Annotated in this window: 54 protein-coding genes and 1 riboswitch (2 of these 55 cut by a window edge); of the genes, 48 read left to right on the plus strand and 6 right to left on the minus strand. The window is 39.0% G+C overall.

All coding sequences use genetic code 11. The features are described from left to right. Both ACXAD1_RS09245 and ACXAD1_RS09250 read right to left on the minus strand, forming a co-directional pair. Positions 1 to 394: the start of a sodium:solute symporter family protein gene (locus ACXAD1_RS09245; RefSeq protein ID WP_474909885.1), read on the minus strand. The gene continues 1,121 nt to the left of window position 1, outside the view; only the first 394 of its 1,515 coding nucleotides appear in the window; it begins with the start codon at positions 392 to 394; its stop codon lies beyond the left edge, outside the window. 112 nt (positions 395 to 506) lie between these two features. Beyond that, positions 507 to 1,055 carry a hypothetical protein gene (locus ACXAD1_RS09250; protein WP_370224910.1) on the minus strand — a complete coding sequence of 183 codons (549 nt, stop codon included), beginning with the start codon at positions 1,053 to 1,055 and terminating at the stop codon, positions 507 to 509. Positions 1,056 to 1,271: 216 nt separating this feature from the next. On the opposite strand from ACXAD1_RS09250, the gene ACXAD1_RS09255 reads away from it, so the two are divergent. The 32 genes from ACXAD1_RS09255 to ACXAD1_RS09410 all read left to right on the plus strand — a co-directional run bounded on the left by ACXAD1_RS09255 (position 1,272) and on the right by ACXAD1_RS09410 (position 37,936). After that, the gene (locus ACXAD1_RS09255; RefSeq protein WP_370224958.1) at positions 1,272 to 2,660 is read left to right on the plus strand and encodes a sigma-54 interaction domain-containing protein; all 1,389 of its coding nucleotides are present in this window, start codon (positions 1,272 to 1,274) and stop codon (positions 2,658 to 2,660) included. Between the two features lie 378 nt (positions 2,661 to 3,038). After that, the gene (locus tag ACXAD1_RS09260; protein ID WP_370224909.1) at positions 3,039 to 4,052 is read left to right on the plus strand and encodes a TAXI family TRAP transporter solute-binding subunit; all 1,014 of its coding nucleotides are present in this window, start codon (positions 3,039 to 3,041) and stop codon (positions 4,050 to 4,052) included. Between the two features lie 73 nt (positions 4,053 to 4,125). After that, on the plus strand, positions 4,126 to 6,093 hold the full coding sequence (locus ACXAD1_RS09265) for a TRAP transporter permease (protein WP_474909886.1): 1,968 nt from the start codon (positions 4,126 to 4,128) through the stop codon (positions 6,091 to 6,093). Between the two features lie 29 nt (positions 6,094 to 6,122). Beyond that, positions 6,123 to 6,833, plus strand: coding sequence for a 4-carboxy-4-hydroxy-2-oxoadipate aldolase/oxaloacetate decarboxylase (locus ACXAD1_RS09270; RefSeq protein ID WP_370224907.1), 711 nt, complete (start codon positions 6,123 to 6,125; stop codon positions 6,831 to 6,833). Positions 6,834 to 6,853: 20 nt separating this feature from the next. Further along, positions 6,854 to 7,939, plus strand: a complete 1,086-nt coding sequence (locus tag ACXAD1_RS09275; RefSeq protein WP_474909887.1) for an Ldh family oxidoreductase — start codon at positions 6,854 to 6,856, stop codon at positions 7,937 to 7,939. A 180-nt stretch (positions 7,940 to 8,119) separates the two neighbouring features. Further along, positions 8,120 to 9,217, plus strand: coding sequence for an amidohydrolase family protein (locus tag ACXAD1_RS09280; protein ID WP_474909888.1), 1,098 nt, complete (start codon positions 8,120 to 8,122; stop codon positions 9,215 to 9,217). A 19-nt stretch (positions 9,218 to 9,236) separates the two neighbouring features. Continuing rightward, positions 9,237 to 9,590, plus strand: a complete 354-nt coding sequence (locus ACXAD1_RS09285; RefSeq protein WP_206837096.1) for a Rieske (2Fe-2S) protein — start codon at positions 9,237 to 9,239, stop codon at positions 9,588 to 9,590. A 48-nt stretch (positions 9,591 to 9,638) separates the two neighbouring features. Then, a complete protein-coding gene (locus ACXAD1_RS09290) occupies positions 9,639 to 10,289 on the plus strand; it encodes a GntR family transcriptional regulator (RefSeq protein ID WP_206837098.1) in 651 nt (216 codons plus the stop codon). Between the two features lie 93 nt (positions 10,290 to 10,382). Continuing rightward, positions 10,383 to 11,270: an NAD(P)-dependent oxidoreductase gene (locus ACXAD1_RS09295; protein WP_474909889.1), complete on the plus strand. Its 888-nt coding sequence runs from the start codon at positions 10,383 to 10,385 to the stop codon at positions 11,268 to 11,270. Positions 11,271 to 11,631: 361 nt separating this feature from the next. Next, positions 11,632 to 12,435 (plus strand): IclR family transcriptional regulator, encoded by an 804-nt coding sequence (locus ACXAD1_RS09300; protein ID WP_206837104.1) that lies wholly within the window; start codon positions 11,632 to 11,634, stop codon positions 12,433 to 12,435. Between the two features lie 381 nt (positions 12,436 to 12,816). After that, positions 12,817 to 13,557, plus strand: coding sequence for a 3-oxoacyl-ACP reductase FabG (gene fabG / locus ACXAD1_RS09305; protein WP_370224903.1), 741 nt, complete (start codon positions 12,817 to 12,819; stop codon positions 13,555 to 13,557). Between the two features lie 165 nt (positions 13,558 to 13,722). Next, positions 13,723 to 14,154: a MaoC family dehydratase N-terminal domain-containing protein gene (locus ACXAD1_RS09310; RefSeq protein WP_244671076.1), complete on the plus strand. Its 432-nt coding sequence runs from the start codon at positions 13,723 to 13,725 to the stop codon at positions 14,152 to 14,154. A 23-nt stretch (positions 14,155 to 14,177) separates the two neighbouring features. Beyond that, entirely contained in the window at positions 14,178 to 14,597 is a 420-nt protein-coding gene (locus ACXAD1_RS09315) for a MaoC/PaaZ C-terminal domain-containing protein (protein WP_474909890.1), read from the plus strand. Positions 14,598 to 14,609: 12 nt separating this feature from the next. Then, positions 14,610 to 15,773, plus strand: coding sequence for an acyl-CoA dehydrogenase family protein (locus tag ACXAD1_RS09320; protein WP_206837113.1), 1,164 nt, complete (start codon positions 14,610 to 14,612; stop codon positions 15,771 to 15,773). Position 15,774: 1 nt separating this feature from the next. Next, complete coding sequence (locus tag ACXAD1_RS09325; protein ID WP_206837116.1) at positions 15,775 to 16,959, plus strand: acyl-CoA dehydrogenase family protein; 1,185 nt, start codon at positions 15,775 to 15,777, stop codon at positions 16,957 to 16,959. 46 nt (positions 16,960 to 17,005) lie between these two features. Then, positions 17,006 to 18,175 (plus strand): acetyl-CoA acetyltransferase, encoded by a 1,170-nt coding sequence (locus tag ACXAD1_RS09330; RefSeq protein ID WP_206837119.1) that lies wholly within the window; start codon positions 17,006 to 17,008, stop codon positions 18,173 to 18,175. A 2-nt stretch (positions 18,176 to 18,177) separates the two neighbouring features. Next, positions 18,178 to 18,588 (plus strand): Zn-ribbon domain-containing OB-fold protein, encoded by a 411-nt coding sequence (locus ACXAD1_RS09335; RefSeq protein WP_474909891.1) that lies wholly within the window; start codon positions 18,178 to 18,180, stop codon positions 18,586 to 18,588. A gap of 415 nt (positions 18,589 to 19,003) precedes the next feature. Next, the gene (locus ACXAD1_RS09340) at positions 19,004 to 20,173 is read left to right on the plus strand and encodes a TAXI family TRAP transporter solute-binding subunit (RefSeq protein WP_206837125.1); all 1,170 of its coding nucleotides are present in this window, start codon (positions 19,004 to 19,006) and stop codon (positions 20,171 to 20,173) included. Between the two features lie 117 nt (positions 20,174 to 20,290). Further along, positions 20,291 to 22,198: a TRAP transporter permease gene (locus ACXAD1_RS09345; RefSeq protein ID WP_370224895.1), complete on the plus strand. Its 1,908-nt coding sequence runs from the start codon at positions 20,291 to 20,293 to the stop codon at positions 22,196 to 22,198. A gap of 1 nt (position 22,199) precedes the next feature. Then, the gene (locus ACXAD1_RS09350; RefSeq protein WP_474909892.1) at positions 22,200 to 24,341 is read left to right on the plus strand and encodes an acetate--CoA ligase family protein; all 2,142 of its coding nucleotides are present in this window, start codon (positions 22,200 to 22,202) and stop codon (positions 24,339 to 24,341) included. 26 nt (positions 24,342 to 24,367) lie between these two features. Then, positions 24,368 to 24,781, plus strand: a complete 414-nt coding sequence (locus ACXAD1_RS09355; RefSeq protein ID WP_370224893.1) for a PaaI family thioesterase — start codon at positions 24,368 to 24,370, stop codon at positions 24,779 to 24,781. A 43-nt stretch (positions 24,782 to 24,824) separates the two neighbouring features. Next, complete coding sequence (locus ACXAD1_RS09360) at positions 24,825 to 25,595, plus strand: citryl-CoA lyase (RefSeq protein WP_370224892.1); 771 nt, start codon at positions 24,825 to 24,827, stop codon at positions 25,593 to 25,595. Positions 25,596 to 25,676: 81 nt separating this feature from the next. Beyond that, positions 25,677 to 26,651 (plus strand): NAD(P)H-dependent flavin oxidoreductase, encoded by a 975-nt coding sequence (locus ACXAD1_RS09365; RefSeq protein WP_370224891.1) that lies wholly within the window; start codon positions 25,677 to 25,679, stop codon positions 26,649 to 26,651. Between the two features lie 185 nt (positions 26,652 to 26,836). Further along, positions 26,837 to 27,598 (plus strand): enoyl-CoA hydratase/isomerase family protein, encoded by a 762-nt coding sequence (locus ACXAD1_RS09370; RefSeq protein ID WP_244671110.1) that lies wholly within the window; start codon positions 26,837 to 26,839, stop codon positions 27,596 to 27,598. 90 nt (positions 27,599 to 27,688) lie between these two features. After that, entirely contained in the window at positions 27,689 to 29,491 is a 1,803-nt protein-coding gene (locus ACXAD1_RS09375; RefSeq protein ID WP_474909893.1) for an acyl-CoA dehydrogenase family protein, read from the plus strand. A gap of 66 nt (positions 29,492 to 29,557) precedes the next feature. Then, positions 29,558 to 31,087, plus strand: a complete 1,530-nt coding sequence (locus ACXAD1_RS09380) for a 2-isopropylmalate synthase (protein ID WP_474909894.1) — start codon at positions 29,558 to 29,560, stop codon at positions 31,085 to 31,087. A gap of 261 nt (positions 31,088 to 31,348) precedes the next feature. After that, positions 31,349 to 32,611, plus strand: a complete 1,263-nt coding sequence (locus tag ACXAD1_RS09385; protein WP_206837149.1) for an MFS transporter — start codon at positions 31,349 to 31,351, stop codon at positions 32,609 to 32,611. 99 nt (positions 32,612 to 32,710) lie between these two features. Further along, entirely contained in the window at positions 32,711 to 33,490 is a 780-nt protein-coding gene (locus ACXAD1_RS09390; RefSeq protein ID WP_370224885.1) for an enoyl-CoA hydratase/isomerase family protein, read from the plus strand. A 196-nt stretch (positions 33,491 to 33,686) separates the two neighbouring features. Then, positions 33,687 to 34,610, plus strand: coding sequence for a hydroxymethylglutaryl-CoA lyase (locus tag ACXAD1_RS09395; protein ID WP_370224883.1), 924 nt, complete (start codon positions 33,687 to 33,689; stop codon positions 34,608 to 34,610). 33 nt (positions 34,611 to 34,643) lie between these two features. Beyond that, positions 34,644 to 35,444 (plus strand): enoyl-CoA hydratase-related protein, encoded by an 801-nt coding sequence (locus ACXAD1_RS09400; protein ID WP_206837157.1) that lies wholly within the window; start codon positions 34,644 to 34,646, stop codon positions 35,442 to 35,444. Positions 35,445 to 35,485: 41 nt separating this feature from the next. Further along, positions 35,486 to 36,658 carry an acyl-CoA dehydrogenase family protein gene (locus ACXAD1_RS09405; protein WP_370224882.1) on the plus strand — a complete coding sequence of 391 codons (1,173 nt, stop codon included), beginning with the start codon at positions 35,486 to 35,488 and terminating at the stop codon, positions 36,656 to 36,658. A gap of 63 nt (positions 36,659 to 36,721) precedes the next feature. Then, positions 36,722 to 37,936 carry a CaiB/BaiF CoA transferase family protein gene (locus ACXAD1_RS09410; RefSeq protein ID WP_474909895.1) on the plus strand — a complete coding sequence of 405 codons (1,215 nt, stop codon included), beginning with the start codon at positions 36,722 to 36,724 and terminating at the stop codon, positions 37,934 to 37,936. Positions 37,937 to 38,037: 101 nt separating this feature from the next. Here the strand turns inward: ACXAD1_RS09410 and ACXAD1_RS09415 are convergent, their stop codons facing one another. Continuing rightward, positions 38,038 to 39,447 carry a sigma-54 interaction domain-containing protein gene (locus tag ACXAD1_RS09415; RefSeq protein WP_206837166.1) on the minus strand — a complete coding sequence of 470 codons (1,410 nt, stop codon included), beginning with the start codon at positions 39,445 to 39,447 and terminating at the stop codon, positions 38,038 to 38,040. A 266-nt stretch (positions 39,448 to 39,713) separates the two neighbouring features. Between ACXAD1_RS09415 and ACXAD1_RS09420 the strand changes: the two genes are divergently transcribed. The 9 genes from ACXAD1_RS09420 (at position 39,714) to ACXAD1_RS09460 (ending at position 49,469) form a co-directional block, all read left to right on the plus strand. Further along, complete coding sequence (locus ACXAD1_RS09420; RefSeq protein WP_370224877.1) at positions 39,714 to 41,102, plus strand: aminotransferase family protein; 1,389 nt, start codon at positions 39,714 to 39,716, stop codon at positions 41,100 to 41,102. 138 nt (positions 41,103 to 41,240) lie between these two features. Continuing rightward, positions 41,241 to 42,686: an APC family permease gene (locus ACXAD1_RS09425; RefSeq protein ID WP_474909896.1), complete on the plus strand. Its 1,446-nt coding sequence runs from the start codon at positions 41,241 to 41,243 to the stop codon at positions 42,684 to 42,686. Positions 42,687 to 42,804: 118 nt separating this feature from the next. Continuing rightward, positions 42,805 to 42,948 carry a hypothetical protein gene (locus ACXAD1_RS09430; RefSeq protein WP_474909897.1) on the plus strand — a complete coding sequence of 48 codons (144 nt, stop codon included), beginning with the start codon at positions 42,805 to 42,807 and terminating at the stop codon, positions 42,946 to 42,948. Positions 42,949 to 42,970: 22 nt separating this feature from the next. Beyond that, on the plus strand, positions 42,971 to 43,141 hold the full coding sequence (locus ACXAD1_RS09435; RefSeq protein ID WP_474909898.1) for a hypothetical protein: 171 nt from the start codon (positions 42,971 to 42,973) through the stop codon (positions 43,139 to 43,141). Positions 43,142 to 43,335: 194 nt separating this feature from the next. Further along, positions 43,336 to 44,334, plus strand: coding sequence for a VanW family protein (locus ACXAD1_RS09440; RefSeq protein WP_474909899.1), 999 nt, complete (start codon positions 43,336 to 43,338; stop codon positions 44,332 to 44,334). Between the two features lie 302 nt (positions 44,335 to 44,636). Further along, complete coding sequence (locus ACXAD1_RS09445) at positions 44,637 to 45,824, plus strand: CaiB/BaiF CoA transferase family protein (RefSeq protein ID WP_474909900.1); 1,188 nt, start codon at positions 44,637 to 44,639, stop codon at positions 45,822 to 45,824. A 14-nt stretch (positions 45,825 to 45,838) separates the two neighbouring features. After that, on the plus strand, positions 45,839 to 47,044 hold the full coding sequence (locus tag ACXAD1_RS09450) for an acyl-CoA dehydrogenase family protein (RefSeq protein WP_474911292.1): 1,206 nt from the start codon (positions 45,839 to 45,841) through the stop codon (positions 47,042 to 47,044). Positions 47,045 to 47,126: 82 nt separating this feature from the next. Continuing rightward, the gene (locus tag ACXAD1_RS09455) at positions 47,127 to 47,438 is read left to right on the plus strand and encodes a DUF3870 domain-containing protein (protein WP_206837183.1); all 312 of its coding nucleotides are present in this window, start codon (positions 47,127 to 47,129) and stop codon (positions 47,436 to 47,438) included. Between the two features lie 342 nt (positions 47,439 to 47,780). Further along, positions 47,781 to 49,469 (plus strand): methyl-accepting chemotaxis protein, encoded by a 1,689-nt coding sequence (locus tag ACXAD1_RS09460; RefSeq protein WP_474909901.1) that lies wholly within the window; start codon positions 47,781 to 47,783, stop codon positions 49,467 to 49,469. A gap of 27 nt (positions 49,470 to 49,496) precedes the next feature. Here ACXAD1_RS09460 and ACXAD1_RS09465 read toward each other — a convergent pair whose 3' ends face one another. Together ACXAD1_RS09465 and ACXAD1_RS09470 are read right to left on the minus strand one after the other, a co-directional pair. Beyond that, positions 49,497 to 50,483 carry a TIGR03943 family putative permease subunit gene (locus ACXAD1_RS09465; protein ID WP_206837188.1) on the minus strand — a complete coding sequence of 329 codons (987 nt, stop codon included), beginning with the start codon at positions 50,481 to 50,483 and terminating at the stop codon, positions 49,497 to 49,499. Between the two features lie 10 nt (positions 50,484 to 50,493). Then, complete coding sequence (locus ACXAD1_RS09470) at positions 50,494 to 51,486, minus strand: permease (protein ID WP_370225034.1); 993 nt, start codon at positions 51,484 to 51,486, stop codon at positions 50,494 to 50,496. A gap of 297 nt (positions 51,487 to 51,783) precedes the next feature. Between ACXAD1_RS09470 and ACXAD1_RS09475 the strand changes: the two genes are divergently transcribed. From ACXAD1_RS09475 to ACXAD1_RS09490, 4 genes are all read left to right on the plus strand, one after another. After that, complete coding sequence (locus tag ACXAD1_RS09475) at positions 51,784 to 52,986, plus strand: GTP-binding protein (protein ID WP_474909902.1); 1,203 nt, start codon at positions 51,784 to 51,786, stop codon at positions 52,984 to 52,986. Next, positions 52,983 to 53,132, plus strand: coding sequence for a 50S ribosomal protein L33 (rpmG, locus tag ACXAD1_RS09480; protein WP_370225036.1), 150 nt, complete (start codon positions 52,983 to 52,985; stop codon positions 53,130 to 53,132). Before ACXAD1_RS09475 ends, rpmG begins: the two co-directional genes overlap by 4 nt. Before the next feature lie 351 nt (positions 53,133 to 53,483). Continuing rightward, positions 53,484 to 54,236, plus strand: a complete 753-nt coding sequence (locus tag ACXAD1_RS09485) for an SDR family oxidoreductase (protein WP_370225037.1) — start codon at positions 53,484 to 53,486, stop codon at positions 54,234 to 54,236. 128 nt (positions 54,237 to 54,364) lie between these two features. After that, positions 54,365 to 54,691, plus strand: coding sequence for a hypothetical protein (locus tag ACXAD1_RS09490; protein ID WP_206837202.1), 327 nt, complete (start codon positions 54,365 to 54,367; stop codon positions 54,689 to 54,691). A 52-nt stretch (positions 54,692 to 54,743) separates the two neighbouring features. Here ACXAD1_RS09490 and ACXAD1_RS09495 read toward each other — a convergent pair whose 3' ends face one another. Then, the gene (locus ACXAD1_RS09495; protein WP_370225039.1) at positions 54,744 to 55,022 is read right to left on the minus strand and encodes a phage holin family protein; all 279 of its coding nucleotides are present in this window, start codon (positions 55,020 to 55,022) and stop codon (positions 54,744 to 54,746) included. Positions 55,023 to 55,363: 341 nt separating this feature from the next. Here ACXAD1_RS09495 and ACXAD1_RS09500 point away from each other — a divergent pair, with 341 nt between their 5' ends. The 3 genes from ACXAD1_RS09500 to ACXAD1_RS09510 all read left to right on the plus strand — a co-directional run. Next, on the plus strand, positions 55,364 to 55,564 hold the full coding sequence (locus ACXAD1_RS09500; RefSeq protein WP_009334826.1) for a cold-shock protein: 201 nt from the start codon (positions 55,364 to 55,366) through the stop codon (positions 55,562 to 55,564). Positions 55,565 to 55,680: 116 nt separating this feature from the next. Continuing rightward, a complete protein-coding gene (locus ACXAD1_RS09505; protein ID WP_206837208.1) occupies positions 55,681 to 56,265 on the plus strand; it encodes a DUF421 domain-containing protein in 585 nt (194 codons plus the stop codon). A gap of 159 nt (positions 56,266 to 56,424) precedes the next feature. Next, a riboswitch (SAM riboswitch) is annotated at positions 56,425 to 56,529 on the plus strand. 86 nt (positions 56,530 to 56,615) lie between these two features. Next, on the plus strand, positions 56,616 to 57,671 hold the 5' portion of the coding sequence (locus tag ACXAD1_RS09510; protein ID WP_474909903.1) for a Na+/H+ antiporter NhaC family protein. The gene runs 228 nt beyond the window's last position; the window shows 1,056 of its 1,284 coding nt (coding positions 1–1,056); it begins with the start codon at positions 56,616 to 56,618; its stop codon lies beyond the right edge, outside the window.

Genomic DNA, 57,671 nt, shown 5'->3' on the forward strand with positions numbered 1-57,671 from the left:
CAAGAGCTAATACTATTCTCAAAAAATCACTATTAAAACGTTCTCCCATAAATTCAGGAATGGTCCTGGTGCCAAATTTATCTCCGAACTTTTTTACATAGGATGCGATCAGGAGCATACCGAACACAGTTGCAATAGGATATAAAATAGGGTACCAAAGACTTGGAGCACCCATGCTATAGGCTAATCCCGGCATACCCATGAAGGTTGAGCCGCTAGCAATTGTTGCAGTAATAGCCAAACCCAGTGTAATAAAGCCATATGAGGAGCGAGCTGTTGCAAAATCGTCGGAGTTTTTTGTTTTCTTCATGCCCAGCCAGCCCATATAAATCATTGCAATTAGAAAAAGGCCCATAAAAATCCAGGAATACATAATTGTTGTATTATTGACCATTTCATACACCTCCAAGAATCTAATTAGTCATCATTGATTAAGTCTGTTTTAAATAATATGAATCCCATAATAATCCAGGAAGCCAATACTAATCCAAGGTACCAAAACAGAATCATAGATTGTCACCTCCCTTCAAAACACCTAAGCAACATTCTTTAATATGAGGGTAGTTGGAAAGAAGGTCCAGATTATTGGAGGAATGCTCCAGCAGAAAAAATTTTGTCCTTTCAGTTTTCCCGTTTGAATCAATCAAGATGGTATAAGGCATATGAATAACTTCTTCTTTAGACAATTCGATGACAGGCGGTGTCCAAATTCTTTTATAATGAATATAGTAAGTCCTAATGAACTCCCTGCTTACTTTCTGCTGCTCAGTTAATGAATGGGAAGGGGGAATTATTGCTGTTTCATCTGCCTCAAATTCCCCATAAACAGGGAAATGGTCAGAAAGCCCTGTGCTGCCTCTAACTAGATCTGCCCCAGTGATTGACCGGCTTTTTCGATCCTTCCGAAAAAAACTCTTATATCCAATGTTCCAAACTGAGAATAGGACGGGAAAAAAATATGTTCCTTCTTTCTCAAGTTTTTTTCCCTTTAATTGTGAAGATGACTTTTGTATTTCTTGATCGCTTAATACTTTCAAGCTATTAATCTTAATCATCAAATCCCTCCGAAAGCGCTGTCATATTTGATAATGCAAGAGCCGTGCCAAAATATATCGCTGACTTTATATTTCCTCTTTGATATAATGAAGGTATTGATATTTGACAGAAAATAAAATTTATTTACACAACTCTGAATTTAATCTCGATCGGTTTATGTTGCGATTTTGCAACGGATATTGCTGTTTTGCAATAGAAAGGAGCTATATGAAGTGATGGTTGAAACTGAACAGATTAAGCATCATAATCATTATGAAGATTGTCTTGAGCTTGAAGCAGCAATCCATGCATGTCAGGAAGGAATCTATATTTGCAATGCAGACCTGAAATGTGTCAGGTTAAATTCTGCCTATACAAGAATTACAGGTTTAACAGAAGTAGAGTTAATTGGCAGGACAAGCATTGAACTTGAGGAAAACGGGACAATTTCCAAAGCTGTTGGAGTTATTGTTAAGAGAGAAAAAAAGGTGGTTTCTTTGATACAGAAGTTCCGGAGCGGCAAAAACGTACTCGTTACAGGGACTCCTGTATATAAAGAAGGTAAACTTTTTAGAATAGTCATAACTGCAAGAGATTTATCTGAATTAACTCAGCTGGAAAATCAATTAAATGATGCTGAGGAAAGGTCTGAAAGATATTTGAGGGAGCTTAGTTTATATAAAGAACATTTAAAAAGGGTAAAAATAGTTGCAAATAGCCCGCAAATGAAACAACTCCTCAATTTAGTTCCGAAAATATCCAAAGCGGATTCTCCAGTATTATTATTAGGGGAATCTGGTACAGGCAAAGAAGTTTTAGCCAGGCTTATACATGAGACAAGTCATGGCGGTGACAGTCCTTTTATTAAAGTGAACTGCGGGGCCATTCCCGGTGATTTATTGGAATCTGAACTTTTTGGCTATGTAAAAGGGGCTTTTACAGGCGCAAGTGAAAAAGGAAAGCCCGGATTGATTGAGATAGCAGAAAACGGAAGTTTGTTTTTGGATGAAGTAGGAGAACTTCCATTAAAGCTTCAAGTAAAGTTATTAAGGGTTATTCAGGACTTCGAGGTAACAAGACTTGGAAGCACAAAACCCAAGAAGGTGAGTTTCCGCCTTATTTGTGCCACGAACCGGCCATTAAAAGAAATGATGGAAAAGGGAGAGTTCAGGGAGGATTTATTTTACCGTATAAACGTTCTGCCAATTACTTTACCTCCATTGAGAGAAAGAAAGGAAGATATTATCCCTTTAATAATAAAAACAACTGATAAACTATCCTCCAGGTATGGAACACTCAAAACAATTTCTCCAGACGTAATAAAAATACTCGAAAGTTATCAGTGGCCAGGTAATATCCGGGAACTGGAAAATGTGATTGAACGGATTTTTATCATGACAGATGAAAGCACGATTCAAGTTAAGGATCTTCCGGCCAACATTGCTGCAGATAAAGTTAGTAAAGATGCTAATACATTAAAAGAAAAGATGCAAATCCTTGAGAGGGACATAATTGAAGATATGCTGAAACAAAGTTCAAGTTTAAGAGAGGCAGCCAAAAAACTAGGGGTTGACGCATCAACATTGACAAGGAAATGCCAGAGGTATGGGATATACGTACAATAGAGATAAAAAAAGTTAAGCGCAGAGATCGAATAGATTTTATTCGGTCTTTTTTGTTTTTAAAGTTGTCTAAATCACAACTTATTGATTATAAAAAAGATAAATATATTTGTAATATTTACAATATTTAAAATATATGATAATATCAGTTTTGAATAAAATATTGTCGACAATATTTTATTTAACATTATTGAGATTCCTTTCAATTTTTTGTATTTCGAGAGAATGTAAACGCTTTATATTTGCCGATTAATTGTTTTACAGCTTACAAGAGAAAGACTTTCATGAAAGAAGGGCATCTTTTTCTGTTTAAGAGGAAGGAGTGTGAAAAATTTTTTTAAGTTTATTTAAAGAAAATTGATCAAGGAGGGAGAAAATATTATGAAATTTTTTAAAGGTTTGTTAGTTATTTTTCTTATGGCGTTACTAGCTGCTTGTTCCGCAGATGTTAATGGAGAAGAGGGCAAAGGAAAAGGAGAAATTATCAGCTTATTTGCAACAGATAGTTCTTCTTCCTATTATGGCTACAATGTAGGTATAGCGAACGCAATTGGTACATTAAACCCGGAAATTCAGGTATCAGTAGTTGAAACTGGCGGTTCAAGTGATAATATGCAGCGATTGAGTAAAGGTGAGGGAAAGATGGCTTTGGGTACTTCTCCAAGTGACTACCAGACTTATTTTGGTGAAGGAGATTTTAAGGATATTAAAAATAATAGTATTAGGGCATTATGGTATTTTGTACCATCACCATTTAACTTAATTGTCTCAGAATCAGCAAACGTGAATAGTTTTGAAGATCTAAATGGAAAAGACTTTTCTTTTGGTGGATCAGGAACCTCAACTGAAAAAGTAACAACCGCTGTATTTGAAACTCTTGGTATTCAACCTAAATCTTATGCTGGAAGTATGTCAGATGCACAAGCTGCTTTTGCTGACCGAAGAATTGTAGGTTTGACAAAGACTGGAACTCCTCCCGATTCTTATGTTCAAAAAACGGCAGCAGAACAAAAAATTAAGCTTCTTGGTTTAACAGATGCGCAGATCGAAAACATTACTGAAAAACTCCCTTATATCGGAACAAGTACCATTCCAGCAGGCTCTTATGAAGGAGTGAATGAGGATGTTCAAACAGTGCAATTTACGATGAGTATCCTTCTGGATAGCTCCGTTTCACAAGAGACGGGGTATAAAATGTGGGAAGCTATGTGGTCAGAAGAAGGGAAGAAAATCTGGCTGAATTCTTTCTCAGCAGCAGCCGATGTGGACATACCAGAGCTTACCCTTGAATCTGCCATTCCTCTCCACTCAGGAACTGTTCAATTTCTTAAGGAAAATGGATATGAAGTTCCCGAAGAGTTAATTCCGCCAGAATATAAAGAGGTTAACAATTAATCTAAATGGTTCCTTCTTCCCTTGTAGAAAAGAGAATTTTTACAAGGGGAGTCACTATGAAAGGAGGTTTATTATGTCAAAGTTAGTAAACCAACTAGGTGATTTATTTACTGAAGATGAATCAGAGATAAAAAAGAATAGCCGTAATTTATCAAAAAATTATCTTATTTTTATCGGATTAGCAGGACTAATATGGGCTCTTTTCCATATCTATACAATGGGATTTGGGACTTTGCCAGGCATTATTCAGCGCTCTATCCATTTAATTGGTGCGATTATCATCTGTTTCCTCATTTTTTCAGGTTCTCATAAGTTAAAAAACAATAAGTGGCTTTTGAGATTAGATATTTTGTTAATCCTATTAGCATGTATGGTTACTATTTATGTTATTTCCATTTATCCAAGAATAATTGAACAGCATGGAGTTTATAACACAACAGATATTATAATGGCAACGATGTTGTTAATTATTGTTCTTGAGGGTGCTAGAAGAGTACTAGGCTGGTTTATTCCCTTTTTAGTGATTTGCGGGATCGCATATGCCGTCCTGGGACCCTATTTTCCTGGAATATGGAGACATGCTGGGATAGGCTATGAGAGACTGATGCAAACCTATTTATTGGGAACGCAAGGGATTTGGGGACAATTAATGTCTATTTCTACAAATATCTTAGTGATTTTCGTCTTATATGGATCTTTAATTCTTAGCTTGGGATTAGGGAATGCTATTTTTGATTTAGGTTCAAAGTTAACTGGTAAGTGGCGAGGGGGAGCTGCGCAACTTGCTACAGTAACAAGTGCGTTATTCGGCTCTGTTAATGGAAGTACTGTTGCTAATGTAGCAACAACTGGAAATTTCACCATACCTCTCATGAAAAGGCTTGGCTACGATAAAAACTTTGCTGGTGCTGTTGAATCTGTCGCCTCATCCGGCGGACAAATTATGCCTCCTGTTATGGGTGCCAGTGCTTTTCTTATGGCTGAACTACTGGCTCTCAATTACGTGGATATAATGATTGCAGCATTGATACCAGCTTTATTGTTTTTTGTGTCTATTATGATATCAATCTATTTTTATGCACGGGCGAATAAATTAACTGGTCTTTCCGATGAAGAGATTCCTACTTGGAAGCAGGCAATCAATTGGAGAACATTTATTCCTTTATTCGTTCCATTAATATTATTAGTCGCATTGTTATTTTCAGGATACACGGCAGGAAAAGCTGGATATTCGATGTATATCGGCACAATTGTTTTGTATTTTATCTGCAATGTAAGATCGAAAAAGGAATTTAGAGCAACAATTAAAAGGATTATATCTGGATTGGACAGCGGAGCTAAGAGCATGGTGACTATTGTAATGCTGATAGCGGCAGCACAGACTCTTGTGACAACGATTAACACCAGCGGTTTGGGAGTAAAGTTTTCCTTAGTGACAATGTCATTTAGCCAGGGAAATCTCTTTTTGGCTTTAGTTCTGGCAATGGTCATTACGATCATACTGGGAATGGGTGCTCCTACTCCGGCTGCCTATGTGCTATCTGCATCTGTTGTTGGTTCTGCATTAATAAATCTGGGTATTGAAGGTATAGCAGCACATATGTTTTTACTTTATTTTGCTGTATTATCTGCCATTACCCCACCAGTATGTGCAGCGATATACGTTGCTTGCGGAATATCTCAAGGAGATTGGATGAAAACAGCAATGTACAGCTTAAAAATTGGTTTAACTGCTTTTATTATTCCGTTTATGTTTGTTCTTGACCCGGTTCTATTAATGAAAGGAGAACCAATCGACATTATTTTAAGTGTCTCTACAGCCCTTGCAGGCGTTGTGATATTAGCAGTGGCTACAATGGGGATTTTAATAAACAAGGCTAACATAGCAGAAAGAATATTTGCGTTTGCGGCGGCGATATTATTGCTCATCCCTGGTCACATAACAGATATTTTTGGTATAGGCATATTTGTAATTATGTGCCTTATACACTGGAAGGGTGCCATTGCTTCGCGGAAAAATGAGCATGCAATAAGCAAATAGCAGGTTGAAAATTAGGAGGTAAAATGTCAATGTCCTACTTCGGTAAAATATACTCTCAAATAGAACGAGCAAATCCAAAAGTAATTGAACAATTTAAAGATCTGGGTGTATCAACAGTTTACGAGGCAATGGATCAGGAGACACTAATGGACCCTTCCATTAGGCCTATCTGCAATGGGAAGGTTATCGCCGGATCAGCTGTTACAGCTATTAATACACCAGGGGATAATCTCTCTATGCATCTTGGCTTATCCCTTACTCAGCCAGGAGATATTTTAGTTACTGGGTTTATGGGCAATCATTCATCTAATGCTATTTGGGGAGAAATGGCAACACTTTCCGGAATTGGAAGGAAAATAGCCGGTGTTATTGCAGATGGAGCCGTAAGGGACGTCAAGGCAATAGTTGAAAACCAATTCCCAGTGTGGGCTAAATCTATTTACTCAAAAACCAGCAGTGTTGAGAAAATCGGTGGAATAAACGTACCGGCAGTTTGTGGAGGAGTTCTGGTCAACCCTGGTGACATCATAGTCGCAGATGATGATGGAGTGGTTGTTGTACCTGTTGAACAAGCAGAAGAAGTTTTAAAGAAGGCCCAAAAAAGAGCTGACAGAGAGAAAGAAATAAAGGAGCTTTTACTTCAGGGCAAAACGCCTTATGAAATTTTTCATATGGATATTGCACTTGAAAAAAGTGATATCCCAATATTTAATGATAAATATCATTCTATGAAAGTATGAGCGGTTAAAGGGGGAAAACAATGATTACTGTAAGTGCAAAAGGGCTGCAGAAATTTGTACAGGACGCATTTATAAAAGTCGGGTTAAATAATGAAAACTCAAGGTTGGTTAGTGAGGTTTTAATAGATGCTGATCTGAGAGGAGTACATTCCCACGGGGTGCAAAATTTGCCTCGGTGGGCACGAGGGTTTTTAAAGGGGCATCTTCAGAAGGAAGTTAAATATGAAGATATGGACAAAGGACCCATTACAGTGATTGATGGGCAAGGGAGCCTTGGAGTTCTTGCTTCTGATATCGCAATGAATGCAGCGATCAAACGGGCAGAAAAATACGGTATAGGTATTGTTGGAGTTAAAAACAGCAGCCACTTCGGACCTGCTGCCTATTATACAAGGAAAGCACTGCACCATCATCAAATTGGATTTTGCACGACAAACGGTCCTGCGGTTATGGCTCCATGGGGCGGAAAAGAGGCACTACTAAGCAATAATCCATTTTCTTACGCTATACCAGCTGGAGACGAACCCCCCATCGTACTTGATATGGCATGCAGTGTATCTGCCAGAGGAAGAATCAGAATGATGGCACGTGAAAATGAATCGTTGCCTGAAGGCTGGGCAATTACGAAAGATGGGGAACCTACAACTGATCCGCGTGAAGCAGTCGAGGGAACCGTATTGCCATTTGGAGGTTATAAAGGCTATGGAATAGCTGTGATTAACGAAATTTTATCTGCGGCATTAACAGGAGCGCTATTTTCTTTTGAAGTTGGAGGAATTTCTAAAGGGCCGGCTGAAAGTGAACTGCAGAACCATGAACAGGCTGCATGGGGCTGTGGACATGTCTTTGGTGCTATAAATATAAACAGATTTGGAAATGGTGAAAACTTCCAGAGTAGAGTTGCCTATTTAAGCCGTACTTTACGGGGCTCCCCTAAAGCAAAAGGGCATGAAAGAATATACTTACCGGGAGAAATAGAAGCTGAATTAAAGAAAAAAAGGGAAGTTGATGGAATTCCATTGAAGCAGACTACTGTTTCTCTAATTAATTCATTTGCCCGTGATGAAATCGGAATAAACCTACTGGAAGCATATTGTAATAACTGAGTCTATATATGAAACTTTATAATCTATATATAATAGAAGTAAGTAAACTTTATAAAAATTAATTACCAGGGAAAATTTATTGCCTGGCCTTATTCATCCTCCACATTGAGTAAGGTTCAAATAATAAATTAAATTGTCGACAATATACTTTATAGCCTGTTATTTTTTGGAGGGGACTAAATGGAAGCAAACAATAGGAAAAATATTATCGATGCTGATGTACATCCTTGGATTACCGGGGATATTAAAGGCCTGCTGCCTTATTTAAGCAAATCTATGCAAAAAGTTTTCGATGGCAGGTTGTCATTACCTGATCACCCGCTGCGTCCGCCATTGGAAAAATCAACCTCCATCAGACTTGATGCAAAACCCCCAGGTGGAGGTGCTGGTGGATCTGATCCAATCTATATGAGTGAAGTTTTGCTGGACCGGTACTATATTGAACATGCAATTCTAACTTCAGTACAGGCAGGGAAAATAGTTGTCTATCCCAATCCTATCGAAGCCACAGCATTAGCCAGGGCCTTTAATGATTATTTTATAAATGAATGGCTGACAGTAGACTCACGGTATAAATTGGCGATGTGTGTAGCAGTTCACGATCCGTTGAAAGCCGCAGAAGAAATTAGGCGAATTGGCCATGAAAAAGGAGTGGTTGCTGTCTTTATGCCTTTATTCAATATTTTAATGGGGAACAGCTACTATTTTCCTATTTATGAAGCTGCAGAAGAGCTGGGATTACCAATACTTATTCATCCTACAGGCACAGAAGGCGGCTTTTCAACAAGTGTTGCCATGGCTGGAGGTGTACCTTCCAGTTATATTGAAAGACATACAGATTTCCCTCAAATTGCATATGGAAATTTGGTTAGTATGGTATTTGAAGGAGTATTTGTGCGTTTCCCCAAACTAAAAGTCCTGGCCGCAGAATTTGGTTACAGCTGGGTTCCTTCCATTATGTGGAGAATGGATCAAAACTGGCGTAATTTCAGAAAGGAAGTTCCATGGCTTGAAAAGGAACCTAGTAAATACTTGTTAGATCATGTCCGTTTTACCTCCCAGCCGGTAGAAGAGCCTGAAAAAGGAAAATATCTAATGCAGATTTTCGAAATGATGCATGCAGAGAAAACATTAATTTTTAGTACTGATTACCCGCATTGGGATAATGATTTTCCAGATAACACCTTTTCATCAATGCCCGACACATTAAAACAGAAAATATTTTATGATAATGCTGCTGAACTATTTAATTTAGATAAAGCAGGAGTTACCAAATAATAAGGAGGTCACATAAGGGATGGCATATTGTATAGGGGATCTTAACCAAATTCCGGAAGGAAAGGCACTGATCACTGATTTAAATGGAACTTCTATCGGAGTCTTTTATGAAGATGGAAAAGTATATGCAGTTAGAAACGTTTGCCCCCATAAACTTGCACCAATATGTGAAGGTGCAGTATGCGGAACTATGCTTCCAAGTAAGCCTTCAGAGTTTGAGTTTGGTCTTGAAGGAAAAGTGTTGAGATGTCCATGGCATGGATGGGAGTTTAGCTTGGAGACAGGGGATGCACTTTTTGGCATAAGTAATAGAAAAGTTAAGACCTACCCTGTTCAGGTTAAAGATGGTATGATTTACGTAGAAATGGGATAGTTAGTAACTTTCTAGAATCATACTGTTATAAGTGAGGAAACTAAAACAATGAGCTTTGAAAATACAACATTATCACAGCGAATTTCTGAAGAAATAGCTATAAAAATTTCTGAGGGTGTCCTTAAACCGGGTGACAGGTTATTGGAATTAGAACTGACTGAAGAATTTGGCACCAGCAGAGCTCCAATCCGTGAAGCATTATTCATTTTAGAGAAGGACGGAATTGTAGAGAGGGTACCCCGAAAAGGCGTCTTTGTAAAAAAAAGAACCAAAAAAGAGCTTCTTGATCTTTATGAAGTTGTGTACAGGTTATTAGAAATAGCCTTAACCAAACTGAATGATTCATGTACCGATGAACAATTGGAAGAAATTAGTGTTCTAATTATTAAAATGGGGGAAACACTTGAAGGCAATAAGGTTAAGCAATGTTTTGACCTGCTCGAAGAATTACAAATGAATTTTTTTATCTTCTCTGGAAACACAGTTTTAAAAGATTTATATATGAGAATTAATAGTCAATTGATTCCTTTTAGATATATTTCTCTTTCCTACCCTACCAGTATGGAACATTCAATAAGGGAATACAGCGAAATACTGAATGGCTTAAAAGAAAAAAATCAAAATAAAATACTTGATAGCTTAAAAAGGAAGGAAAAGCGGGCTCTGGCTATATTGGAGAAATTCGTAAACAACCAATGAACAACAAACTAACATCCAGTTAAGACGTTCCTGATTATTTTTTGCCCAGAGCGTGACTTATTTACTTCCGTTAATACGGGGAGCGTGCTGAAAATGAACGTTGGATTAATTGGTTTAGGAAATTTGGGCGGACGAATTGCCCGTCATTTAATAAAAAAAGGGTATAAACTATCTGTATATGATTTAGATCGGGGATTGTTACAAACTTTTGCAGAACTTGGTGCAATTACATATGAATTTCCCTCTGAGCTGGCAAGGAACAACGACTATGTTATTACTGTGCTGCCAAATGCCAAAATAGTTAAAAACGTAACTCTGGGTCCTAACGGGCTGTTATCCGGATTTTCAGGAGGAAGCACCTTAATTGACATGACTAGTTCCGTCCCGGAAATCACAAAAGAAGTTGGCAATGAGCTGCTGAAATATGATATCCATATGCTGGATGCCCCAGTAAGCGGGGGTGTTAAGAAAGCCGAAGATGGAACCCTGGCCATTATGGTTGGTGGATACGAGGACGTTTTCTTGGATGCCTATCCTCTATTAAATGACATCGGCTCCAATGTAACACATGTTGGAGAATTAGGGGCAGGCCATACAATAAAAGCTCTTAACAATATGCTTTGTGCTGCTACTTTAGCCGCCACTGCAGAAGTCCTTGCCATTGGCACCAAGCTTGGCCTTAATCCCGAAAAGATGCTGGAAGTAATTAATACAAGCAGCGGGAGGAGCCACTCGAGTGAAATCAAATTTCCTCAGCAAGTAATATCAAGAAAATTTGATGTGGGCTTTACAATTGATTTAATGTGTAAGGATCTTGCCATTGCCAGTGGTATAGCTCAAGGAGCAGAGGTGCCTGCATTTATTTCCAGCGCTGTGTTTCAAGTATGGCAATATGCAAAGTCTCAAGGCGGAGGGGAGATGGATCATACTGCGATTGCAAAATTTATAGAGGGAATGGCGGGTGTTGAGATTAAAGTGTGAAAATTAAAGTATATAGTAAATAGATTCTGAGTGCGTTTTTTAGCCAAAAGATATCTTATTAAAGCCCCTCTTTTGCAGGGGCTTTTTTCTATAGATAACCTTTCAATTAAAAAAAATAGGATTTAATCCTTTCTATTAGTCAGTTACTAAAGTAAGTTACAAAGCGATACTCTTGGGAAGGCATCACACTTTTTGATATTTCAATATTTAGAATAATCAATTTTTTAATTGACGAAAAACTTTTTTATATATAAAATAATTATTAGAAGTAAATATATTAACTTTGCTTAGTTTATAGCTGCTTCTGTTATAAATTTACCAAATTTGTTAAGTCACTACAACTTTGTCAGGAGGAAAGTCAATGGAAAATAAATTAAGTGAAGCGGAAAGTAAAGGAAAGAGAAAATACAATGTTCCAGCAGTTGATAGCGCTTTCAAAATACTGGCGCTTTTAAGCAGAAAAAAATTTAATAAAAGCAATTTAACAGAAATTGCAAAAGCTACTTCTTTAACTCCGACAACATGTTATCGTATCCTGCAGAAATTAGAGGAGCTTTCAATTGTTCGTTATGATAAAGGCTCAAAACGGTATAGCCTGGGACCTTATTTAGTTGTTCTTGGAGAAAGGGCAAAAGAAAATCTGTTTGATATTTCAGTTATTCTCCCTTATTTGGAAAAACTCTCTGAGCAAACTGGACTTACTACGTTTCTTGTTAATAGAATTGGCAAAAAGCGTTCCACGATATTGGCTAAAGTTGAAGGTGAAGAATTTGGAATTAACGTTTCAGTAGGAAGACATTTTTCAGTAGTTGATGGGGCATATGGAAAGTGTTTATTAGCTTATATGGATGAAGAGGAATCAGATGAGTTATTACGAATGAATGATGGCCTGCGTAAGCTAAGTGAAGAAGAAATTATTGAATTAAAAGAAGAGCTGCCCGCTATACGAAAAAATGGATATGCTACTACATTTGGTGAGTACATTGAGGGTATCGTTGGTGTTTCAGCTCCCATTTTTAATAATGAGGAGAGTGTGGAAATGGCCATTGCGATTATTGGAATGACTGCCCAGCTGAAGGATCAGGATATTGGGAAGATGGGAGAGAAAATCAAAGGTGTTGCGACTGAAATCAGTATGAGATTAGGCGGAAACTTTCCGCAATAATATAATGACAATTTAAGTACCTAGACAAATACTCATAAATTGTATTTGCATATTCTCCTTTTATTTTGGATCAGCAAGAGTTTTGCCCACATCCAAAGTTTGAGGAGATTATTTTTTGAATTTTGAATTGACTTTCTGGTAATATCCCCTATTGAAAATACGCTGTTCAATTTTCCGGCCATAAAAAGACACAGCAAAATTCTCTTTAATACAGGTGATTTTCAATGGATTCCCACTAGTCCAAATTTTCTAAAATTTCATTGACAAAAACTTTTTTCTTATATAAAATTTAATTAAGATAAATGTAAGCCCTTTCTTAGTGGTTTTCAACAAGCATCACTGTTTTAAATATCAAATAAAAATGGGATGGAGTGGAATTAGATGAATCTGGAAGGAAAAGTTGCAGTAGTTACGGGAGCCGGACAGGGAATTGGAAGAGAAATTTCATTGTTTTATGCAAAGCACGGAGCAAATGTTGTTGTTGGAGATTTAAACCTGGATTCTGCAGAACAGGTTGCCCATGAAATAGAAGAAATAGGAACTAAAGGTTTTGCACAGCAAGTTGATGTTGCCGAAAAAGAAAGTGCCCAAGGACTAATCCAAGCTGCAATCGACCATTTTGGTGATATTGACATTTTAGTAAATAATGCAGGGATTACTAGAGATGCTATGCTACATAAAATGACGGAAGAGCAATTTGAACAAGTGTTGGATGTTCATATGAAAGGTACATTTCTGTGTATGCAGGCTGCCGCCGTCCATATGAGACAAAAGCAAAAAGGAAAGATTGTAAATATTTCTTCCATTGCAGGAAAAGTCGGAAATATGGGTCAAGTAAATTATGCAGGAGCAAAAGCTGGTATTGTTGGCATGACAAAGGCTGCAGCGAAAGAGCTTGCTAAATTCCAAGTTAATGTAAATGCTGTTCAGCCTGGTTTTATCGATACTGACATGACACGTGCAGTCCCTGAGAAAGTTCGGCAGCTTAAAATTGCCGAAATACCTATGCAGAGGGTCGGCGAACCATTGGATATTGCTAAAGCTGTTCTTTTCCTAAGCTCTGATTATTCCGATTACATGACAGGGAATGTGCTCGAAGTAACCGGTGGAAGATTTATGTAGTATTTGTTTAGAAGATTTTAAGTTTTACATTATCCCAAAAATTGTTTGAGGTAAGTATAAATAAATTTTCAGAAGTGAATGCAGAATACTTAGATAATCATTTGGTCATTTACGATAATCTAATAGAAAAGCAGGTGAACAAAACTGAGTGCTGTCAAAGAGCTAATGGGTTTGGAGCTTGCTCCATATACGTATTCAGTAGAAAAAGGAAAAATTAAAGAGTTGGCTGCGGCAATTGGTGATCCTAATCCTATTTATTACGATGAGGATGCAGCAAGAAATGAAGGCTTTGATGGAATACCTATTCCATTAACCTTCCTCCAAGTGATTGATTTATGGGGTGGATATAGTTTTGAGCAAAAATGCCAAATGCTAAATTTAAATCCGGTTAAAATCTTACACGGGGAACAAGGTTATCAATTTCTTAAAACAATATATGCGGGTGATAAACTTACTGTTTCAGGCAAGGTTGCTGATGTTAAAGTCAAGCAAGGGTCCTCTGGAGGGATGAACCTGATTACTTTGGAATTTGAATATAGAAATCAGTTTAACGAACTGGTCGCCCGTTCTAGAAATGTAACAATTGAGCGGCATTAAAAAACATTTTGGATGTGATATTCATGTGGAAGTATTACGATGATTTGAAAGTTGGAGACCATTTTCCCAAAATTTTAAAGGAACCGATTTCCCGTGTTCAATTAGTGAAGTATGCTGGTGCTTCAGGAGATTTTAATCCCCTCCATACTGTTGAAAAAGCAGGTGAAAAAGCAGGGACCGGCATTATTGCACATGGAATGTTAATTATGGGAATGGCTGCACAAGGTGTAACCAGCTGGATTCCCCGCATGTATGTTAATTCCCTTCAAATTCGCTTTCGGAGTATGACATTTCCCGGTGAGCGGATTCATGTTACTGGAAAGGTATTAGAAAAGAAGGAAAACAATCTAATCGTAAGTGAAGTCATTGCTATGAATGACGAGGGTGAAGTTAAAGTAGCTGGTACTTTTGAAGCCACATTGCCTTCAAAAATTGCACATTAAGGAGGAAAAAGCATGAACTTTGAATATTCACAGGAAGCTGAGGGTTTTCGTGACTCTTTTCGAAGGTGGTTAGAGGCGAATTTTCCGAAAGAATGGAATCAGGAGGTAACAGGAGAGAAGTGGGTTCAAAGGCGTAAGGAGTGGGGGAAAATGTTAGGTCAGGGTGGGTGGGTGGCACCAGCCTGGCCAAAGGAGTATGGAGGTCTGGGTCTTACTATTGAACAACAATTAGTATATATAGAAGAATTGGTTCGAATAAATGCTCCTGAAGTATTGAATTCAAATGGAATAGGTATTTTTGGGATGACTTTAATCCGTTATGGAACAGAGGATCAAAAGAAGTATTATCTTCCTCGTATGCTAAATCACGAAGATATTTGGTGTCAAGGCTTCTCGGAACCGAATGCTGGTTCAGATTTGGCCGGACTACAAACAAAGGCGAAAGATAACGGAGATCATTATGTGTTAAATGGCCAAAAAGTATGGACTTCTTATGGTCCATATGCGAATAAATGTTATATCTTAGTCCGTACAGCTGAATCGAGATACAAAGGGGTTAGCATGATGATCCTGGACCTGGATCAGCCGGGCGTGACTGTCCAGCCGATTAAAAATATTGCTGGCGAATCAGAACTAGCTGAAGTTTTCCTGGACGATGCAATTGTTCCCAAAAGAGATTTAGTTGGAGATATAAACGATGGCTGGGAAATGGCGAACTATGCTCTTGCACATGAGCGTGGGATTCACTTCGCTCAACGTTCCTTAAAAATGCAGCAGGAATTCCAGCAGCTAATTACACTATTCCAAGAGCAGATACAAGCTGGAAGCTCTCCCGCAAATAGCCCTATCATGCAAAGTAAATTAGTCCAATCCTATTTATCCTGCGAAATATTAAAAAGTGTTTGTTTACGTAATATTGCCTTAATTGCACAAGGAGATGATACCGGTGCATTGCCGGCAATAGCAAAATTGGTTTGGAGTGAAAGCCATCAGGATTTACTTAATGTAGGTGTAGAGTTATTAGGAGAAGAATCCTTATTGAAAGGTGAAAATCAAGTTTGGATGGAAAAATTCCTCTTATCAAGGGCTGAAACCATTTATGCAGGAACAACACAAATCCAAAAAAATATTATCGCAAAATCTTTAGGGTTGCCTAGTTCGAAAGGAGGAAAATAAAATGGAATACCGATTCTCTGAGCAGCAGCAAATGTTAAAACAGGCTCTTCATTCATTGTTAAAAAAGGAAATGCCTATTGAAGTTTTTAGTGAAGTTGCTGAGAATAAAGATGGGTTTTCTAAAGGTGCATGGAAGAAGCTTGCAGAAAATGGATGGCTGGGCGTCCTGGCGAAAGGTGAATGGCAAACCTTAGAAGACGTTGGCCCCCTTGACTTAATGTACCTATCTGAATCGGTTGGAGAGAAACTTTTTCCTGGTCCGATTTCTTTGGTAGCCGGATTTATCGTCCCATTATTAAGTCAAATGAAATTAACGAATCAGCAGCAGGATTTATTGAATATAGTTATTTCTGGAGAAAAACTCATAACTTCTGCTTTACCTAAACTGGAAAAATCACAAAATAAGATTGAGTTCATTTGGCCTGAAATAAAAATTCTAAATGAAGAATTCGATAAAATTCAATTAAGCGGCGAAATTAAACACGTACAGTTTTTACAACACTCAGATGTTATATTATTACCGTTAAAAGGCAAATTTGGACATACTTCAGCTATTTTGTTAAATGCCAAAAATGAAGGAGTTAACATAATTTCTGAGCAATCGGCGGATTTGTCCAAACCTCAGGGTACTTTAGTACTAGATGGAGTGTGGATAAATCACGATGATTTTATCGGAGGAAATGAAAGCAACCATAAAGAATTATTAAATAAACAACTTATTGATTATTTATTATGTTTAAACGGTGAAATGATAGGCGGAGCAAATGAAGTTCTGAATAGAACGGTTAATTTTGTTAAAGAAAGGAAACAATTTGGCGTTCCTGTGGGCTCCTTTCAAGCAGTAAAACACATGATTGCAGATTTGCATATAGCAATTGAAAAAGCCCGCAGTTATAGTGTGTATGTAGCATCTCAAACTGGGAAGAGATCAAATGAAACCCTATTAAATGCTATTTCCAGCCGCCTTTTTACTACAGATATTTATAAGAAAGTATGTGAAGATGCTATACAGCTGCATGGCGGAATGGGGTTCACATGGGAAGAAAGCATTCACTATTGGTACAAAGCATCAATGTTTCAACAATCCCATATTACACATCCAGCAATCATGACTGAATTTATTCTCCAGCACTTGCTATCAAAGTCTGAATATTCAAGAGAATTCCAATACAACCAAATGGAGTAAAAAGAGTATTTTTGTCTTCTATAAATATTTAAGGGCAGGTGGAGAAATGTCAATTAAAAACGCAGCGGCTATTGTTGGTGTAGGGGATGTTGAACTTGAAAAAGGGAAGGTAAAAGACGGACAATCAGTCCTGCAAATTCAGGCTATTGCGGCAAAACGGGCTCTTGAAGATGCAGGATTAACCAAAGATGATGTTGATGGCATTTTTGTTGCCGGGCTCTGGGGATTACCTGGTGTTGGCTCATTTCCGTCAGTCATATTGTCTGAGTACTTGGGAATTCAGCCAAAATATACTGACTCAACTCAAATAGGAGGATCTGCTTTCGAGGCTCATGTAGGGCATGCTGCAGCAGCTATTCAATCAGGGTTATGTGAGGTTGCTTTAATTTTATATGGAAGTACTCAGCGTTCAGAGAAATCGCGTTCATTAGCTGGAAGACCGCCTGTACTTACTGCTCAGTACGAAACACCATTCGGATTGCCATCCCCTGCGGGTGCATATGCCATGGCAGCAAACCGTCATATGCATCAATACGGAACCAAACCTGAGCATCTGGCGGAAATAGCGGTAGCTACCAGGAAGTGGGCACAATTAAATCCTCATGCGACAATGCGGGATCCATTATCCATTGAAGATGTATTAAATTCCCCAATGATCACAGATCCGCTCCATCTCTTGGATTGTTGTTTAGTTACAGATGGAGCAGGCGCACTTGTACTAGTATCTGCTGAAAGAGCGAAAGACTGCAGGAAGAAACCTGTATGGGTTTTAGGACAAGGTGAATCACATAGTCATTGGTCCATACAGGCTATGCCAGATTTAACTGTTACTTCAGCAGCTCAATCCGGTAAAACGGCATTTGAAATGGCAGGAGTTACACATGACGAGATCGATGTAGTTCAAATTTATGATTCCTTCACCATCACTGTCCTATTAACTTTGGAATCTCTTGGTTTTTGTAAACCTGGTGAAGGAGGAGATTTTATTAGTAATCAGCGTACTGCTCCTGGCGGGGATTTCCCTATGAATACAAATGGCGGGGGCTTATCCTACGCTCATCCAGGGATGTATGGCATATTTCTCTTAATTGAGGCTGTCCGTCAATTAAGAGGTGAATGCGGAGAGAGACAGATAAAAGATGCAAAACTCTCACTTGTAAATGGTACAGGCGGAACCCTGTCTTCTACATCAGTTGTTATTTTAGGGAGGGATTAATCATGGCTGAACAGAAAAAACCAATGCCCATACCTGATGGTGATTCACACATCTTTTGGCAAGGCTGTAAAGAAAATAAATTGCTGATTCAACAATGCAAAAATTGCTCTAAACATATTTTTTACCCGCGAATATTATGTCCGCATTGTTTTTCTGAAAAAGTAGAGTGGGTCGAATCAACTGGAAAGGGAAAAATCTATTCTTATACAATTGCCCGCAGAGGCGGAGGACCAGCATTCAAAGATGATTCCCCATATGCAGTAGCATTAATTGAATTGGACGAAGGAGTTCGAATGTTTAGTAATATCATTAATATTGATGTTGAAAAAGTGAGATGTGATTTACCTGTTGAAGTGGTGTTTGAAGAACAGGGAGATTTTTCATTACCTAAATTTCAGCCTCTATTTGATTAATTTCAATTTACATTAAGTGGGCTAATGAACCATCCGCTAAGTGTTTCATTAGCCTTTATAAGAAAAACACATACCCCTCCTAATATAATGAAATTTATTTAGACTTAGTTTTTTTTAGTATATTAGAAAAGTTGTAAGACTCCTCAAGTTCTATCATAAAATCTCCACCATGAGAACCACATGAAAAAAGAAAATAAATTTCTAAAATACTCCTAATCGCTTAATCACTATATCCATAATTAAAACAAAGAATTTTTTACTGAATATACAGAATCTTTTAAAATTTCATTGACGAAAATAAATTTTATATATAAAATACTTTTAGAGAGATTAATGAAAGCGATTTCTTTTCGGGAGGTGTACCAGTAAATCCATTCTTTGCTTTAAAAGATGAGTTAAATTAAGGGGGATAATGATGTTTAACAAACCAGTTAGCTTTTTGTTTACAATCTTTTTGCTATTAATTTTGGTAGTAGGCTGTAGCAGTAACCAAACACAGAAACCTGCTTCTAATGAAAACTCATCCTCAAGTAATGATTCTGGCTCACTCCCTAAACAAATGACCTGGAGTGTATATGATGTTGGATCAGGCGGTTACGCAGAGATGTCAGCAATCGCAAACACGCTAACAGAAGAATATGGTATGCAAGTCAGAATGCTGCCATCAGCCAGCGGTGTTGGCCGTATGGTTCCTTTAAGAGACAAAGTAGCCTCTATTGGTAAATTAGGTGATGAGATACAATTTGCATTTGAAGGAAATGAAGAGTTTGCACAACAAGATTGGGGTCCTCAGAACGTTCGTGCGATCTGGGCACCTATCAGTCAATTTGGATTCGCTGTTAGGGAAGATTCAGATATTAAAACTATTGCAGATTTAAAAGGCAAGAAGGTACCGAAGGTTACTGGAAATGCATCGGTAAATATAAAAAACGAGGCAATATTGGCATTTGGCGGATTAACCTGGGATGACGTTGAAGTTGTTGATATTACTTCTTATGCAGGTCAAGGTGAAGCGCTGATTCAAGGACAAATCGACGTTGCAGGTATTAATCCAACTGCTTCAGCTATGTTCGAAGCAGACAGCAAAGGCGGCATTCGCTGGCTTGAAATGGACCCTGAAGATGCTGAAGGCTGGAAGCAAACAGTAGAAACTGCCTCCTGGATGATTCCTTATACAATGGATAACGGGGCTGGAATGGAAAAAGACACAGACATCATGGGACACGGCTATTTAATTGGAGGTTATGCAGATCAAGATCCAAATGCTATCTATGAATTGATAAAAGCGATGGATGAACACTTTACCGCCTATAAAGATGCCATGCCTAACTTAGCTCTATATTCCAAGGATGAAGTTGTGATAGAACCGAAGGGCATTCCATTCCACGAAGGAACTATCAAATTCTTTAAGGAAAAGGGTATGTGGGATGATGAGAAGCAAGCAAAAAATGATGAATTAGTTGCAAGATATGACAATCTAAAAGCTGCATGGGATCAAGCAGTTGAAGAGGCTAAAAAAGAAGGAATCTCTAAAGATGATTTCCCTGCATTCTGGTTAGAGAAAAAAGCAGAACTTGTTAAGTAATTCCCGATATAAAAAATAATGTCAGCCAGCAAGGGTGGCTGACATTATTTTTTAATACGGATTTAGGAAAAGGAGAGTAATAAAATCAAAAATATTACTTGTTCGGAGGGAAATTTAATGAATGTCGAAAGGTTAAATAAAGTATTAAAGATTATTGTAGTTGTTTTTACTATCATTGGCCTTTTACTTTCGATAAACATGCTTTTTTATTTGGAGCTTTTTGGTTTTAATCCGATACAAAATTCCTATCTCTACTATATTTTAGCTTGTTTTATACCAATATCTTTTCTTATTTTTCCAGCAAAAAAAGGGCAAAAAGTAAAGTGGTTTGATTACATTTTTGCACCAGTTTCTTTATGTATATTGATTTATTTTGGGCTAAACGGAGAACGAATGATTTTAGAAGGGTGGGAATGGACAGCACCTCCTATTGCCACATATTTCAGTATCGTTATCTGGGTTCTTTTACTTGAAGCATTAAGGAGAACAGGCGGACTAGTTTTATCAATAGTTTGTTTTCTAATTTCGCTTTATCCTTTAATAGCTACAAGTGTGCCAGTTAGTTTCCTTCAAGGACAATCATATGATTTCTTAACTATAGCAAGAAATCATATTATGAGTTCCAATAGTGTTTTAGGAATTCCTTTAATAACAGTTGGTAATTTAATTCTTGGTTTCCTTGTTTTTGGGGTAGTATTAACTCACTCAGGTGGAGGAGATTTCTTTTTTAAATTAGCACAATCCTTATTTGGGAGATACCGGGGCGGAGAGGCAAAAGTTGCAATTGTGAGTAGTGCTTTCTTCGGCATGTTAAGTGGGAGCGCCATTTCAAACGTTATTACAACTGGCGCAATGACAATACCTGCAATGAAAAAGTCAGGATATAAACCTCATTATGCGGGTGCCATTGAAGCAGTGGCATCAACAGGAGGATCAATTACTCCACCGATCATGGGATCAGCAGCCTTTATCATGGCCTCCTTTTTGGCTATCCCTTATTATGAAATAGCCCTGGCAGCAGCAATCCCTGCCTTATTATATTACATGGGGTTAATTGTCCAAGCCGATGGATATGCAGCTAAAAATAATTTAAAAGGATTACCCAAAGAAAAGATTCCTTCTTTGCTCCAAACATTAAAAAGTGGCTGGTATTATTTATTTGCTCTTGTTTTATTGGTTGTCTTTTTAGTCGTTCTGAATTCTGAAGGACAGGGAGCTTATTATGCAAGTTTAGTGCTGTTAATAATTGCAATGATTAACAAAAGCACAAGAATGAACAAAAAACAATTATTTAATATGTTTGTAGATATAGGAAAAGTCCTAGCTGAAATTGTTTGTATTATTGCAGGTGTAGGTTTTATTGTCGGGGCATTATCAGCAACGGGGGTTTCGTTCTCGTTTTCAAGGGAACTCGTTGCTGCAGCTGGAGATAGTATGATTCTAATCTTAATTGGCGGAGCTATAACTAGTTTTATCTTGGGAATGGGTATGACCGTATCTGCTGTCTATGTGTTTTTGGCTATTATTATGGCACCGGCACTCGTGACAATTGGTGTGGATCCTGTAGCAGCTCATTTGTTTGTAGTGTATTGGGCAACCGTTTCATACATCACGCCACCAGTCGCCTTAGCAGCTTTTGCAGCTTCCGGGATCGCGAAGGCCAGTCCAATGAAAACAGGGTTCACAGCAGTTCGTTTAGGGATTGTCACGTTTCTAGTTCCATTTTTCTTTGTTTACCAGCCGGCATTAATTGGCCGCGGTGATCCGCTTGAAATTGTGACCAGTGTAATATCAGCATTAATAGGAGTTTTTATTCTTGCATCTGCATTAGAAGGTTATCTTGTGGGGATTGGGAGATTACAAAATTATTTTGTACGTTTGCTGGTCTTAATTTCTGGTCTCTGTATGCTAATTCCTGGACTGATGACTGATATTATCGGTTTAACGATAGCTCTACTTATTTTATTTTCACATAAATTTATAAAACCTATAAATGTAAGTATAGAAAAAAATCAGGAGGTTTAACATGTCGAAAGTTGATGCGATTGACCGTTTTTTAAACCCAAAATCAATAGCTATTGTAGGAGTTTCAAAGGATTTCTCATCCATTAGCGGCAAGCCTATTAAAAATTTGATTCACCATAACTTTAAAGGAAACATCTATCCCGTAAATCCTAAATATGAAGAAATCGAGGGCATACCCTGCTTTTCAAGTATTTTGGATATACCGGGTGAAGTGGATGTTGCATTAATTGCTGTAGCTTCCAAAAGAATGCTGCAAATTCTGGATGAATGTGAAAAGAAACAAGTTCACCACTTAATTCTTTTTGGTTCAGGGTTTGCAGAGGTTGGTGAGGAAGGAAAGGCACTTCAAGAAAAAGTTTTTGCAAAGGCCAAGCAAGCAGGGATTCATATTTTAGGTCCAAACTGTGTCGGTTTGCTTAACGTCAAAGAGAGCATTCCATTAGGGTTTGCAACCTCCTTTGAAACAAAAAAAGGTTTTAAACCTGGGAATGTCGGCTTTGCATCACAAAGTGGAGCAATAGGTTTTTCGCTGTTTGGGTTAGCTCAAGAGGAAAACATTGGTTTTTCATATGTAGTTAATACGGGCAACCAGATGGATATACATTCCTTTGATTGTATCGAGTATATGCTGGGAGATCCGGATACAAATGTTGTTGCAGGCTATCTTGAAGCAATCCCGGACGGAGAAATGCTGATAAAATTATCAGAAACTTCTAAATCGTTAAAAAAACCTGTCATTTTATTAAAGTCTGGGCGTTCGGAATTAGGCAGACAAGCAGCAATGTCCCATACTGCTTCATTAACAGGATCTGAAGATGCATTCCAGGCTATTGCAAAACAGTTTGGATTAATTACAGTAAATGACGTGGATAACATGATTGATGCAATGAAGATTTTTTCGAGGGGTAAACAAACAAATGGGAATCGTATTGTTACGGTTTCAAACTCTGGTGCAGCAGGGATTGCCATGGCCGATTATAGTGAAGTATTGGGATTAGAGATGGTACGTTTGTCCAAAGAAACGGCAGCCAAAATAGAATCAATTATTCCATCATATGGATCTGCATTAAACCCAATTGACGTTACTGCACAAGCTCTTAAAGAACAAAATATTTTGACCGAGACACTAGAGGTATTAATCGAAGATGATCAGGTCGACGCAATAGTCTTTCAAACTACTTTTGGAGGAGAACTTGGAACGAAGATTTGCCAGAAAATAGTTGAGATCGATCGAAAAACAGATAAACCAATTATAGTGACGATAACCGGAACAAATGAATTAACAGGAAAGGGGCGTACAATTTTACAGGAAGCAGGGGTCCCTGTATATCCTACATCTTATAAGACAATGTTGTCCTTAAAATACTTAGTGGAGTTTTCGCATTTTAGTAACGACCAGATGTTAGATTCGTCAGCACCAGCATTTTTACAAGATGACGGATCGAATGAATTGACGGGAATATGGACAGAAGAACGCGTTAAGAAGGAACTTTCAATATTAGGAATTCGAGTTCCAAATGGAACGATAATAAAAGATAGAAGCCACCTGGAGAAAGTAAAAGATAACCTAAACTATCCATTAGTATGTAAAGTGATATCCCCAGATGTCCTGCATAAGACAGATGCAGGTGGTGTTAAGGTTAACATTCATAATCCTGTTCAATTGGAAAGAGCATATAATGAAATTTTGCAGTCAGTGCTTCAATATTCTCCAAATGCCCAAATTGATGGAATTCTTGCAGAAGAGATGATTCAGGAAGAAGGAGCTGAAATGTTTATCGGTGTAAAGGAAGATCCTCAATTCGGACCAATGATTGTTTGTGGGCTTGGAGGTGTTTTCATAGAGGTACTAAAAGATATTTCCATTAGACGGGCCCCGATCCAAATTCACGAAGCACATGATATGTTAAAAGAATTAAAAGGATATCCATTGCTTGAGGGTATAAGAGGTGGAAAAAAGCGAGATATTCAAGCTCTTGCTGAGGCACTAGTAAAGGTATCCCAATTTGCCTCACATCATAGGAGGTCAATTGGTGAAATGGATATTAATCCTATATGGGTTTTTGAAGAGGGTAAAGGGATAGCAGCATTAGATGGAATTATTGTTTGGAAGAGTAGAGTCGAAAGATCTGTTTCTGTTTAATTCATTTTTAGACTGGGAGAGATAAAATGGAAAATACCAGTGCCAGTGCGTATTTACAATGGTTGAAAGATGAATTTGAAGAGTCACCCTTTTGGAAGCATATGGGTATATCTTTTGACCGCTTAGAGCCGGGGGATGTCATTATCAAAATGCCGGTAAAAAAAGAGCTTTTGAATTCAAATAGCGTAATGCATGGAGGAGCATTAACTTCTATTTTAGACTCAATTATTGGAGCAGCAATTCGATCTAAAAGAGAAGTGCGAGTTGCGACCATTTCTCTAACAACTCAATTTATTGCACCTGTTAAGGAAGGTACTTTGTATGCGAGTGCTGCTCTAATTAACTCAGGTAACCGCATTCAATTTGTAGAGTCAAAAGCTTTTAATGAAAAGGGACTAACTGTTGGATCTGCATTGGGTACATTTGCCATTTTGAAGTAGTGATTATGTTTTCTAAATTTAACGTATTGGAGGAAAAGAAAAATTGGAATTTCAAACTAAAATCGGAAAATCAGCCACAGATAAGATTTTTGTACATGGGTATAACTTGACCGAGGATTTAATTGGAAATATTACACTTGCAGATATGGCTTTCCTGGGTGCAAAGCATCGAAAACCAACAGAAAATGAATCCAAAATGCTTAACGCAGTATTAGTGGCTATCTGTGAGCATGGTTTTACGCCAAGCTCCATTTCAACCCGTTTAACTTATCTGGGTGCACCCGAGTCTGTTCAATCCGCAGTAGCGGCTGGATTGCTGGGAGCAGGAACTGTTTATCTTGGTGCAATGGAGTATGTTGCCGAAATGCTTCAAAAAGCATTTCAAAAATATGGAGAAGAATACGATATTAAAGAATTAGCTTCTATCATAATAAATGAAAGACAAGAAAACGGGCAACAGCTCCCAGGGTTTGGCCATCCCGTTCATAAACCCGACGACCCCCGAACTGTCAAATTATTCGAGATTGCTGAAACGTTAGGTTTTAAAGGGAAAAACTCACAACTTCTTCAAGAGATTCATAGACAATTTTGTGAGAAAAAAGGAAAAACAATAACTTTAAATGCTGTTGGTGCAATTGGTGCCATAATGGCTGACATGGAGATAGATTACCGTGTTGTAAAATCATTTGCAGTTGCTTCAAGAGCTGTTGGATTAGTGGCTCATATTGTAGAAGAAATCGAACTTGGCAGAAAGGAAAGTATCGGCCAGCAGCTGTTCGATTACATTGAAGAACATACTGATTATAAAGGATAAACCTTCCTTTATTTAAAGGGTCATACTCTAAATTCAGAGTATGATCCAATTTAAATTTTCCATATTACAGGAGGGGAGCTTATGACAATCCAAACGGATATAACTAAATTGCTGGGAATAAAATATCCTATTATACAAGGCGGCTTACAAGGATTAGGGCGTGAGCCCCTCGTTTCAGCTGTTTCAGAAGCAGGATGTTTAGGATTAATAACTGCAGGTACATATCCTTCAAAAAAGGAAATGATAGATGATATAGAGCTCGTTCGTAAAAAAACAAACAAACCATTTGGTGTGAATCTGGCGATCGGAATTCGGAAACCTATGGACGAATATGTTGAGGGCGTTATTGAATCTGGGGTTAGCATTGTATTTACATCTGGCAATAGCCCGGCTAAATTTATGGATCCATTAAAAAAAGCGGGAGTAAAAGTTGTTCATGTCGTACCATCTGTTAGATTTGCACGAAAAGCTGAGGAATTAGGATGTGATGCTGTTGTAATCGTTGGTTACGAATGTGGCGGGCACCCTGGAGCAGATGAAGTTACCTCGATGGTAAAGATTCCTCAAGTTGTAGAATCAGTTAATATCCCAGTAATCGCAGCTGGAGGTTTTAATGATGGGCGTGGGTTGATTGCGGCCTTATCTCTTGGAGCACAAGGTATACAAATGGGAACCAGATTTGTAATGAGTCAGGAATCACCCTTGCCTGAAAATATTAAAGAAACATTAACAAACGCCAATATAACAGACACTTTAGTTATTAAACGATCTATCAATAAACCAAACAGGGTTTATAAAAATAAAGCTGCCCTTAAAGTACTTGAATTGGAAGACCAGAATGCCAAAATAGAAGAATTATTGCCGATTATTGGAGGTGAAGCTTATAAAGTACTGATTGGTGAAGGTGATATTAATGCAGGTGTATTATCAATTGGGCAGGTAATTGGCCGGATCAATCAATATCCAAGCGTTCAGGAAATCATTGATGGAATCATTATAGAAGCAGAATCGGTAATAAAAAAAATGAATCAATTTTGGCAGCCAGTGGGGCATTAATGCTGGGTAACTATAAATAAGCTTTTCTTTCCCTATAAGGAAAACACTTTAATTCCTCTTCTGCATTTTCTCCTTATATATAGATGTTTTCGCTGTTTTATATTAATAAAACTTTTTGTTAAGTTTAGCTTCTTAAAATTCATAAAAATTAGGAAGGAGAGGTTCTATTGGAATATAAATATCTTTTGGAGGAAAAACTAGGCAGCATTTCTCTTCTTCGGCTGAATAAACCTGAAATGCGCAATGCTTTAGTAATGGATATGAGAATGGAATTGCTCTCTGCATTGGAAAAAGCAGAAAATGATGACGAAATAAAATGTATCATCCTTACCGGTCAGGATAAAGCATTTTCTGCAGGAGGAGACCTATCTGCTTTGAAAGAGTTAAAACCCCTTGAAGGCAGAAAAAGGCTTCAAAAATCTTTCCCCTTATTATTAAAGATACTTGAAATTGAGAAACCAATTATTGCCGCAGTCAACGGAGCAGCAGCTGGAGCGGGTTTTAGCCTTACTTTGCTGTGCGATTTAATTATTGCTTCAGACGAGGCATTTTTTGTCCAAAGTTTTGTAAACGTTGGATTAATTCCAGACTTCGCAGCCATACATTTCCTTCCTATGCTAATTGGACCCCATCGGGCAAGAGAGCTAATGTTTTTGGGTGAAAGAATTTCTTCTTTTGAGGCAGAGCGTATAGGTATTGTTAATAGAGTTGTACCTGCTGAATCTTTACTCCAAGAAACAATAAATATAGCAGAAAAGTTAACTAAAAAATCAGGCATTTCTATAGGGATGACAAAAAAAATGATGAATCAGCACTTGCATAAGGACTTAAAACTCCTTTTGGAATTGGAAGCCCAGGGGCAAGATATCTGTTTTCAGACAGAGGATTTTAAGGAAGGCGTGAAAGCATTTTTTGAAAAAAGGGAACCTAACTTTTCCGGAAGGTAACTTAGATAAATTCGTTTATTCTTGAGGACAGGCAGAGTAATTAATTTCGTCATAATTATGGCTATTAATTTTTTGCAAAGGGGTTAAAAGATGAAAGAGATATTTAACGAACTGAAACCAAAAGCTAAACTAGGTGGAATGCCAGAGCCTAGAGGAATTAATTTTTATGACATTGATTCGAATTTGGATTTTTTAATTCATTTCTACGTTCCCCAAGAAGAATATAAACGCGCTCTCCCTCTTCTATCGTGTCTTGGCGCTGTCGCCGGAGGAAAATTAGATGATTTATCCAGGGAAGCGGATCGCCATCCACCGGAATTAAATCATTTTAATAAATACGGAGACCGGGTTGATCAGGTGAATTATCACCCAGCTTATCAACAAATGGAGGAAATTGGGTACAGTCAGTTTGGGCTTGTAGCAATGTCTCATCAGCCTGGTGTAATGGGGTGGCCAACTCGGTTTTCAAGACTATTAAAATATTCCTTCTGGTATTTATTTGCTCAATCCGAATTTGGACTATGCTGTCCTATGAGCATGACCGATTCTGCAGCTAGAGTCATAGATCAATTTGCCTCACCAGAAATTAAGAAATCTTTTTTATCCCGGCTGACAAGTACAGATATGAGCCAGCTTTGGACGGCTGCTCAATTCATGACAGAAAAACAAGGCGGCTCCGATGTTGGGGAGAATACTTTAGTGGCTAAAAAGGCTGGGGATCATTGGGAGCTTTGGGGTGATAAATGGTTTTGTTCAAATGTAAGTGCTGATGTTGCTTTAGTATTAGCTCGCCCAGAAGGAGCTGAAAAAGGAACAAAAGGATTGGCTATGTTTTTGGTGCCAAATAAGCTGGAGAACGGAGAGCGGAACCGATATCGTATAAACAGGCTGAAAGATAAGCTGGGCACAAAGGATATGGCTTCGGGGGAGGTTTCTTTTGAGGGGGCCACAGGATATGTGGTCGGTAATATTGATAAAGGATTTAAGCAAATGATGTCTATGGTAAATTCATCCCGGCTATCCAATGCAGTTCGTTCAGCTGCGATGATGAGGAGAAGCTTTTTAGAAGCGCTATATACAGCCAGAGGGAGAAAAGCCTTTGGCCATGCACTTATCCAATTGCCATTGATGAAAGAGAACATTTTTGAAATACTTCTTGATACTGAAGCAGCAGCTTCAATGATCTTTTACACCGCTGATGTTTTTGATAAATCAGATTGCGGAAATGAGGAATATAAACTCATACTTCGAATATTGACACCTTTGCTTAAAGGATATATCTGCAAGCGCGCTCGCTATATAACAGCAGAAGCAATGGAAATACGCGGAGGGAATGGATATATAGAAGAATGGGTTAACCCTAAACTAGTCCGGGACGCCCATTTAGGCTCCATTTGGGAAGGTACCACAAATATTGTTGCACTGGATGTTTTAAGAGCCATAAATAAAGACCATGCAGGAAATGCATTCATGACTGATTTTGAAAAACGGCTATCCAGTCTAAACAATGCTTTTGTACAGCGTGCTGCTAAACTTTGCCTGAAGAAAGCAGAGAAACTGCAAAGACAATTTGATTCAATCACTTTAGAACAGACCATGGAACATGAAATATCAGCAAAACGCCTTATGAATAATATGTATCATATTTGTGCTTCCAGTCTGCTGCTGCAAGAAGCAGATTATCAGATCTCGGAAAATGGCGGATACAGAAAGTTGTTCGTATTTATGCATTATTTTCAAAGATACGTTCAACCCCCAGCTGAAACAGGTGTTTTTGATAGATCATTAGATAAGTGGTTAGAGTCAATAATTGATTGGGAGGACATACCTTCTGAAGCTGTAAATGAACTTTTAAATGAATTAGAGGCATGCATATTAAAAAGCTGTGTTTGAATGAACTGCTTCTGCTTAGTTTATTGTTTATAGAAAGATATATTTAAATAGGGAGGAGCTATAAATATGTATAAAAAAATTTACACTTTCGATACAACGTTAAGGGACGGGGAACAAACTCCAGGTGTCAATTTAAACCAGAAGGAAAAAGTTGAAATAGCCCTGCAGCTGGAGAGATTGGGCATTGATATTATTGAGGCAGGTTTTGCTGCTGCGTCTCCCGGAGATTTAAATGCAGTGCGCGCTGTAGCAAAAGCTGTAAATGAACCGATAGTGGTGAGTTTGGCACGAACAAATAAAGAGGACATTGATGCTGCTGTAAAAGCTTTTGAAGGGATAAAAAATGTTGGAATTCATATTTTTATAGCGACCTCTCCTATTCATATGGAGAAAAAATTAAATCTAACAGAGGAACAAGTGATATCTAAATCAATAGAAGCAGTTCGATATGCTAGGCAATTTTTTGATCATATTGAATTCTCATTTGAAGATTCAACCCGTTCCGATATGAACTTTTTATGTTCTATTTCTGAAAAAGTAATTGAGGCTGGAGCGAAAGTATTAAATTATCCGGATACCGTAGGATATACAACTCCATGGGAATATAGTGAAAGATTTAAAATACTTAAAAATCGTGTGGAAGGGATTGATAAGGTAATATTAAGCTGCCATTGCCACAACGATTTAGGAATGGCAACCGTGAATTCGCTTGCGGCGATTGAAGCTGGAGTTACTCAAGTCGAAGGCTGCCTGAATGGTATTGGAGAAAGGGCGGGTAATGCTCCTTTAGAGGAAGTAGCTTTAGCACTGGAGACTCGCTATGACTACTTCCGAAAGAGAACAACGATGAATCTTAAAGAAATAGCTAAAACGAGTAAGCTTGTTAGCCGTTTAACAGCCATGCCAATTTCCGCTACAAAGCCAATTATTGGGGATAATGCCTTTGCACATGAATCCGGCATCCATCAGGACGGTGTATTAAAAGATAAAGGGACTTATGAAATTATGAAACCAGAAACAGTTGGCTTAAAAGAAAGCAGCCTTATATTAGGGAAGCTTTCCGGCCGGCATGCATTAAGGGGAAAATTGGCTGAGCTTGGCTATAGTTTAAGTGATGAGGAATTATCCTTTGTATTTAAAAAGTTCAAGGACCTTGCAGATCGAAAAAAACAGGTTTTAGATGAGGACATAATTACATTGCTGGATAAGGAGATAACGAATGAAATTGAATACTATAAATTGAAAGCACTTTATATCTCGTATTCCACACCAGAACAGCCATACGCATCCGTTCAATTACTTGATAAATACGAACTGGTGCAAGAGGAAGGCGCATTTGGGAATGGTGCAGTTGATGCTATTTTTAATGCTATTGATAAAATCATTGATTTGAATATTGAATTACTTGATTATAAAATTCTTTCAGTTACAAAGGGGAAGGATGCTCAAGGAGAAGTTTATGTGCAAATAAAAAATGAAGAGGCAGTCTCGCAGGGGCGGGGAATTAGTATCGATATCCTTGAAGCAAGTGCTTATGCATACATTATGGCAGTTAATCGAATTAAAAATAAAATTGAACAAAATGTTACATTATAAATTTACTTTTAAAATATATTGGTGATCCTTTTTAGAATATAAATTTAATACTGCCATCTTGAAAAAGGAATGTTAATCATAATATTCCTTTATTTTTTATTGCAGTAAGCACCTTTGAATTAAGTACCGATGATGGAAAAGGAAAGAATTTAGGAGTGAAGAAGAGGGAGGAAGTTATATGATTGGGGCTGTTGAAATCATAGATTTGTATGGTTTTAGTGATAAGAGGGATTCAGCATTAACTTTAATGAGAATCACGCCATGACAAAGGATATATATTATGGATGGTACATAGTTGCCTCAGCTTCTGTGATCGTGCTTCTCACCATGGGACTTCGAATGGGAATTGGTCCGCTTGTTAATCCGATAATGCTCGATTTTGGATTGTCCAGAACTGAGTTCTCCATAGTCGCTGCAATTGGCATGATTATTTATGGCATTGGAATGCCTCTGGCTGGATTGCTTTTAAAACGTTATAGTACTAAATTTGTTTTGTTAACCGGCTTACTTACAGTTTGTTTATCAATATTATGGACAATAAATTCAATAGGATTTTTCTCATTACTCTTTTCATTTGGAATTTTTCTTTCACTGGGTCTTTCCTTTTTAAGCAATATTACTTTAGCTCCAATCGTCAGCAAGTGGTTTGTTCTCAAAAGGGGAAAGGCACTCTTCTACCTTTCTACAGGCGGTATGGCTGGAATCGCAATCATGACTCCTGTTGAAGCTATATTAATTGATTTAGTTGGCTGGCAGCAAACTCTTCTATTGTTTGCAGTGTTATTCATATGTGTAGTGCTTCCTTCGGCAATTTTTGTAATGCGGGAAGATGTACCTGAGGGGGCAGATGGTTCCGTTGTTCACAGGGATACAATTTTGAAGGATATACTGCCGGAAATTACTTGGAAAGATGCTTTTAAAACAAAGGCGTATTGGCAGATTGTATTTGGGATGTTTGCCTGTGGTTTTGGCATGAATCTGATGGGATCCCATGCGGTTCCTATGTTAATGGATCATCATTTTAAGCCTATGACTGCTTCCTACGGTGTCGGGACAATTGGAGTTGTAGCTATATTCAGTACTTTATTTTTAGGATCGATTGCAGATCGCTACCCAAGAAAAAATATTCTCTTTTGGATCTATTTGGTCCGCGGCGGAGGTTTCCTTGGTTTAGTATACGCGGCAAGTCCATGGCAGCTGTTTCTTGTATCAGTTACTGGGGGCTTGGTATGGGCAGGGTCCATAGCAATATCGTCTGCCATTCTAGGCGATTTTTATGGAATTCAACTTTTGGGAATATTAAATGGCTGGGCTTTTTTAGTACATCAGATAGGAGGTGCTATTGGATCTTTTATTGGAGGGTGGGGATATGAAAGGTTTGACACTCATTTAATATCTTTTGGATTAGCGGCTGTTTTTGCGTTACTTGCAAGCTGGGCGTCCTTTAAATTACCTGAGAAACTCGGGCACGCTCAAAATACGAATATTAGTGGCGGTCAAGCTGTCGTAAATACCAAGAGTTAAATTGTTCAAATGCATTTCAGATTGCATTCAGCCCTGAAAATATTATTCCCAAACACTATTGATAATAGTGTATTAGTTGAAATATCGAGGAGGATTTAGATGATATATAAAAACATTTTAGTCAAGAGAAATAGTCAGATTGCTTATATAATAATAAATCGTCAGGAGGTTAGGAATGCACTTAATTCGGAAACGGTTAATGAATTTCAAACCGCTCTTAACGAGTTGGAATTGGATGAATCAATACGATGTATTGTTTTTACTGGGGCGGGAGAAAAATCCTTTGCTTCAGGTGCAGATATTTCACAGTTAAAGGATAGAACAGCATTGGAAACTTTAAGAAAAAAAGGGATGCAGCAGGTTTATGAATATATTGAAAGCTATCCTAAACCTACTATTGCCATGATTAATGGCTATGCTCTAGGAGGCGGATGCGAGCTTGCAATGGCATGTGACATTCGAATTGCTTCAACAAATGCAAAAATGGGCCTGCCGGAATTAAATTTGTCCATCATCCCAGGAGCAGGCGGCACACAAAGATTGGCACGGCTTGTAGGGAAAGGAAAGGCATTAGAAATGATCCTGACAGGAAAAATCATCTCTGCTGAAGAGGCAAAAATGTGTGGGCTTGTCTCAGAAGTCGTTTTACCTAATAAACTTCAGGAAAAAACAGAGGAAATTGCTGAATTCATTATTAATAAAGGCCCGCTAGCAGTCCAGCTCGCTAAATTATCAATAAATATCGGAACAGAAACCGATTTGAAAACAGGACTTATGTTAGAAAAACTAGCCCAGGCATTTTTAATGTCAACTGAAGATAAAAAAGAAGGAACGCTGGCATTTCTGGAAAAGAGGAAGCCAAAGTTTCATGGGAAATAGGTGTAAATGGATAAAAGTAATGCCATAGTATGCTTCCCAAGAATGAAGGAGGAAAAACAAAAAACAAAGGTCATAAGATTTAAATATATAAAAATTTAAGAATATTCATAATAATAATTGAAATTGTAGATTGGATACAGTATCCTATTTATATAAAGCTAATATTTTTCCAGCTGTCTATTGGGGGAATAATTCTATGAAGTTAGTAAACGAAGTAATGATTTATGAAGTCGGTCTTCGGGATGGCCTTCAGCTTGAATCCATGATACTGACACCAGAAGAGAAGCTTGATGTATTTAATTTATTGCATGAGGCAAAGGTTTCTGAGGTAGAGTTTGGTTCTTTTGTCCATCCCAAGTTAGTGCCGCAAATGGCGAACACGTCAGAGTTCTATTCTCAGATTCAGCAGCATGAGGCAAAGATGGAGCTTGTTGCCCTTGTCCCCAATTTAAAAGGGCTTGAAATTGCCAAAGAAAATGGAGTCAGGTCTGTTAATTATGTTTTGTCAGCAAGTAATACACATAATCAGCAAAATGTCCGCCAGTCAACGGATGAATCTCTGAATAGCTTTAAGGTTTTATCACAATTTGCATCTAAGTATGATATTGGATTAAATGTAACAGTCGCAACTTCATTCGGCTGTCCTTTTGAAGGAACAGTCCCTCAGAATCGCATCATGAAAATTGTAGATACCCTCCTTTTACATAACATCAAAAGAATTACACTAGCAGATACAACTGGCATGGCTAATCCAAAACAGGTATATGACCTAGCAAAAGCGGTTTCAGATGAATGGAGAAATTTTGAATTCGGCTGTCATTTTCATAATACAAGAGGGATGGGAATGGCAAATATACTCGCAGGTATGGAGGCGGGCATCAGACTTTACGATGCATCAATTGGAGGAATCGGAGGCTGTCCATTTGCTCCTGGCGCTACAGGCAATGTATGTACAGAAGATGTTGTTCACATGATGGAGGAAATGGGAGTGAGAACCTCCATTGACCTTGATACACTAATTGCTGCTTCTGAAAAATTAAAGGATATACTTGGCCATGATTTGCCGGGGCAAGTAGCCAAAGCAGGAAAGAGTTCCCGAAGGTATCCGGTACCGAACTGAAACAACTATTATACATTTGAAGGGATGAGTAAGATGCTGGTGCAAACATATGAAACGATTAAACTCGAAAGTCCTGGCCAACAGGAAGGCATATTCTTATTAACTTTAAACCGGCCCGATTCAATGAATGCCTTGAATACAAAAATGGCATTGGAATTAATTCAAGTGCTGGATGAATTAAAATATGACGAAAATGTAAGGGTACTCATTTTGACGGGATCTGGCACGAAAAGTTTTTGCGTTGGAGCTGATCTTAAAGAACGAAATGGCATGTCACAAAAAGAATGGAAAAAACAGCATGACTATTTTGAACAAGTAACAGAGAAAATCCATGAGTTTCCATATCCGGTAGTTGGAGCAGTAAATGGATATGCATTAGGAGGCGGTATGGAAATTGCCCTAAGCTGTGATATTAGAACTGCGGCCCGGCATGCAGGATTGGGCCTTCCTGAATCTAAATTAGGCCTTATTCCGGGTATTGGGGGAACACAGCTTCTCCCTCGCATCATTCCTATAGGGATAGCTAAGGAATTGCTTTTCACAGGCAAACGGATTGGCGCTGAAGAAGGAAAGCAGCTTGGAATCATTAATCATATTTTCTCAAGCGAAACACTCATTGAAGAAACGGTTAAACTGGCCGAAACTATTGCTGCTAATGCACCGCTTTCTTTAAAAGCATTAAAAAAAGCAGTAAATAAAGGAACAGAAACAGATTTAGCAACAGGGCTGGCATTTGAACTGGAGGCTTATTATAGATGTGCAAATTCCGAAGATCGTTTGGAAGGGATCTATGCATTTAATGAAAAGCGCCCACCCCATTGGAAAGGTAAGTAAAGAAATTCTTAAATATATTTATTATTTTGGAGGGAACAGAGATGGCAAATAATACACAAACAATGGAAAACACTGAACATGAAATGATTCGGAAAAGTGTTCGCACTTTATGTGAGCGCTTTCCTGAAGAGTATTGGAGAGATACAGATGAGAGAGATGCCTACCCTACAGCATTTGTCAAAGCCTTGACTGACGAAGGCTGGCTGTCAGTGCTCATTCCTGAAGAATATGGCGGAGCTGGCCTTGGGATGAAAGAAGCAGGCATTATTTTAGAGGAGATAAATCGCTCAGGAGGCAATGCTGGAGCTTGCCATGCTCAAATGTATACAATGGGTGCATTGCTTCGGCACGGAAACGAGGAGCAAAAGCAAAGATTTCTTCCCAAAATTGCCAGTGGTGAATTAAGGCTTCAGGCATTTGGCATTACAGAACCAACAGCAGGCAGTGATACAACGAGCATCCAAACTTTTGCTGAGAGAAAGGGAGACAAATATATCGTTCATGGCCAAAAGATTTGGACTTCCCGGGCTGAGCATTCAGATTTAATGATGCTCCTGGCTAGAACGACTCCGAAAGACCAGGTGCAAAAGAAAACGGATGGACTTAGCCTATTTATCCTGGACATGAAGGAACAGGCAGATAAAATTGATATCCGGCCCATTGATACGATGATCAATCATGCAACAACTGAAGTCTTTTTCGAAGGAGCTGAAATTCCAGCTGAAAACCTGATTGGCGAAGAAGGCAAAGGCTTCCGCTATGTGCTTGGAGGAATGAATGCAGAACGCATTTTAATATCCTCAGAATCGATTGGGGATGGGATGTATTTCGTAGATAAATCGGTTCAATATGCAAATGAGCGTGTGGTTTTTAACAGGCCAATCGGGCAAAATCAAGGAGTGCAATTCCCAATCTCAAGGGCCTATATGGATATTCAGGCAGCGAAGCTAATGCGTGATAAGGCAGCCGAGATGTTTGATGCAGGTATGGATTGCGGTGCAGAAGCAAACATGGCTAAATACCTTGCATCAGAAGCGACCTGGCGTGCAGCAAATGCAGCCATGGACACATATGGCGGATATGGTTTTGCTAAGGAATACAATATTGAACGTAAATTTAGAGAAGCCCGGCTGTTTATCGTAGCTCCTATTACCAACAACCTCGTCGTAAGCTATGTTGGCCAGCATGTTCTAGGGCTGCCGCGTTCATTCTAAAAACCAAAACCCGAGGGCCATAATATTATTTGGTCCTCTCTTTAATAAGAAGGAGGAACAAGGATGGCAGGACCGTTATCAGGTATTACTGTTGTGGATATTACTACAAATATTTCCGGCCCCAGTTTAACTATGATTCTCGCGGACTTAGGAGCTGAAATCATCAAAATTGAAAGGCCGGTTACTGGAGATGACTCAAGAGGCATGGGACCTTTTTGGGAAGGGGAAGGCGTTTATTTCCTTCATATAAATCGCAATAAAAAGTCTGTTGTCATTGACCTCAAGCAGGATGCTGGCCGAAGAATTGTTTACGATCTTGTTGAGAAAGCTGATGTGTTTGTAGAGAACTTCCGTTACAAGAAAGCGGAAAAAATGGGACTTGGTTACGAAAAATTAAAAGAAATTAATCCTTCCCTTGTTTATTGTTCTTTATCGGCTTACGGACAGAACGGACCTTTGCGGGAAAGATCCGGGTACGATGCAATCGCCCAGGCAGATTCCGGCATTATCGGGATTAACGGGGCAGAAGGGTCAGAGATTGCAAGAGTTCCAGTTTCCGTACTGGATCAGGGAAGTGCAATGTGGGGAGCCATTGGCATTATTTCTGCCCTTTTTCATAAAGAAAAAACGGGAGAAGGCCAGCTGGTAACAACCTCTCTTTATGAAACAGGTGTTTTTTGGGTTGGCTATCATATGCTATCCTGGCTTGCTACAGGAAAGGAACCCCGAAAGAATGGTGCAGGCCATACTGCCTTTGCACCATATGGGGCTTTTTATGCAAGCGATGCACCCGTCATGATTGGAATATCCAATAATTCATTATTTAGCCGTTTATGCAAAGTGCTGGGCAAAGAGGAATGGGTTACAGACATAAGATATGAGACGAATCCTAAAAGAGTTGAAAATAGAGAAAATTTGAGAGTTGCCATTGAAAACATACTGCAATCAAAACCAGCTGATGAATGGGTAAAACTTTTGGCAGAAGCCGGGGTGCCGAGCTCAAAGGTAAAAAAGATTTCAGAAGTTGTTGAGGATAAGCAGGCTCAAGCCATTAAAATGTGGGAGAGTCTGGCACATTCGAACATCGAAGGGTTTAAGCTTCCCCGGCTTCCCTTTGAACTAAGCATGTCACCAGCAGAGATTAAACAAGCTCCTCCAAAGCTGGGAGAAAATTCTAAGGATATCTTGAAAAAGATTGGGTATGATGAAGCGAAGATTGAGGACCTGTTAAATAATAAAATTGTTCAAACATATGAAGAAAAAGCACAAACCCGGTAAATGAGAGAGATTACTGTTATATCCAGGTAAGTATTTGTACAGAAGCCAACAGGAGAGTTTAATTGATTTCTAACCTCCTGGCCAAATAGCCAGGAGTTATTTTAATGGTCTTCTATATATTTTTGAATTTTTCTATATGCAGTTGATTGATTTATGCCAAGGGCTTTGCCGACTTTATAGGAGCTTCGGTATTTTTTATAAGCTTTTATGATTAATTGTTCTTCCAATTCCTCGTGTGCCTGCTTTAATGTGCAAATTTCATTAATATGGACTGTATATTGCTTATGGCCGTTTGTTGAGCTAACAATCTTTTGCGGCAAATCTGATAATTGAATTTCATCCCTGTCGGCTATAACAACTAAACGCTCCATTAAATTTTCCAATTCTCTAACGTTTCCAGGCCAACTGTAATTAATTAGCTTGTTTTCTGCTTTCAGGCTTAGATAGGCAGATATTCCATATTTTTTATTGAATTTTTCTAAAAAGTGGTCCATTAAGTATGAAATGTCCTCTGGTCTTGTACTTAAAGGAGGAATATAAATGGGAATCACATTTAACCTGTAAAATAAATCTTCTCTGAATGTTCCGTCCTCCACCATTGTTTCCAAGTCTTTATTTGTTGCAGCAATAATTCTGGTATCTACGGGTATTGGTCTGGTGCCGCCAATCCGCTGAATTTCATTTTCTTGAAGGGCTTTTAATAGTTTTACCTGAAGGTTAAGGGGCATCTCGCCTATTTCGTCCAAAAATAATGTACCGCCATTTGCCGCTTCGAATAATCCTTTTTTGCCTTCTTTTTTCGCACCTGTAAAGGCGCCTGGTTCGTACCCAAAAAGTTCTGATTCAATAAGAGACTCCGGTATTGCACCGCAATTAATATGTATGAAAGGCTGCTTACTTCTTTTGCTTTTTTTATGGATGTGAGATACGATTACACCTTTTCCGACACCGGATTTTCCTGTAACAAGAACAGTTGAATCGACCTTCGCAATTTTATCTGCCATTTTCACTATTTTTCGCATATCGGGTGAAAAAGAAATAAAATCTTCTTCATCTTTATTATGAAACCGCCTTAATTCTTCTAGCTCTTCCTGAAAGCTTTCAAGTAAATGTTCGGTACGCTCAATCTTATTGCGAAGCTGTCTGATTTCAGTCAGATCCCTGGAGGTAAAAACAATGAACTCTATATTTCCTTCTGTGTCCAAAGAGGGGTTTCCGATGCAATGAATAGTTTGCCCTGTTCTTGTTCTTTGTATCATTGATACCCTCTCTTTCCGCTCTTTAACAATCGGAAACAAAGAGGGGGAAAACAGCCCTTTTCTCGCCAGTTCTTCCGTATTTTTTCCTACTATTTCAGCTGCCTTCATCCCATAAAATGCCTCTCCGGCCGGATTCACTCTAAGGACTGTACCAATGCCGTCAGTAACAAAAATTTCATCAAAACAGGTATTAATAATTGTCTCCAATTCATGGTTCAAATTCTTATAATGTGTGAGCTCGCAAATTTCCATAAATTCACCCGCATTTTTTAATAAATTGAGGTAATAGAGTCTGGTAATGAAATAATAGCATATTAAGCAGGCATCAACAATTCATAATATTTAGAATAATGAATATTAATGCAGAAATGCATTATTACTAATGCACAGAAGCATTAAACTCGCAGCTGAAGCTCATTGATTCTCTATCTAGCACTAATAGATTGTTGGCATAAAACTTGCAAAATACTTTTTTATGTAACTTTTATATTATTCATCATAATAAGGAGGTAATCGCAATGACCACGTATAATAAAGATCAAATCATGAAACTTTTAGAGTTAGATAAAAAGCATTATTTGCATCCAACATCTTCATTAAGACAGCATCAGGAGAGCGGTCCGAAACGGGTTTTTACAGAAGGGAAAGGGATATACTTAACCGATGTAAATGGCGTAAGTTATATTGATGCACTGGCATCACTGTGGAATGTAAATGTAGGACATGGCAGGAAAGATCTCGGGGAGGCAGCGAGCCAGCAGATGGGCAAGCTTGCTTATAGTTCCTCTTTCAATAACCTATCCCACGAATCGGTTATTCAGCTGTCAGAGAAGCTGGCAAGCATTACACCCGGTGATTTAAATGTGTTCTTCTATACTTCTGGCGGATCTGAATCAAATGATACTGCATTTAAGCTTGTGAGGCATTATTGGAAAATGAAGGGGCAGCCGGAGAAAAACAAGATAATTGGTTTAGAGCGTGCGTATCATGGAATTACAATAGGGGCGACAAGCGCAACGGGAATTCAGCAATTTCAAAATATGACAACCTCACTGGCCCCAGATTTTCTCCATGCTGCAGCCCACAAAACGAATTGTGAATTAGGTGACAAGAACGATCCGGACTTTGCCAGAAGCATTCGGGGGATTATTGAAAATGAAGGTCCCGAAAAGATTGCTGCGGTTATAGTGGAACCGATTCAGGGGGCAGGCGGAGTTATTATCCCGCCGAATGGATATTTAGAAGCTGTGCGGGAGCTTTGTGATCAATACGGCATCTTAATGATAGCTGATGAAGTTATTTGCGGTTTTGGCAGGACAGGAAAAATGTTCGGAGTCGATCATTGGAATGTTATACCTGATGTCATGTGTATGGCGAAGGGAATAACGAGTGGTTATATTCCGCTGGGAGCGGTCGCGATTACTGAACGCTTAAGGGACAGCTTGGCTGAATTGTCGGATGATGTCTTATTCCATGGATTTACTTATAGCGGTCATCCCGCTGCCTGTGCAGTTGCTTTAAAAAATATCGAAATTATTGAAAAAGAAAATTTGCCGGCTCATGCAAGTAAGATGGAAAAAGAACTGAAAAAAGGCTTTGAATATTTGACTGAGAATCATTCGCTGGTGACAAAATCACGGGCAAAGGGTTTGATTGGCGCATTTGAATTGTTTGAGGATAGGGAAAAGGGAATTCCCTTTAAACCTGAGAAAATGGCTGCCCAACAGCTGGTTGAAGAATGTCTAACCCGAGGATTAATTGTGAGGGCCGTTACCTTTGGAGGAACAAACATAATAGCCCTCTCACCACCGCTTATTATTAATAAAGAAGAAATTGAAAAAATGATTTCGATCTTCTCGGATGCCATTCAGGCGGTTGAAAAGAGTTTAAAATTACAAAGTGTTTAATAGTTAATATTGATTGGTGCCTATTCATTAGAGTAGGCACTAGAAACAGATAAAAAATCAGAAAATTAATTATATTTAGACTAATAGAGGGTTTGCTTGGGTTTTCTTCATCAAAAAAATTTGAGTGGAGGTAAGCGAATGAGTGAAAACAGGTTTATAAAAACACTAGGAAACCGTGATGTACTTACTCTTGCATTTGGGGCAATGATAGGCTGGGGCTGGGTTGTTACTGCAGGCCTATGGATTACAGAAGCTGGCTCATTGGGTGCTATTCTTGCCTTTGTTATTGGAGGCTTGCTTGTTACTTTTGTTGGTCTAACCTATGCAGAATTGGCATCGGCTCTTCCATTGGCAGGCGGGGAACATGTTTATAGTTTTAAAGCCATGGGCAGGGTAGCCAGTTTTATAACTACATGGGCAATAATTTTAGGGTATGTTTCTGTAGTTGCGTTCGAAGCAGTTGCACTGCCAACGGTTTTTGAGTATTTGATCCCTAATTATAGTAAAGGCTACTTATACACAGTGGCAGATTGGGATGTTACGATAACATGGGCAGGGGTAGGTATCATAGGCTCTATTTTTATCGCCTGGATAAATTATCGCGGCATTAAATTCTCTACTGCTGCCATGTTCATTTTAACATTATTAATTTTAATTGCGGGTGTTTTATTAATAACAGGCAGTTCTTTTTCAGGAAACACACAAAATATGCAGCCATTATTTGAAAAAGGAATGGCAGGGATACTTACCGTTGTGATCATGACGCCATTCATGTTTGTTGGGTTTGATGTCATTCCACAGGCAGCAGAAGAAATAAAGCTTCCACAGAAGCAAATTGGTAAATTATTAATTGTATCTGTTATTATGGCAATTGTTTGGTATATTGCGGTAATTTTCGGCGTTTCCCGTGTGCTAAGTCCCTCTGAAATTGCTCAATCCAATCTTGTTACAGCTGACGCAATGGCAAAAGCCTTTGGAGATAGTCAAATGATGGGAAATCTTCTAGTACTCGGAGGAATAGGCGGAATTCTGACAAGCTGGATTGGGTTCTATGTAGGGGGAAGCCGGGCAATCTATGCACTTGCAAGGGCAGGGATGCTTCCAAAATCTTTAGGAGAACTCCACCCAAAATATAATACCCCTCATAAAGCCATTTTATTGATTGCTGTTTTATCTACAGCTGCACCATTGTTAGGAAGGCCCGCCTTAGTCTGGCTGGTTGATGCAGGCGGTTTGGGTCTAGTAGTAGCTTGGTTTATGGTAGCACTTTCTTTTGTTATTTTGCGTAAAAAGGCTCCAGATATGTACAGGCCATTCCGTCTTCATGGAGGAACCGCGATTGGTTGGATTGCGGTCTTTATGTCTCTTGGCGTTAGTATTTTATATATGCCAGGAATGCCTTCAGCATTAATCTGGCCTTACGAATGGGCCATCGTATTTGCCTGGATTATCCTCGGCTTTGTTTTTTATAAAACCTCCATGTCTAAATACGGAACAGAATACTCTAATAAACATATGAATGACGAAATAGCCCGAGTCATAACATACGACAACCAAACCGACATAAAGGAAAAAAGCAGCTAATGGGTCAGGTATCTATAGCACTAAAGCAAACTGGTATAGGTACCTGGTACATTTTTTGAGTATAAAAAAAGTGCAGCTGTTTCAAAATAAAAACACTTTCAACTATGGAGGGTCCATGATGGGTGAAAAGTGTTTTTATTGCACTGATGAGATTGAAGGAAATCAATTGCATCTGATTACATTTGATGTGGCCGATCAAGAGAGAGAAGAAGTTTTATGTAAAGGCTGTTATCATGAATGGCTGCATGGGATTAAGGAATAGAAAAGAGTATTGGGAGGCTATTATGAAAAAAGATAATAATCAGTTCCGCCCTGAAAGCAGCAATGAGGGATTTAGTTGTGAGTCTTCGTCAAAAGGGACACTTGAAATTAGTTCAACAGGGTATGGGCTAGAGTCTGTTCCGAAAGAAGAAGCCGGCCATCGGGAAAATTCACCCGGCTGTGGGGGATTATAATGAAAGCGTCTGCTGCTGCAGGCGTTTTTTTAATTCAGGAAAAAAGGTACAAACTGAGCTGCTGTTATGCAGGAATACCTCTTTCCCGACTTGAATACAATATGAAAATGGAAACGACTTCCTAAAAAGAGAAAGGAAGAATACAAGAAAAAGCTGGGGGAAAAATGAGGAAGCTAAAATGGGGAATTTTATTAATGTTGATTGGTAGTTTAATAGGATTAGCCGGGTGTTCAGGGAAAGCAGCAGGAGATAATGAGCCGGAGAAAAAGCCGGCAGAAGAGAAGGTAAAGGAGGAAGAACTGGCCAAAGAGGAGGCAAGGGAAGAAGAGCAGGCAAAAGAGGAGGAGAAGAAGGAAGAAGTAAAACCGATTGTGGTTAATGTTACCGATCCTAATACAAAGGCTGTGCTTAAGACCTTTAGCCCTGCTGAGATGGGGTTTGGAAATGACGATGAAAAATATAAAGCAAATCTGGCCCAATGGGCCAAAGAACTGGCGCGTGGTACGGATACAAAGCAAGGCTATGACCAAAGGATGACCCTTGATAAAATAGGACCGGATGGGAAGGTAATTAAAGGGCAGCCCGAAATCATTCTTGAAGAAAATGAACTAGTGGATAAGATTATTGCTGCGTCTGTAAGCGGAGGGGATGTTGAATTGCCTCTCTATGTTACTGAAAGCGGATATAGCCCTGAAGATGTTCCGAGCTTGGATGAAGTGGTAGTCGCCTCTTATACGACCTACTTCAATAGCGGAGTAGCCGGCAGAACGAAAAATATAGAGCTTTCCGCCGAGGCCATTAATAATATTATCCTTGGTGAGGGCGACCATTTTTCCTTTAATACAACAGTGGGTCCAAGTGACGCAGCCCATGGTTATCAGCCGGCAGAAGAAGCTATCAATGGTAAGCTTGTTATGGGAATTGGAGGCGGGATCTGCCAGACTTCCTCCACTTTATTTAACGCAGTTGACAAGGTCGGGGTAAGCTATGTAGAAAAGCATCACCATTCCGTAACAGTAGGTTATGTTCCAAAAGGAAGAGATGCAACGGTATCTTATGGAGGCAAAGATTTTAGATTTGAAAACACAACTGGCATACCCCTCCTTGTAAAAGCACATTTCGGTAATGGCGTACTGACTATCGAGCTAAGAACCTCCAAGGAATATTCAGGAATTTTGAAAAAAGCTGTTTAATAAGTGCCGGGTACCTGGACCCTTTAGCAAACTGGTATAGGTACCTGGGAATTAATGTTGAAATATTCAGTTAATTATTATATAATGAGCTTAACAAACCGATGACAGCAATTTCCTTGCTGCATGCACGGCTTGAAGTTTTAATTCAAATTAATGCCCCAAGGATTGACTTTGTTCACTTGAACTTCCTTTCCGGAAGACGAGCCTTGAATAAGAGTCAGTAAGGCTTTCAATGTCTTAATTGACATTGTCTGTTTTGCTGACTCTTTTTGTTTTTTTAAATTTATGAAAGAGGTGAAAAAGTGAAGGGTGCTTTAGCGGGAATCCGAATAATCGATGTATCAAGGGTGCTGGCCGGTCCTTTTTGCTCCATGATTCTTGGTGATTTAGGAGCCGAGGTGATTAAGATAGAGCATTATAAAACCGGTGATGAAACACGGGGCTGGGGTCCGCCTTTTTTAAATGGAGAAAGTGCCTATTATTTATGTGCGAATAGGAATAAGCAGAGCATTTCACTAAACCTAAAAGCTGAAGAGGGGAAAGAAATTTTCAGGAAACTTGTCTCAACAGGAGACGTAGTTGTGCAAAACTTCAAATCAGGGACGCTGGAAAAAATGAACTTGGGCTACGAAAGTTTGAAAGAAATGAACCCTTCTTTAATTATGGCTTCCATTACTGGATTTGGTTTAACCGGACCATATAAGGACTTGCCGGGATATGACTACATTATTCAGGCGATGAGCGGACTAATGAGCATAACTGGAGAGCCGGATGGGAGCCCATTGAAGGTAGGTGTTGCAATTGCGGATGTACTAACCGGCCTTTATACATGTATAGGCATCTTATCTGCTCTCCAGCATCGGAACAAAACAGGGGAGGGGCAGGAAATTGATATTTCCTTAATGGATTGCCAGGTTTCTTCACTAATTAATGTTGCCAGCAATTATTTATGCAGCGGAGTAACTCCAAAACGTTTAGGAAACCATCACCCAAATATAGTTCCATACCAGGTGTTTTCTGCAAAAGATGGTGAACTTGTTATAGCAGTAGGGAATGATGAGCAATTTAAGCGATTTTCAGCTGCTTTGGGCAGGCAGGACTTATCTGAAATGAATGAGTTTATTCATAATGAGAACCGTTTGGAGAATAAATCGAAGCTTATTCCAATACTTGAAGAACTGCTCTCAAAAAAAACAAAAAAGGAGTGGAAAGACATTTTGGATAAAGCGGCAATTCCCAACGGCCCTATCAATACTGTTCAAGAAATTTTTGATGACCCGCAAATAAGATCCAGAGAAATGGTAGTCGATATGGATCATCCTTATATTGAAACTCTTAGACTTACCGGTTCACCGATTAAGCTCTCTAAATCACCTGTAAAAATGAGGCATCATCCTCCCATGTTTGGTGAGCACACAGAAAGCATTTTGGAGCAACTCGGTTACCATCCCGACCAAATTGACAGGTTTAGAAAAAATCAAATTATATAGGAGGAATTGAAATGATGAACTTCGAATTATCTGATGAACAGCAAAGTGTGAAAAAATTAGTGAAAAGGTTTGTAGACAAGGAAATTATTCCAAATATTCAGGAGTGGGACCGACAAGGTCAATTTGAACCTTCAATACTAAAAAAATTAGCTGAATTGCATTTAATGGGTGTTTGTATCCCTGAGGAATATGGCGGTGCAGGGATGGATTACAACACTTTGGCAATTGTCTGTGAAGAGCTGGAGCGTGGAGATACTGCCTACCGTACTGCGGTATCTGTCCATACAGGATTAAATAGTATGACATTGCTTCAATGGGGAACCGAAGAGCAAAAACAGAAGTATTTAGTGCCGCAAGCACAAGGCAAACAGGTAGGAGCATTTGGCTTAACCGAGCCCAATGCAGGGTCGGATGTAGCTGCAATGAATTCAACTGCCATGCGGGATGGAGACTCTTATATTCTAAATGGATCAAAGACGTGGATTTCACTTTGTGATGCAGCGGATAATTTCCTGATTTTTGCTAAAACAGAACATGATATTGGGCACAAGGGTATTACTGGATTTATAGTTGAACGAAACTTCCCGGGTGTAGAAACCAAGGCCATTAAAGGAAAGCTGGGAATAAGGGCAGGCAACACGGGAGAGGTATTTTTGTCTGATGTAAGAGTGCCTGTATCAAATAGGCTTGGTGAAGAAGGAGAAGGTTTTAAAATTGCCATGTCAGCATTAGATAATGGCCGATTTACTGTAGCAGCAGGGGCGGTTGGCTTAATTGAAGCCAGTCTGGAATCCAGTCTAAAATATTGCCATGAACGCAAAACTTTTGGCAAGGAAATAGGAAGGCATCAGCTCGTTCAGCAGATGATTGCAAAAATGAGTGCCAATTTGGAGATTTCCAGATTGCTTGTGTTTAAAGCAGGCTGGCTAAAAAATCAAGGGAAAAGGAATACAAAAGAAACGTCCCTTGCGAAATGGATAGCATGCAATGCAGCTTTCGAAGCTGCCAATGATGCCGTTCAAATCCACGGTGCATATGGCTATTCAGATGAATATCCGGTTGAGCGCTTTTTAAGAAACTCAAAAGCTCCGGTGATTTACGAGGGAACAAGAGAAATTCACACTATTATGCAAGGAGAATATGCTCTGGGATACAGGGAGGATAAGCCGCTTCGAAAGCAGCTGCCAGCGTGGCCATTTGAAGAAGTATCAGTCCATTAAGTAAGGGAAACATGACAGATAGCATTCTGTTTAATTGGCAAACACCCATTTTCCTGAGAGTGACAAAAGGGAGAACAATAGTATGAACACTTATTTTATTGCCGGCCATGCCAAACTTCCGCAGGGTATGGCTGCGAGAAACCTATATGATTCTATTACAATTACATTGGAACTTGACTTTAAATATGGCGTGATAGTAGATTCATCATGTACACTCGCCACTCAGCATGGTCGTGAATATATCCGCCAGCTTCTTAGAGGCTATTGTTTGGGGGAAGGGGTTGAAGAACTCATAGAAAAGGTTCAGCACCATTATCGAGGGAAAGCCGGACAGGCGATTCAGGCAGCACTTAAGGATGTCTATCTCCAGTATGAGCTTGTTTTGTCTAAATAAATTATCAGGAGAACCTAGCCAGGTAAAGGCTGTAGAAGTGTTTGGACTCTGTTCGATGAATAAATAAGCAAAAAGCGGAGGGGTTTGTCCACACCTTTTCAGTCCCTTTTAATACAATAATATAGAAGATCTCCTCCCTAAGGATCTTTGGTCTGCATAGTCGCCGCTAATCTGCCAGCCGGATTAGCGGCATTTTTTTATTTTTGATGCAAATAATCGTGAAAGGAAGAGAATTTTCTGTAAATATATGAGTTAATAGGTAAAAAGAACCTGACTTACCGGGTGCGTTCATGTTAAATTATAAGTAGAATATCCTATTTTATCTGGAAATGAGGAAAAGTCATGAAATTATCTGTGGCAAAAAAACTGTTCCTCGGGTTTTTATCTGTCCTTTTATTATTTGGTCTTGTCTCCGGTTTATCGAATTTTGAACTCAGTAACGTTAACCGAAATTATCAGAGCTTACTAGATGAAAATGTCTCTGAAGTGATGCTTGTAAAAACCCTGAAGGCAGAGCTTATGAATGAAGCAGGGGGAATCCGCGGCTATCTCCTGACAGGTGACTCTACATATCTTAGTGACTATGAAAGTTCCCGCAAGAGAATGGAACATCATATCAATGAACTGAATAAATTAACCAGCAATAAAGAAGAAAAGGAATTGGCGAAGGAGCTGAAAGTGCTCCATGATCGCTACCAGAGCATTATTGATAAAGAAATTAAATTTAAGCTGGAAGATAATAATGCATACATGTCATTAGTTGAAACCTCTGATAAACAGGTCAGCCAGGAATTCAACAAAAAAGCGGATGAACTTGTAAAATTTTATGAAGCCCAATTAGATGCTGGGATAAATGAAACAGTTTCCAGCGTAAAATCAGCTAAGTTCATTACTTTAATCATTACGATTACTGCCATCCTGTCTGCGATGACGATCGCTTATTTTATAAGCAGAAAGATTTCAAGGCCGATAAATCTGGCTGCAGCTATGATAGACAAGGTAGCTGGAGGAGATTTAAGCCAGGGCTCCATTAAAGTGAAAAACAGGGATGAAATAGGAGCGTTTATTTTATCTTTAAATAAGATGGTAAAAGATTTGAGATCTGTGGTCAGCCAGGTAAGAAGCACTTCAGAACAAGTTGCATCAAGCAGTGAGGAACTGGCTGCGAGTGCAGAGGAAAGTTCATTGGCTTCTGAACAGGTTGCAGCTATTTCACAAAAAAATGCCCTTGGCACTGAACAGCAGCTTTACCGTTTTAGAGAGGTATCTTCTTCAATGGAGGAGATTGCTTACGGAATGCAGCAGATTTCTTCTAGCAGCGAGCTAATGCTTGAAGCAGCAGAAAAAACTGATTACTTGACTAAAAAAGGCACTAAATCAGTCGAAAATGTTGTAAGGCAGATGAATGAAATAAATACTTCTGTAGGAGAAGCCACACAGTATATTTATACGCTCGAATCACGATCAAAAGAAATCAGCAATATCGTGGAACTGATCACCGCTATCGCGGAGCAGACCAATTTGCTTGCACTCAATGCAGCCATTGAAGCTGCAAGGGCTGGTGAACATGGCAGGGGCTTTTCGGTTGTAGCTGATGAAGTCCGCAAACTCGCAGAGGGTTCCAAACAATCTGCTGTTCAGATTCAGCAAATGATTGGAATTGTTCAGGAAGAAACAAAGCAGGCTGTTCAGGCAATGGAGAAAGGGAATGAACAGGTAAAAGATGGCCTTGAAGATACGATGGAAGCAAGTGCTGCTTTTGCCGAAATCAGCCATTCAATGGGCGATGTAACACATAAAGTCGAGGAAGTTTCATCCTCAGTGGAGGAACTGACGGCCTTAACCAGCCAGATCATTGAAGTCATGACAAATGTGCAGGACATTTCAGAAAAAAATGCAGCAGCTTCACAGGAAACGTCTGCCGCAACAGAAGAACAGCTTGCTACAATGGAAGAAGTATCATCATCATCCGGGTCACTTGCAAAACTAGCTGAAGAATTGCAGGAAGTTGTGTCGAGATTTAAATTATAAAAGGGACTCAGCTGAGTCCCTTTTGTACTATAAGATTTTGATGGTTAATGGATACAGATATGGAATAAACGGCTCCTCAATTTCTTTCCATTCCTTAATTTTAATCAGAGGCAGCTCTGTCCCATTATAGGCTGCCTTGTCTATGACTCCGCTAACTTTGACCCACATATTATCATAGAGTTCCGGAGCTTCCTCCATTTCTGATAGAAAGCCAATCATACTTGCATCTGCCACACAATGTGTAATCAAAAACCTCGAAATGACAAGCTGATTGGAACCAAGTCCTTCTTCTTTATATATAAATCCCTGAAATTCAATTTCCCTGCCAATGAATTTATCAATATCTTTACTGATTTCCTCATAATACAAACTAAAAACTTTATCATCCATCTTAATAGCAGGAGCCGAATAAAGGTCCTTTTTTAATTGCTCAAACTCTTCATTGGATATTTCCTCTACTTCTTCATTTACAGAAAGGTCATGCTCCAGCTCCTCTCCTTCTTCCAGCTCTTCTTCAAATGAAAAGTCTTCAAGTTCAAAGTCTGATACATCTGCCTTTTCATCAGAGCCAGCCGATGTATTCACCTCTTGTTTTTGATTGCCAAGTATGGCCAGCCCGCCTTTCTTTTCAGCAATGGAAGCATCAAGCGTCTTTGCAGGCAAGAAGAATCCTGTTAATAACGGAATTAATATAATGGAATATGACAGCAGCTTTTTACCAGTAAACGGTGTATCTCCATGGTCATGATCATGAGAACAGCTTTGATCATCATGGCGGGAGCAGTCCTGACCGTGGTGGTGTTCGTGAACAACTTCTTCTCTTTGGTAGGTCCATATCCTGGTAATCTGAATAAAAAATAAAAATAAAAATAGAATGGAAGCGGATTGGCTTAACCGGACATATTTTGGATTAATATATTTAGTTATGTCTCCTGTATAATGGAGCTGAAAAATCAGTCCGCAAAAAGCCAGTAGAATCAGCGCCCTCAACGCCTGCTGAAAATGGATTTTCATAGCAATCCTCCTAAATGAAATTCTGTACAAGAAGTAGCGTGAAAAAGACAACGGAAGCAGTCAGCGCTAATACCCCAAGAACAAACTTCATCCTAAACACACTAAGCATCATGATTGTATTTTTAAAATCGATCATCGGCCCGAAGATCAAAAACCCCAGTATGGAAGACTTAGGAAATATGCTGCTGAATGAAGCACCAATAAATGCGTCGGCCTCGGAGCATAGTGACAAAACATAAGCAAAACCCATCATGATCAGCAAGGATACTACCGGATTATCTGCACTTTGCAAAAATGTTTTTGCCGGCATATAGACTTGTACAATGGAAGCTAATAAAGCACCAATAATTAAATATTTGGCCATGTCAAAAAATTCATCGATTGAATGGGTCAGCATCGACCAAACCCTGTCAAGGAAGGAACGATTTTTTTCGCTGCTGTGGGGCAAGTGAATACTTTCCTTTAATTGCCCGGACTTAAAGATGATGCTCACGCTAAAGGCAACTATTATGGCAATTAGGAATCCCAGTCCCATTCGTAAGCCCGCCATTTCAAAATCGTTTCCAAAAGCCATGTATGTAGAAGCAATGACGATGGGATTAATCAGGGGGCCAGTCAGCATAAAACCAATCGCTGCATATACTGGAACACCCTTAGACATAAGCCGCCGGATGATGGGGACAATACCGCATTCACACGCTGGAAAAAGGGCGCCTGCCACACAGCTCATGACAACAGCAGCCGTTCTATTTTTCGGAATCCACCTTTTTATATGGTCTTCTGTAATGAAAATTTGGATAAACCCTGCAATCAGCACACCTATCAGGACAAAAGGCAACGCTTCTATTAGGATGCTGATAAAGATAACATTCAGATTTAACAGAGAAGGGGGAATATCAAAAGATAAACCTAAGCCAGAGCTGAAAGATATGAAATATACCAGAATGGCTATCAAAATTATGCCCGTTATATCAATGATATGGCTGCGAAAAACTCGGTTCATAAGTATCCTCCTGTATTTAAAAATCGTAATGATTTCGTTTTATACTCTATATTAATTTTATGAAAATGTAAATGGGATTATGAGCATTTTGAAAGGATAGGAGAATGGAAGGGGAAAAAAATATATAGTTAATCCTTGCAATCGAAAGAAAATTTTAATATGATTTAAATCGTAATAATTACGATTTATTAAAAACCCACCAATATTTTCGAGTCAACACTACATCTAATCAGATGAGGGGGTACTAACCTGCTGTAAATCGTAATGAATACTATTTATGTTAAAAGGAGAGAATCCATGACACAGAAGATACCCGTCACTGTACTGAGCGGCTATTTAGGTTCAGGAAAGACCACTCTGCTGAACCACATTTTAAATAATCGCGGCAATAAGAAAATGGCAGTTATTGTGAATGATATGAGTGAAGTCAACATTGACGCATCCATGGTAAAAAAAGGCGGGTTTTCCAGAACCAATGAAAAACTGGTGGAGCTTCAAAACGGCTGCATCTGCTGTACTTTGAGAGAAGACTTAATGATAGAAGTGGAAAGGCTGGTTAACGAAGGAGATATCGAAAATATCCTGATTGAATCCTCAGGCATCTCAGAACCTGTTCCGGTTGCTCAGACCTTTACTTATATGGATGAAAGTTTAGGAGTTAATCTTTCGGAAAGATGCACGCTTGACACAATGGTAACAGTTGTAGATGCAAATCGATTTTGGCATGACTTTGCATGCGGAGAAACTCTGCTGGACCGTAAACAGGGCACAGATGAAAGTGATGTACGGGAAGTTGTTGATTTATTAATTGACCAAATAGAATTTGCGAATGTCATAGTGCTGAACAAGATGGATTTGGTTGATCCGGAAAGCGCTGATGAGCTTAAGGCAGTATTAGAAAAGTTAAATCCTGAAGCGAAAATTATTAAAGCCGTACATTCAGAGATTGAACCGGAAGAGATCCTTAATACTCGTCTTTTTGATTTTGAAACGGCGAGCCAGGGAGCAGGCTGGATTAAGGAGCTTAATGAGGAACACACACCGGAAACGGAAGAATATGGAATTTCATCCTTTGTATATAAAAGGAAAAGGCCTTTCCATCCAGAAAGATTCATGCAATGGCTGGAGGATTTCCCTGCAGATATTGTGAGAGCCAAAGGCTTTTTCTGGTTGGCGTCACGTAATGACATGGCCGGGCTCCTGTCCCAGGCAGGACCGTCCATAACACTGCAAGGTGCTGGCGAATGGATTGCAGCCCTTCCAGAGGCGGAAAAAAACAAAATTTTAAAGGAAGAACCAGAACTGCTTGATAGATGGGATAACGTTTTTGGAGACAGGATGACAGAACTTGTATTTATTGGCATGGGTATGAAAAATGAAGAGATTGAATCAAGACTGGATGATTGTTTACTAACGGAAAAAGAAATGTGTTCAGACTGGAGCATGCTGGCTGACCGGCTGCCAGCTTATTATTCTAATATGATGGAGGAAGTGAAATGAGAGTGAAAATTACTTTGGCATGCACAGAAACAGGGGATCTCAATTATATTACAACCAAAAATAAAAGAAATAATCCTGATCGGATTGAAATAATGAAATACTCTCCAAAACTAAAAAAACACACCCTTCACAGGGAAACAAAATAACATTATCGTTCCCTTTAATGTTTGGCGGAGTACTGGCGAAAACTAACAGAGCACTCTGAAATATTATCTTGCTTTTTCCTGTTCTTGCAGATATGCTCAAAATAGGAGATATACGGAAGGGGAATTGAGATTCTATTATGTGGCAGAACTTGTAATCATTTAAAGCTTATATAGAACAGCATCTCTTAATAAAGGGAGAGATTTGTCTATTCTTATAAATGATAAAACAAGGAATGCCTGCTGTGGAAACTCAAACCATGAATGGCAGATACCTTGTTGTGTATCTGCCTTTTTATTGGAATCTTTATCTCCAGGCTAGCTGCAGCAGGCCCAAAATGGAGGGAACGCTGAATGGATCAGCAGAATAAAACTGCAATTGTTACAGGCGTCAGCAGCCATAAAGGCATTGGTGCTGCTATTTGCCGAAAGCTAGCCAGCCGAAGTTTTAATATATTTTTTACTTATTGGGATGCCGAGCCCCATTGGGAAAAAGAATTCAGCAAGGTAATATCGGAAAGCGGTGTTGCATGCAAAGGCCTTGAAGCAGACTTATCGGATGGTCAATCAGCAGAAAAGGTGCTGGAATCCGTTGCCTTAACAGTTGGAAAGCCGATGGTCCTCGTTAATAATGCAGCACATTCAACTAGAGATGGTTATCTTGATCTTGACGCAAAAACTCTGGACGCACACTATGCGGTTAATATGAGAGCCGTATTTCTTCTTTGTACAGAATTCTCCAAAAGATTTCCGGAATGGAAGTTGCCATATGGAAGAATTATTAATATGACTTCAGGACAGGAGCTGGGACCAATGCCCGGTGAACTGGCCTATGCTTCTACTAAAGCAGCCATTACGACATTTACCAGATCTCTGTCAACAGAAATTGCTCATTTAGGAATAACCGTCAATGCGATTAACCCTGGTCCCACCGACTCCACATGGATGAATGCGGAGATAAGAAATCACCTTTTGCCTAAATTTCCTGCCGGCAGAATCGGCCAGCCTGAAGACGCAGCCAATCTGGCAGCATTTCTGGCAAGTGAAGATTCAAAGTGGGTAACAGGGCAGGTGATTCATTCCGAGGGAGGGTTTATTCGCGGGTAACCTAAAGGCAAGTGACATTTATTTAACAAATCTCTGCTATTTATATCATTTTTGATACAAAATACCCAAAAGGGTTTATTGATCTCCTCCAAATGTGTATAAATAGAAGTTATAGAGGAGAGAGACCTATGTTAAATTTATTAAATGACCCTGATTTTGTGCAAAAGTGTGAAACTGCTTCCCCGCTTGAAATAGTTGAACATTTAACAGGCGGCAATATTAGAGGATTGGAAAAAATCGCTTTGGGTACGCTTGCAAACAGAAAACAGCTGCCGCAAAATGTCGTGAATGTCCTGATTGTTTATTTTTTCAGCACATTTGCCAATAAAGTATATGACCGAAATGATCTTGCAAGGCTTTATGATTCCTGGGCATCGAATCATGTATACAGTTTTGCAAAAGCACAGGAAATGACAGCAGAAGATATTGAAAAAGTCCTGGCCGGCTTAAAATAATAGAGTAAATAAAAAGTTCAGCCCAAGCGGGATGAACTTTTTTTGATATAACCTATTTCTTTTTATTGCTGTATGCACCTTCTATTGTCTGTTTCATCATTTGATGTCCGAGCACTGCAACACCTGCCGCAACAATTCCGTTAAGGAGCCCTTCAAAAGAAAACCCAAATGCAAAGCTGCCTGCGGAAACCGAAATGATCACAAGAATCCATACGATGGACCAGTCAGGGACTTTTGGTGTCTGTTTCAATGCATAACCAATTACCCACAAAGCAGGCACCAGCATGTAATAATTCTGGTTTAAAAAATCATATAAGTTCAATGCACTCACCTCCTGATATTATTTTCTATATTTTATGAAAGCCTCATATAATTGGTTTGTTTGCTCGCCTCTAAAATAGGAGAAGCTATCTTTAATAGATATATATATAATTGAATGCTGATAAATGGCGGAATAGTTTGAAAATTACCTTCTTCAGACGGCCATGCTAGTTGACATTTCTCCCTATAAATGCTAAATTTGAATCAGCCGTTATGCATCGTGTTTATATTTTGCTAGCTGCTTTTTCAACCGTTAGGCAATGGTCTGGATGAGTAATGAACGTAAAGTTATAAGCGTGTATATGGTGAATTTACACATGGCTTTTTCTAGCCAATAGGAGGATTTTTTTCATGAAAAACGGTAAAGTAAAATGGTTCAATGCTGAAAAAGGTTTCGGATTCATCGAAGGTGAAGACGGAAACGACGTATTCGTACATTACTCTGCTATCCAATCTGAAGGTTTCAAATCTTTAGAAGAAGGCCAAGAAGTTTCTTTCGAAGTTGTTGAAGGTGCACGCGGACCTCAAGCAGCTAACGTAACTAAACTATAATCGACAGACCCATACAAAAACAGCCTGGCCATATGGTCAGGCTGTTTTATTTTTCACCGATTGTATATATGTACCTGCTATGCCATACCCTATGAGAAAAAGGGAGGTGGCAATAGATGAACTTTATATGGGAATCAGTCCTTTTAATATTTTCAGGGGTATTGCTTTTGCGTGTGGCCGGAAGAAAATCCATCTCGCAAATGACACTAGCCCAAACAGTTGTGATGATTTCAATAGGCACCATCATTATTCAGCCGATCGTTGAGACTAGTGTTTGGAAAACGATTGTGGCAGCAGCTATCTTAATTGGATCATTAATATTAATGGAATATCTTCAGGTTAAGTTTAATTTTGTTGAAAAATTTATCACGGGCAAATCTAAAATAGTGATTGAGGATGGGAAACTTAAAACAGCAAATATGAGGAAATTGCGCTTTACAGCTGATCAGCTGGAAATGAGGCTCAGAACCAGCGGAATCACAAAAATTTCAGATGTCAAAATGGCAACTCTTGAACCGAATGGACAGCTTGGGTATGAGTTAATGAATGATGCGAAGCCTTTAACTGTTGGAGAGTTTAAAAGGCTTATGGGAGAAATGATTTTGCAGTCACCCGTTCAGCCTGCACCTCAAGCCTCAGATGATATTTTTCAGGAGCTGAAAAAGGGGCATAACCCTCCAAATTCTAAAGAACTTCACTAGTTTTTAGCCGCATTGCGGCTTTTTTTAATTTCAATCCCCGTTATTCACCTTTAAAGTATTATTCAGATTCTTAATCCACAACAAAAAAGTGCTTGAAGTTTCACGAGTTTCCTGTATAATTTTCAAACGTGAGTTATTTCAGAATAATTTCATATGAATCGCTTATCAAGAGAGACTGAGGGACTGGCCCGAAGATGTCTCGGCAGCGGGCTCTATAGAGCGCTGTGCCAAATCCAGCAAGCATAGGTGCTTGGCAGATAAGAAGAGAACGATTGATTTGTTAAGATCTCTTCTTGCTTGAAGAGGTCTTTTTATTTTGCTGGAAAATTTATTCGGAGAGGAGATTTTTAATGAAAAACAAAGGCAATTCCTGGGCTTTATTGCCGCTTATGGCTTTCCTTCTAATTTTTATTGGAAGCGGCATAGCAACAGGAGATTTCAATAGCATTCCAATCATTGTCATTGTATCCGCTACAGCCGGAATAGCACTGGCAATGAACAGAAAAAAGCCGTTTATGGAAAAAGTGGAGATATTCACGAAAGGAGCAGGACATCCTGATATTATTTTAATGGCCATCATTTTTATCCTGGCAGGGGCCTTTTCTGGAACGGCTAAAGGTATGGGTGCGGTTGATTCGACCGTGAATCTTGCACTCTCATTCATCCCTCAGAATCTGCTGATGGTCGGAATTTTTATCATTGCCTGCTTTATTTCACTATCGATGGGAACGTCCATGGGGACCGTTGTGGCACTTGCTCCAATTGGTATAGCTCTTTCTGCAGAAACAGATATATCTGTAGCATTGGCCATGGCAGCAATAATAGGCGGTGCCATGTTTGGGGATAATCTTTCCGTTATTTCTGATACGACCATTGCAGCGGTCAGGACACAAGGAACGAGAATGACCGATAAATTCCGTGTGAATTTCTTAATCGTCCTGCCTGCTGCATTGCTTACAGCTTTGATTCTTGGGATTTTAACTGCTGGTCAGGAAAGCGCGGTAACAAGCGGGGATTACAGTTTTTTGAAAGTTGTTCCTTATCTGGGCGTATTGGCTGCAGCTTTACTTGGCATGAATGTCATTCTTGTGCTTAGCGGGGGTATTCTGCTTGCAGGACTGATCGGAATCGCAGATGGCAGCTATACTTTTGTTTCATTCCTTCAGATGATTGCCGAGGGAATGGCCGGCATGCAGACCCTTGCGATAATCGCCATACTCATTGGCGGATTGGTTGAGATCATCCGTTTTAATGGCGGAATCGATTACTTGCTGCACATGGCTACAAGCAAAATAAAATCCCGCAGGGGAGCTGAATTTGGTATTGCGTCACTTGTCTCTCTGACCAATTTATCTACAGCCAATAACACAATTGCCATCATTATTGCAGGGCCGCTTGCCAAAAAA

Source organism: Cytobacillus sp. ABV4_503, assembly GCF_056158445.1.

Bases quoted from the DNA above. Each gene is read 5' to 3' on its own strand.
- ACXAD1_RS09250 (WP_370224910.1), bottom strand. From the start codon at position 1,055: ATGATTAAGATTAATAGCTTGAAAGTATTAAGCGATCAAGAAATACAA.
- ACXAD1_RS09255 (WP_370224958.1), top strand. From the start codon at position 1,272: ATGGTTGAAACTGAACAGATTAAGCATCATAATCATTATGAAGATTGT.
- ACXAD1_RS09260 (WP_370224909.1), top strand. From the start codon at position 3,039: ATGAAATTTTTTAAAGGTTTGTTAGTTATTTTTCTTATGGCGTTACTA.
- ACXAD1_RS09265 (WP_474909886.1), top strand. From the start codon at position 4,126: ATGTCAAAGTTAGTAAACCAACTAGGTGATTTATTTACTGAAGATGAA.
- ACXAD1_RS09270 (WP_370224907.1), top strand. From the start codon at position 6,123: ATGTCCTACTTCGGTAAAATATACTCTCAAATAGAACGAGCAAATCCA.
- ACXAD1_RS09275 (WP_474909887.1), top strand. From the start codon at position 6,854: ATGATTACTGTAAGTGCAAAAGGGCTGCAGAAATTTGTACAGGACGCA.
- ACXAD1_RS09280 (WP_474909888.1), top strand. From the start codon at position 8,120: ATGGAAGCAAACAATAGGAAAAATATTATCGATGCTGATGTACATCCT.
- ACXAD1_RS09285 (WP_206837096.1), top strand. From the start codon at position 9,237: ATGGCATATTGTATAGGGGATCTTAACCAAATTCCGGAAGGAAAGGCA.
- ACXAD1_RS09290 (WP_206837098.1), top strand. From the start codon at position 9,639: ATGAGCTTTGAAAATACAACATTATCACAGCGAATTTCTGAAGAAATA.
- ACXAD1_RS09295 (WP_474909889.1), top strand. From the start codon at position 10,383: ATGAACGTTGGATTAATTGGTTTAGGAAATTTGGGCGGACGAATTGCC.
- ACXAD1_RS09300 (WP_206837104.1), top strand. From the start codon at position 11,632: ATGGAAAATAAATTAAGTGAAGCGGAAAGTAAAGGAAAGAGAAAATAC.
- fabG (WP_370224903.1), top strand. From the start codon at position 12,817: ATGAATCTGGAAGGAAAAGTTGCAGTAGTTACGGGAGCCGGACAGGGA.
- ACXAD1_RS09310 (WP_244671076.1), top strand. From the start codon at position 13,723: ATGGGTTTGGAGCTTGCTCCATATACGTATTCAGTAGAAAAAGGAAAA.
- ACXAD1_RS09315 (WP_474909890.1), top strand. From the start codon at position 14,178: ATGTGGAAGTATTACGATGATTTGAAAGTTGGAGACCATTTTCCCAAA.
- ACXAD1_RS09320 (WP_206837113.1), top strand. From the start codon at position 14,610: ATGAACTTTGAATATTCACAGGAAGCTGAGGGTTTTCGTGACTCTTTT.
- ACXAD1_RS09325 (WP_206837116.1), top strand. From the start codon at position 15,775: ATGGAATACCGATTCTCTGAGCAGCAGCAAATGTTAAAACAGGCTCTT.
- ACXAD1_RS09330 (WP_206837119.1), top strand. From the start codon at position 17,006: ATGTCAATTAAAAACGCAGCGGCTATTGTTGGTGTAGGGGATGTTGAA.
- ACXAD1_RS09335 (WP_474909891.1), top strand. From the start codon at position 18,178: ATGGCTGAACAGAAAAAACCAATGCCCATACCTGATGGTGATTCACAC.
- ACXAD1_RS09340 (WP_206837125.1), top strand. From the start codon at position 19,004: ATGTTTAACAAACCAGTTAGCTTTTTGTTTACAATCTTTTTGCTATTA.
- ACXAD1_RS09345 (WP_370224895.1), top strand. From the start codon at position 20,291: ATGAATGTCGAAAGGTTAAATAAAGTATTAAAGATTATTGTAGTTGTT.
- ACXAD1_RS09350 (WP_474909892.1), top strand. From the start codon at position 22,200: ATGTCGAAAGTTGATGCGATTGACCGTTTTTTAAACCCAAAATCAATA.
- ACXAD1_RS09355 (WP_370224893.1), top strand. From the start codon at position 24,368: ATGGAAAATACCAGTGCCAGTGCGTATTTACAATGGTTGAAAGATGAA.
- ACXAD1_RS09365 (WP_370224891.1), top strand. From the start codon at position 25,677: ATGACAATCCAAACGGATATAACTAAATTGCTGGGAATAAAATATCCT.
- ACXAD1_RS09375 (WP_474909893.1), top strand. From the start codon at position 27,689: ATGAAAGAGATATTTAACGAACTGAAACCAAAAGCTAAACTAGGTGGA.
- ACXAD1_RS09380 (WP_474909894.1), top strand. From the start codon at position 29,558: ATGTATAAAAAAATTTACACTTTCGATACAACGTTAAGGGACGGGGAA.
- ACXAD1_RS09385 (WP_206837149.1), top strand. From the start codon at position 31,349: ATGACAAAGGATATATATTATGGATGGTACATAGTTGCCTCAGCTTCT.
- ACXAD1_RS09390 (WP_370224885.1), top strand. From the start codon at position 32,711: ATGATATATAAAAACATTTTAGTCAAGAGAAATAGTCAGATTGCTTAT.
- ACXAD1_RS09395 (WP_370224883.1), top strand. From the start codon at position 33,687: ATGAAGTTAGTAAACGAAGTAATGATTTATGAAGTCGGTCTTCGGGAT.
- ACXAD1_RS09400 (WP_206837157.1), top strand. From the start codon at position 34,644: ATGCTGGTGCAAACATATGAAACGATTAAACTCGAAAGTCCTGGCCAA.
- ACXAD1_RS09405 (WP_370224882.1), top strand. From the start codon at position 35,486: ATGGCAAATAATACACAAACAATGGAAAACACTGAACATGAAATGATT.
- ACXAD1_RS09410 (WP_474909895.1), top strand. From the start codon at position 36,722: ATGGCAGGACCGTTATCAGGTATTACTGTTGTGGATATTACTACAAAT.
- ACXAD1_RS09415 (WP_206837166.1), bottom strand. From the start codon at position 39,447: ATGGAAATTTGCGAGCTCACACATTATAAGAATTTGAACCATGAATTG.
- ACXAD1_RS09420 (WP_370224877.1), top strand. From the start codon at position 39,714: ATGACCACGTATAATAAAGATCAAATCATGAAACTTTTAGAGTTAGAT.
- ACXAD1_RS09425 (WP_474909896.1), top strand. From the start codon at position 41,241: ATGAGTGAAAACAGGTTTATAAAAACACTAGGAAACCGTGATGTACTT.
- ACXAD1_RS09430 (WP_474909897.1), top strand. From the start codon at position 42,805: ATGGGTGAAAAGTGTTTTTATTGCACTGATGAGATTGAAGGAAATCAA.
- ACXAD1_RS09435 (WP_474909898.1), top strand. From the start codon at position 42,971: ATGAAAAAAGATAATAATCAGTTCCGCCCTGAAAGCAGCAATGAGGGA.
- ACXAD1_RS09440 (WP_474909899.1), top strand. From the start codon at position 43,336: ATGTTGATTGGTAGTTTAATAGGATTAGCCGGGTGTTCAGGGAAAGCA.
- ACXAD1_RS09450 (WP_474911292.1), top strand. From the start codon at position 45,839: ATGAACTTCGAATTATCTGATGAACAGCAAAGTGTGAAAAAATTAGTG.
- ACXAD1_RS09455 (WP_206837183.1), top strand. From the start codon at position 47,127: ATGAACACTTATTTTATTGCCGGCCATGCCAAACTTCCGCAGGGTATG.
- ACXAD1_RS09460 (WP_474909901.1), top strand. From the start codon at position 47,781: ATGAAATTATCTGTGGCAAAAAAACTGTTCCTCGGGTTTTTATCTGTC.
- ACXAD1_RS09465 (WP_206837188.1), bottom strand. From the start codon at position 50,483: ATGAAAATCCATTTTCAGCAGGCGTTGAGGGCGCTGATTCTACTGGCT.
- ACXAD1_RS09470 (WP_370225034.1), bottom strand. From the start codon at position 51,486: ATGAACCGAGTTTTTCGCAGCCATATCATTGATATAACGGGCATAATT.
- ACXAD1_RS09475 (WP_474909902.1), top strand. From the start codon at position 51,784: ATGACACAGAAGATACCCGTCACTGTACTGAGCGGCTATTTAGGTTCA.
- rpmG (WP_370225036.1), top strand. From the start codon at position 52,983: ATGAGAGTGAAAATTACTTTGGCATGCACAGAAACAGGGGATCTCAAT.
- ACXAD1_RS09485 (WP_370225037.1), top strand. From the start codon at position 53,484: ATGGATCAGCAGAATAAAACTGCAATTGTTACAGGCGTCAGCAGCCAT.
- ACXAD1_RS09490 (WP_206837202.1), top strand. From the start codon at position 54,365: ATGTTAAATTTATTAAATGACCCTGATTTTGTGCAAAAGTGTGAAACT.
- ACXAD1_RS09500 (WP_009334826.1), top strand. From the start codon at position 55,364: ATGAAAAACGGTAAAGTAAAATGGTTCAATGCTGAAAAAGGTTTCGGA.
- ACXAD1_RS09505 (WP_206837208.1), top strand. From the start codon at position 55,681: ATGAACTTTATATGGGAATCAGTCCTTTTAATATTTTCAGGGGTATTG.